Raw genomic sequence first — 41,885 nt, 5'->3', positions numbered from 1 at the left:
GCGGCCTTCGGCCTTGGAGACGATCTTCGAGGTGACGACGAGGATGTCGCCGTGGGCGAGTTCGACGCCGGTCGCGAGGATCAGGGCCGCGAGGTCATCACCGGGGTGCACTTCGCCGATGCCGGCGAGGGCGAAGACGGTGATCGCGGGGGCGCTCATGCGTGCACCTTCGGCAGCACGTCGCGGCCGAAGACCTCGACGAACTCCCGCTGGTCGGGCCCGACGTTGTGCAGGTAGATGCGCGTGAAGCCGAGGTCGACGTAGCGCTGGATCTGCGCGCGGTGCACCTCGGGGTCGGCGGAGATGAGCATCGAAGCCCGCATGTCGTCGGCCGTCACCCCGCGCACGAGCTGCTCGAAGTCGTACGGCGAGCGCACGTCGCCCCGACGCATCCGGAGTCCGGCGACCGGCCACTCGGTCAGTGCGTTCGCGAGGGCCTGCTCGTCGGTCGGCGCCCACGAGAGCCGCAGCTGGAGCACCCTCGGGAGGGCCTCGGGATCGTGACCGGCCTCCCGTGCCCCCTCGGCGAATCGGGCGAGCAGCGGCGCGAGGCGCTCGACTTCGGCCGAGGTCGTGATCAGGCCGTCGGCGTTCCGGCCGGCGCGGCGAGCGGTGGCCGGGCCCGCCGTGGCCACGTAGACCGGTGGCGCAGTGGGCGGCATCGTCCAGAGCCGGGTCGATTCCATGCGGAAGTGCTCGCCACGGTGGCGGGTGTCGCGACCGGCGATCGAGGCGGTGAAGAGCTTGCGGATCAGGTCGACCGCCTCGAACATGCGGTCGATGCGCTCGGCGGGTTCGGGCCAGTATTCGCCGACGATGTGCTCGTTCAGCGCCTCCCCCGATCCGACGCCGAGCCAGGCCCGGTCGGGGTAGAGGGTCGCCAGCGTCGCTGCGGCCTGCGCGACCACGGCGGGATGCGTGCGGAAGCCGGGGGTCGTGACGCCGGGGCCGAGGTCGCCGGTGGTGTGCGCGCCGATCGCGCCGAGCATGGTCCACACATGAGCGGCGTTGCGGTGGCGGGGAAGCCAGGGCTGGAAGTGATCGGTGGCCATGATCCCGCGGAACCCGTGCGCCTCGGCGAGGACGCAGTTCTCGATCACGGCGGTGGGCTCGATCTGCTCGAGCATCGCGGCGTACCCGATGTGCATGCGGCCTCCTCACCCTTTCTTCTCCTGCTGTTCCTATTGAATGGATACTGGATCCAAAAGTCAAGGGAGAGGTTCGGAGCGGTGTCGAATGCACGGGATCTCGCCGAGCGCACGGCGTGTTCACGCCAAGAAGCCGTGCACTCGACAGGAAGCCGTGCACTCGGCGGGAGCGAGAGGGTGGGAGCGAGAGAGCGGGGCGGGGCTATCCCTTGTGCGGCCGCTCGACGCGGGCGAGGCGGGTCGCGGAGAGCGCATATGCCCCGGCCACCGCAAGCGTCAGCAGCGCGCCCAGAACGACAGCGGCCGGGAACGGGGCGGTCCCCGCTCGGAAGAGACCGACAACGGCCTGAACCGCGAAGAGCACGGAGAGGACCGCGCTGGAGAGAGCCGTCGTCGTCATCCGCCACCACGGCCGCGGCGCCATGCTCTCTCCGGGACCACGGAACACCCGCGCGGTGAACACCACCAGCGCGATGACCGCCAGCAGCGACCAGACATATCCGGCGAACAGATCCATCACGGCGAGGACGACCCCGAGCATCGGGAGGATGAGCAGGGCTCCGACGACGATCCCGGCCTTGGCCGATGGCGCACGTACACGCATCGCTCCCTCTCCTCTCCCCCACACGACAAAGAGCACGTTACCCGTCGAACGCACGTTATCCGTCGAGAGCACGGGATCTCGTCGAGCGCACGGCTTCTTCACGCCAGGAAGCCGTGCACTCGACAGGAAGCCATGCACTCGGCGGACGGGGTCAGCGCTTGTGACGCTGCACGGCCAGGGTCACCGTCGCGGAATCGGCGGGAGCGGGAACAGGAGAGGCGGCGGCGAGGTCGGGGAGACCCGCGGAGACCGCCTTGCGTGTGCGACCGATCGCTCGGCGAGAGAGCGCCCACTGCAGGCCGTAGCCGATCGCGAACACCATCAGCGTGAAGATCAGCGCCATCGCGGCCCCCTGGTCCGGCGCATACAGCTGTGCGGACCGCGGGTTGATCATCGCGTAGATGTACATCGACAGCGGCCGCGACGACGGGGTCGCCAGGAACGCCGGGAGCGTGAACTCATTGGTGCCGAGGATGAACATCTGGATCCACACGGCCATCACGGTCGGCATCAGCAGCGGCGCGATGATGCGGCGGAATCCCTCGAACCGACTCGCTCCGCTGGTGAGCGCCGCCTCCTCCAGCTCGGGTCGGATCTGCAGCGTCGCGCTGTACGACGAGCGGTAGGCGATCGACACCCGGTAGGAGTACGCGATCACGAGCGCGAGCAGCGTGCCCGCGATCGGGATGTACGGGTTGATCACCATGAAGGTGAGGAACATCGCGAAGCCGGCGATGGTCGCGGGGATCGCGACCGATGAGGAGGCGAACAGGTCCATGGCCTTCACCCACCCGGTCTTCTTGCTGCGGGCGATGCCGTAGGCGAGCACCGTTGCGAAGACCACCGCGATCGTGGCGCTGCCGCCCGCGATGATGACCGTGCGTCCGAGCGACACCCAGAACTCGGGGTCGGCGAGCACCGTGCCGAAGGCGCCGAAGTCGGTGCTGCCGAGCATCGCGTCGATCGAGAACGCCACCGGATAGGGCGTGATCGCCGCCCACAGCAGAGCGAGCAGAGGGAGGATGCCGGTGAGCAGGATGAACACGGCGACCAGCAGCATGACCGGGATCTTCCACGGCCCCATCCGCATGGTCGACGGCCGGAAGCCCTTGCCCGACACCGAGGCTCTGCGCTCGGCGTTGCGTGTCGCCCGCAGGTAGATCGCGAACGCGACGGTCGTGATCACGAGGAACACCAGCCCCCATGCGGCGGCCAGGCCGTACTGCGGCAGTTCGCCCGCGTTGGAGCTGATGAGCGTCCAGAGCTTGAGGGCGAAGATGTCGCGTCCCGACTCCTGGCCGAACAGCAGCGGCACCTCGAGACTGCCGAGGCCGAGGATGAAGGTCAGCACCGTCACCCCGAGGAGCCCCGGCCACAGCATCGGCAGCGTCACTCGACGAAGCGTCTGCGGCCAGGAGGCCCCCGAGACCCGCGCCGACTCCTCCAGCGAGCCGTCCATGTTCGTCAGGATCGGCACGATCATCAGGTACGGGAACGTGACGTTCGTGAGCGCCTGGATGAAGATCATCGTCGGGAACGCATAGGGATCGATCGGCACGTCGCTCGCGAACGGCAGCAGCCGCAGCAGCTGGTTGAGCACCCCCGACTCGGGCGACAGCATCAGCAGGTAGGCCTGGGCCTTCACGATCGGCGGGATGATGTACGGCACGATCACCAGCACCGAGATCAGACGGCGCCACGGGGCATCCGTGCGCACCGTGACCCAGGCGAGGCCGAAAGCCATCAGGAGCGTGAGCAGCGTGGAGCCGCCGACGAAGGCGCCGGTCGCGCCGAGCACGCCCCAGAAGTCTTCGCGCAGCTGCCACAGGGTGACGAAGTTCTCGACACCCCACTGGGCCGACGAGACGCCGAAGGGCAGGAACGGACCACGGAATGCGGTGATCACCTGGACGATCAGCGGTACCGCGAGAAGGATGAAGATGACCGCGCCCGAGACGATCATCGCGATCGTCATCGTGGTGGGACGCTTTCGCCCCGTGGTCCGTCCTGCCTTGAACATCGTTATCCGTTCAGCGCCTTGTCGGCGGCGTTGATCATGGCCTGCCAGTCGTCACGAGTGGCCTGCGTCTCGGTCTCGGCGCCGTTCTCGAGGCCGAGCAGCAGCGCGTCGGAGTTCGTCTTCATGAGTCCGGTGGCCTCGGCGAAGGTCGCGGCGGGCAGACCGGCGAACGGCACCTGTGTGCTGGCGAAGCGCTCGTCCGTCATGCGGAGGCTGATCCAGTCGGGGTCGAATGCGTTCCACAGGGTCCACAGCGCGGCCCCCGGCTTGTTCTTGGCGTCGGAGTTGACGCCGGAGAACTGCGCCCAGACTCCCGCGTGCTCGAACGGTGAGACCTGCAGCGCCGGGTTCGGGTTGAACAGCGTCTGGTTGAGCGCGATCGGCACGTCACCACTCGACAGCGGAGCACCCTGGTCTTCCAGCAGCTTCAGGTTGCCCGATGACAGGAGCTCGTCGATCAGCGAGACCATCTTGTCCTCGCCCTCGGCCATGCCGTATCCGGCGAAGACCACCGCGTTGTAGCCGGCGACCGACACCTTGTCCTTGTATTCAGGGGCGAGCAGCCCGTCGAGCGTCTCGGGCACCGCGGTCACCTTGTCGGTGTTGTACTGGATGAGCGTGCCGTTGATGCTGTCGGGCATGAGCTCGGGGGCGCCGATGGTCAGGAACTCCTTCGGAACGCCGAAGCTCTCCCAGTCGACCTTCTCCCAGAAGCCCTCGTCGTACATCGCGGCCATCGAGGTGATCGAGCCGGACACCACATCGGTGTTGCGCGAACCGGTCGCCTTCGCCGAGATGATCGCCGACGACAGGTTGTACGTCAGCCCCCTGGTCTCGACCTTGATGTCGGGGAAACGCTTGTTGAACTGCTCGATCACGTCAGGCGACAGCTCGTACCAGTCCCAGATGACCAGAGTGCCGCCGTCAGCCTTCTTCGCCTCTTCGTAGAGGGCGTCGAGCTGCTTGTCGATCTCGGGCCAGTACTCGTCGTAGAAGTTCTCGCAGCGGGTGATCGCTCCGACTTCCACGGCGTCGCAGGTGGCCGACGCGGCGTCGCCCTCGAGCGCGCTGTCACCGCCGCCGGCATCGGTCGACGTGTTGCATCCGGTCAAGGCGAGCGCGAAGACCGCCGTGATGGCGACAGCTCCCAGTGTTCTCTTCATGATCTGAATGTCCTCTCTGACATCAGGTGTGTGATTGCGGGTGTGGTGCGGGGTGGATCAGGCGCCCAGCACGCGGCAGGCGTGCGAGACCAGTTCGAGGAAGACCCTGCCGCCCTCGGGGGGTGTCGCGAGTGGCGCTCCGCGTCCGACGATCGTGGCGACGGGCTCGCCATCGGTGAGCACCTCGGCCTCGTACTCGACGATCTCGCCGAGGAACTCCACCCGCACGATGCGCACGGGAAGGACGTTCGGGCGATCGATGTCGGTCTCATGCCAGCGCACGGTCTCGGGCCGGAATGTCAGGGTGACCTCGTCGCCGATCGAGACCCCGTCGGGCACCGGCGTCTGCAGCCGGGTGCCGAGCGCCTCGACCACCGCGTCGCCGGCGCCGTCACGATCGATCACCACGGCGGGGATCATGTTCGCGCGACCGACGAAGTTCGCCACGAATCGGTCGGCCGGCTGGTCGTAGAGCTCGCGGGGTGACGCCTCCTGCACGATGCGTCCGCCGTTCATCACGGCCACCCGATCCGACATCGACAGCGCCTCGGATTGATCGTGCGTGACGTAGAGGGCGCTGATGCCGAGGGTGCGCTGCAGGCTCCGCAGCTCGTTGCGCATGGTGTCGCGCAGCTTGGCGTCGAGGTTCGACAGCGGCTCGTCGAGCAGCAGCAGACGCGGTCGGTGGGCCAACGCACGAGCGAGGGCCAGGCGCTGCTGCTGACCGCCTGAGAGCGCGGTGGCCGGGCGCTGCGCGAGATGATCGAGCTGCACGAGCTCCAGCGCCTCCATCGCCCGCTTGCGCGCCTCCTGCTTCGGAAGCTTCGAACCCGCGACCTGCAGCGGGAAGATCGCGTTGGCGAACACCGTCATGTGCGGCCAGATCGCGTAGTTCTGGAACACCATGCCGATGTCGCGCTTGTCGGGCGACACGTGCGCGGTGCCGGTCGACAGCACGTTGCCGTCGAGCGAGATGACGCCGCCGTTGCTCCGCTCGAGGCCGGCGACACAGCGCAGGGTGGTGGTCTTGCCGCATCCCGACGGGCCGAGGAGCGAGTAGAACGTCCCGGGCTCGATCGTGAACGTGACGTCCTTGACCACGGGGACGGCGGCGCCGTCGAGCTCATAGTCCTTCTTCAGGGCGTCGACGACCAGTCGACCGCCTCCGGCGCTGACCGTCATCGGAGTCCTCTCGTCCTTCGTGCTCGTGGTCGGATTCGTTCTGGATGTTGGATCCACTGCGATCGCCGCCATCATCGTCCCTCTCTCACGACAGAACCCGCCGTCTGCGGGGTGGCCGGGGCTCCCCAGGCTCGCGGCTTCTCGAAGAACACCACGACGACCGCGCACACCGCGAAGGCGATGGCCGAGAGCAGCAGCGACTGCGACATGGCCGCGGCCAGTCCGCTCCCGTCCTTCGCCGACAGCTCGCTCCCCGGGTGGATCGCCCCTGGCACGAAACCGGTGATGTGCGCGGCGAGCGTCACGTTCATCAGCACCGCCAGCAGCGCCGATCCGATCACGGACCCCATCTGCCTGGTGGTGGAGTAGACGCCGGATCCCGCTCCTGCTTGCGTGTGCGGGAGATTGCGGGTGGCCGTCGACGCGAGCGGACCGAACATCCCCGATACGCCGACACCCAGCAGCGCCGAGGGCAGAAGCAGGAGCCAGAACGGGGCGTCGATCGTCATCGTCGCCGCATACCAGGCCATGGCCACCGCCGAGATGACGAAGGCGGCGAAGGTGACCCACCGCGGACCGATCCGGTCGCTCAGCTTTCCGACGAACGGCCCGAGCACACCCGAGACGACCGCCATCGGTGCGAGCATGAGCGCTGCGAGCGTCGGGTCGAGCCCGCGGGCGACCTGGAAGTAGAAGGCGAGGGGGACGGGCATGGCCGTGATGCCGACACCGACGAGGAAGATCGTGGCGTTCGCGACCGAGAAGTTGCGGTCACGGAAGAGGCTGAGGGGCATCAGGGGCTCTGCGCGATTGACGCGCTGCCACACGACGAAGAGCACCAGGAGCACGACGCCTGTGACGATGACGCCCCACACGGTGACCGGACCGAACATCACTCCCCAGTCGTAGACCTCGCCCTCCTGGATGCCGAACACCAGCAGGAACAGACCGAGCCCGGACAGCACGACGCCGACCACATCGAAGCGGTGCGGGTGTCCTTCGAGATCGGGCACCAGGCGCCAGGCGACGACGAAGGCGACGATCCCGACAGGCACGTTGACGAAGAAGATCCACTCCCAGCCGACGGTGTCGGTGAGCACGCCGCCGAGGATCGGGCCGACGAGCGTCGCGAGCCCTCCGACAGCGCCCCACGCCCCCATCGCCTGACCCCGACCGCGCGGCGGGAACACCCGCGCGATGATCGCCATGGTCTGCGGCGTCATCAGCGCGGCACCGAAGCCCTGCACGGCGCGAGCCGCGATGAGCATCTCGATGCTGCCCGCCAGACCGCACGCGAGCGAGGCGAGGGTGAACAGCACGAGCCCCACGAGATAGACCCGTTTGGGACCGAAGCGATCCCCCAGGCGACCGGTCACCAGCAGGGGGACGGCGTAGGCGAGCAGGTAGGCGCTGGTGACCCAGATGACCGTGGTCAGGTCGGCGTCGAACGCCGCGAGGATGACCGGGTTGGCGATCGCCACGATCGTCGTGTCGACGAGGATCATGAAGAAGCCGATGCACAGCGCCCACAGGGCCGGCCACGGCCTAACTGTCTGAGTCATGGATCACTTTCGGGAGGGATCGTCAGGGGTCGGGAGCCGGTGTCCGTCCACTCAGCCCCTTATGTGGAGGACGGACACCGGAGTTTCCGGGAAGTGTTCAGCCTTCGGTGGCGGGGAGACCGACCACGGGTTCACCCAGCAGCGGGGTCGACACCGCGTAGATGCCGTGGTTGGCGAAGAGCCAGATCACGTTGCGATCCCACTCCACGAAGATGCCGTGCACGGGTGCGGCGAGGTCATCGTCGTCCTTGAGTCCGATCGGGGGGACGAAGTACGCGCCGACCTCGGGGTTCTCCGGGTCGCGCACGTCGAAGATCTGCAGACCCGCGGCGTAGAACGCGTAGGGGATGACGCCGCCGTGCGGCGTGCCCGTGTTGGTGAAGTAGCCCGAGCGCTTGGGTCCGAACGACCCGCGGCGCTGCGCCCAGTCGGTGAACGCGGCGTCTGCCGGCGGCGTCGGGCGGGGCAGCGTGCGCACGACCCGCGGGTTCGTCGGGTCGCTCACGTCGATCTGATAGATCTCCTTGGCCGGCTCGTAGCAGTCGGTGTTCATCGGGTAGCCCGAGACGTAGACGTAGCCCGTCTCCTCCACCTGGGTGGTGTCGACGTTGTCGCCCTCGGTGCCGGCGACGCTGACCGGCAGGTGGCACCAGCCGACGTGGTGGATGTTCGCGGGATCGGACACGTCGAGCACGAAGAAGCCCTGACCACCCTGGGCGGCGTAGCCGTACTTCCATCCGGACTCGACCGAGCGCGGCAGGAAGATGCCCATGCGCGAGCCGAACCACGAGGTCTTGTTGTTCCAGCGCTCGTTGTCCGCGAGGTACTCGGAATCCGCCTCCTCCCCGGCACGGGAGCCGGGCACCCACCAGTTCGAGAGCAGTTCGGGCTTCGCCGGGTCCGACACGTCGTAGGCCGCGTGTCCGGCGGTCCACAGCGTGGTCTTGTACGGCTGGTTGGTGAAGGTGTTGTCGGGCGCGGTCGCCACGAACAGGTACTTGTCGCCGTAGTAGACCGGAAGGTCGAGCACGCCGTTGCCCTCCTGTATCTCGTCCGGCCCGTGGTTCGGATCGGTCGAGACCTCGGTGAGGAGGGTCCAGTCGCGGGGGCTCGGGCCGTTCATCTCCCACGTGCGGAAGCCGCGCAGGCCCTCCCACTCCTTCAGCTGGCCCTCGACGGTGTCGTCGATCCACTTGTTGGCGACGCGCCCCTTGAGGAAGTACCGCGGAGTCTCGCTCGCCTGGATCGCGATGTGCTTTCCGAGCTTCTGGTTCCACTGCACCGTGGTGGCGCCGAACTGCGGGCGGGGGTCGTCCCAGCCCCACTGCTCCTCGTCGACGATCGTCAGGTCGCGAGGGTCGGTGATGTCGTAGAGCTTCCAGTGGTTGCCGCCGCCGTAGTGGAGCATGAGGCGACGGCCGTCCCAGTCGTAGATGCACTGCCACGAGTGACTGGTGTTCACCACGATCGGGTAGAACGCCTCGGCCTTGGCGTTGAGCGCATACGTCTCGGGGTCGCGGTAGTCGAGCTGGCCCGGCCAGTCGATGAAGACGTCGCGCGGGACGGACGGCGTGTGCGCCGGCGGCAGGAAGGTACCGTCGGGCTGCATGCCCCAGCTGGAGGGATCGGGATCGGCCGGTTCACCCTCGACGCGCTGGAAATCCTCCGGGCGGTACTTCTTCGCATCGGGCACGTAGGGAGAGCCGGCCATGTCGCCTCCATTGGCTGAATCGGGTGAGATCGTCACGACGTGGTGTCGTTCTCATCAGGTTCGTCCTGGTGAAGCGATGCTGTCCAATATCCATACGGGTCAGAGCTATGACCGTTCGGGCATATCAGCCGGCGAAGCGCGGCTCCGTCTCCGCGTAGTCCCGCTCGAGCTCCGCCAAGCGGGCGCCCTCTTCGCGCAGATGGGCCAGCAGCGCGGATGCCGCCGGCGACGGCGCCCGATCCTTCGGCACCGTCACGCCGACCGAGCGGCGGATGGAGCTCAAAGGCGTGGGCAGGATCCGCAGCTCACGGTCGTCGACGGCGATGAACATCGGCAGCGCCGCGATCACGTCGGTCGAGATCAGCAGGGTGCGCAGTGTCAGCATGGAGGTGCACTCGACGCGGTCGGGCGGCAACGGCAGCCCCTCGTGGAAGAAGACCGCTTCGAGCTCGGCCCGGAGCGCCGTCTGGGCCACGGGGAAGATCCAGGGATACGCGATCAGCTCGGCGAGGGAGTTCGCCTTGACACCGCCGAGCACCGGATGCCCGGCCCGCGCGACCAGACGGATCGGCTCCAGGTGCAGTCGCTCCTGCTCGAGCCGCACCGGCACCGTCGGCGAGAGCCGCCCGACGGTCAGGTCGAGGTCGCCCGCGAGCAGCAGCTGCTGCAGGGTGTCGGGGGTGCCCTCGCGCACCACCACGGTCAGCCGTGGATGCTCGGCCTTCAGCGCCGCGATGGCCCGCGGCAGCAGCAGGTTGGAACCTGCGAGGTGCGTGCCGACGGTCACCGTGCCGAGCTGCCCCGACTGCAGCAGCCGCACCTCCTCCCCCGCGGCGCGCAGCTCGGCGAGCACCGAGCGGGCGCGCTCGATGAACGAGTGCCCGTATTGCGTCGGGCGCACGCCGCGCGGCAGCCGTTCGAACAGCGGCACACCCAGCACCTCTTCGACCTCGCGGAGGCCGCGGGTGACGACCGGCTGGGTGATGTGCAGCGACTCGGCGGCGCGCACCAGGGTGCCTTCGTCGGCGATGGCGGTGACGAGGACGAGGTGGCGGATCTTGACCCGCCCGTCGAGCAGTCGATCGGTGACCATGATCCGGACTATAGCCGTACGGGCATGGCAGTGCATCAAGAGAGTATTTGTCGGCATCCCTCGAACGTTCCTAGCCTGAGCCCATGCCTTCCGAGACGATGACGCCTCCCCTCCGTGCCTCCGAGCAGGAGCGAGCGCCCCGCGCGATCCACAACATGATCGCCGGCGAGCGCGTGGAGGGCATCGCCACCTTCGCGAAGGTCAGCCCGGTCGACGGCTCGGTCATCGCCGAGGTGCACGAAGCCGGCACCGAGCAGGTCGACCGCGCCGTGGCCGCCGCGCGCGCCGCGTTCGACGGGCCCTGGGGACGGATGACGGTCGCGGAGCGCGCCCGTCTGCTGCGCGGTGTGGCCGACGCGATCGACCGCCGCGCCGATGAGCTCGTCGCGGCCGAGGTCGGCGACACCGGCAAGCCCGAGGCACTCGCCCGCGACCTCGACGTGGCCCGTGCCGCCGCGAACTTCCGCTCCTTCGCCGACACGGTCTCGACGGCAGGCCTCGACTCGTTCCTCACCGAGTTGCCCGACGGCCGGCGCGCCCTGAACTACGCCGTGCGCAAGCCGCTCGGGGTCGTCGCCGTGATCGTGCCGTGGAACCTGCCGCTGCTGCTGCTCACGTGGAAGCTCGCTCCGGCCCTCGCCACCGGCAACACCGTCGTGATCAAGCCCTCGGAGGAGACGCCGTCGTCGGCGACGCTGCTGGCCGAGATCCTCGCCGAGGCGGGGGTGCCCGCCGGGGTCGTGAACGTCGTGCACGGTTTCGGCGCCGATTCCGCGGGCGAGGCCCTCACCACGCATCCGGGCATCGACGGGGTCACGTTCACCGGCGAATCGTCCACCGGATCCGCGATCATGCGGGCGGTCGCGCCGCGGGTGCGCCCGGTCTCGTTCGAGCTCGGCGGCAAGAACGCCGCGCTCGTGTTCGCCGACGCCGACCTCGATGCCGCCGTCGCCGGGCTCGCCCGCTCCACGTACCTCAACACCGGCCAGGTGTGCCTGTGCACCGAGCGCATCTACGTGCAGCGCGCGGTCTTCGATGAGGTGGCCGCCGGCCTCGCCGAGCACGCCGCCCGTCTGCGTCTGGGCCGCCCGGAGGACCCGGCCACGACCACCGGTCCTCTCATCTCGCAGGCCCACCGTGAGAAGGTGCGCTCGTACTTCGACCTCGCCGTCGCGGAGGGGGCGACGGTGCTCGCGGGCGGTGGCATCCCCACCCTCGGCGACGGACTCGACGGCGGATCGTGGATCGAGCCCACCCTGTGGACGGGCCTCGACAACAGCCACCGCACCGTGCGCGAAGAGGTGTTCGGTCCCGTCGCCGCCCTCATCCCCTTCGACACCGAAGAGGAGGCGATCCGATTGGCGAACGACACCGACTACGGCCTCGCCGCGGTCACCTGGACCACCGACCTGACCCGCGGACACCGTGTGGCGCAGCAGATGCGCACGGGCATGTCGTGGGTGAACACCTGGTATCTGCGCGACCTGCGCAGCCCCTTCGGCGGCGTCGGACTCTCGGGCATCGGCCGCGAGGGCGGGCACCACTCGCTCGAGTTCTACACCGAGCCGACGAACGTGTGCGTGCAGCTGTGACCGGCCTCCCCGAGTCCGACGGTGTGCGTGCGGCCGACGAACGGCTGCGACGCGCGGCCGAATCGGGGCACCCGTGCGCCCCGGTGCGCGACCTGCTCGGCGAGACGGATCAGGATGCCGCGTACGCCGTGCAGTCTCTCGGCATCGCCCGCCGCCTCGACGAGGGTCGACGGGTCGTCGGCCGCAAGATCGGCCTCACCTCCCCCGCCGTGCAGACGCAGCTCGGCGTCGACAGCCCCGACTACGGCGTGCTGCTCGACGACATGATGTTCGCCGACCGTGAGCCGATCGACCTCGCCCGCTTCCTGCAGCCGCGGGCCGAAGCCGAGGTCGCCTTCGTGCTCGGCAGCGACCTCGACTCCCCCACCACCCATGTCGCCGACGTGATCCGTGCCACGGAGTTCGTGCTGCCCGCGATCGAGGTCGTCGACTCCCGCGTGGCCGGGTGGGACATCCGCATCACCGACACGATCGCCGACAACGCCTCCAGCGGGGCGGTCGTGCTCGGCACCACGCCTCGGCGCCTGGACGGGTTCGACCTGACCGCGCTCGGCATGACGCTCGACCGTGAGGGCCGTCCGGTCTCGACCGGGTCGGGTGCCGCATGCCTCGGCAGCCCCGTGATCGCGGTCGCCTGGCTGGCTCGCGAGGTCGCCCGCCGCGGGCAGCCGCTGCGCGCCGGCGAGGTGATCCTCTCCGGAGCCCTCGGCCCCATGGTCGACGCGACCGCCGGGGTGTACCGCGCCCGACTCGACGATCTCGGCGAGGTGCGTGCCGACTTCTTCGGCGCCGCATCCGGAACAGCATCGCGCACGTCATCGGAAGGGGCAGCGGCATGACCGTCGGCATCGCCATCATCGGATCGGGCAACATCGGCACCGACCTGCTCATCAAGGTGAAGCGGCTCTCGACCACGCTGCATGTGGTCGCGATGGCCGGCATCGACGAGCACTCCGACGGCCTCGCCCGTGCGCGCCGGCTCGGAGTCGCCACCACCCACGAGGGCGTGGACGGCCTGATCGCGATGCCCGAGTTCGCCGACGTCGAGCTCGTGTTCGACGCGACATCGGCCGGCGCCCACGCCCGCAACGACGCCCTCGTGCGCAACGCCGGACGGGTCATGGTCGATCTGACCCCCGCCGCGATCGGGCCGTACGTCGTGCCGGTCGTGAACCTCGACGCGCACCTCGGTGCGACCAACGTCAACATGGTCACGTGCGGCGGCCAGGCCACGGTGCCGATGGTGGCCGCCGTGTCGCGCGTCGCCCCGGTGGCCTACGCCGAGATCGTCGCCTCGATCGCCTCGAAGTCGGCCGGTCCCGGCACCAGAGCGAACATCGACGAGTTCACCGAGACCACGGCCCGTGCGCTGGAGGTGATCGGCGGCGCCGATCACGGCAAGGCCATCATCGTGCTCAACCCCGCCGACCCGCCGCTCATCATGAGGGACACGGTGTTCTGCCTGGTCGAGGGCGACCCTGAAGCCTTGGATCGGGATGCCGTCAGCGCCTCGGTCGCCGACATGGTCGCCGCGGTGCAGGCCTACGTCGGGGGCTACCGGCTCAAGCAGCAGGTGCAGTTCGACGCCGTCGACGAGGCCTACGTGCCCGCACTCGACCGACCGTTCCGGGGCACGCGCGTGACCGTGCTGCTGGAAGTCGCCGGCGCCGGCCACTATCTTCCGGAGTACGCGGGCAATCTCGACATCATGACCTCGGCCGCCCTGCGCACGGCCGAACGACTCGTCGCCGAACGGACAGGGGTTCCCGCATGACCACCACTCCCCGCGTCTACGTGCAGGACGTCACCCTCCGCGACGGCATGCACGCGATCGGCCACGGCTACACGACCGACCAGGTGCGCGATATCGCCCGTGCTCTCGAGGCGGCGGGCGTTGATGCCATCGAGGTCGCGCACGGCGACGGCCTCGGCGGTTCGAGTGTGGCCTACGGGCAGGGAGCGCACACCGACTGGCAGTGGATCGAGGCGGCGGCCGAGGTGCTCGACCGTGCGGTCCTGACCACCCTGATCCTTCCCGGCATCGGCACGATCGACGACCTCGCCCGGGCCCGGGACCTCGGCGTCGCGAGCGTGCGGGTCGCGACGCACTGCACCGAGGCCGACGTCGCCATCCAGCACATCACCTGGGCGCGCGAGCACGACATGGACGTCTCGGGCTTCCTGATGATGAGCCACCTCAACGACCCGCGCGGTCTCGCGGAGCAGGCACAGATCATGGAAGCGGCCGGCGCGCACTGCGTGTACGTCACCGACTCGGGCGGGCGCCTCACGATGCGCGACGTCGCCGACCGCGTCGACGCCTACCGCGAGGTGCTCGACCCCGGCACGCAGATCGGCATCCACGCACACGAGAACCTCTCGCTGAGCGTGGCCAACAGCGTCACGGCCGTCGAACACGGTGTGTACCGGGTCGACGCCTCGCTCGCAGGGCAGGGTGCCGGAGCGGGCAACTGTCCGATCGAGGCGTTCATCGCGGTTGCCGACCTGCTCGGCTGGGAGCACGACTGCGATCTGTTCGCACTGCAGGATGCGGCGGAGGAACTGGTGCGTCCGCTGCAGCGCCGCCCCGTCCGCGTCGACCGCGAGACCCTTACTCTCGGCTACGCGGGTGTGTACTCGAGCTTCCTGCTGCACGCCGAGCGCGCGGCCGAGAAGCATGGCCTCGACGCCCGCGACATCCTCGTGGAGCTGGGGCGCCGTCGCATGGTGGGCGGCCAGGAGGACATGATCGTCGACGTCGCGCTCGACCTGGTCGCCGACCGTTCGGGGGTGACCGCATGACCGCGGACGCGGTGTTCGCCGCCGCGCTCGACACCGCGCAGCGCACCGCGACCGCGATCAGCCAGCTCTCCGCATCCGCAGAGGTCGATCTCGACACCGCCTACGCCACGCAGCATGCGCTGATCGCCCGTCGGCTCGCCCGCGGCGAGCGCCTCACCGGCCTCAAGCTCGGGTTCACGAGCCAGGCCAAGGCGCAGCAGATGGGCGTGCATGACGTCATCATCGGCAGTCTCACCGATGCGATGCGCCTCGACGACGGCGCGCTGTTCGACCGGCGGTCCGCCATCCACCCGCGCATCGAACCCGAGGTCGCGTACCTGCTCGCCGCGGACATCGACGGCTCCGAGGTCGCCCGTCCGTTGAGCGAGGTCGTCGCGGCCGTCGCTCCCGCACTGGAGATCATCGACTCCCGGTACCGCGACTTCCGGTTCCGCCTCGCGGACGTCGTGGCCGACAACACGTCGGCCGCCGCGTACGTGATCGGCCCCTGGACCCCGTTCGTCCAGGCCGGTGCGCTCGACAACAGGGCCGTGCGGCTCGAGGTCGACGGCAGGGTCGCTGCCACAGGCTCCACCTCCGCGATCCTCGGCGACCCCGGCCATGCCATCGCCGCAGCCGCACGCCTCGCCTCCCGCCACGGCTTCACCCTCCGCGCCGGCATGGTCCTCCTCGCCGGCGCCGCGACCGCCGCCGTCCCGCTGCCCGACCAGGGCACGGTCGAGGCGACGATCACCGGCCTCGGACGCGTCTCCATCCACACCCACGACGGATCCGACAGCCTCGAGAAGGGATCACGATGACAACATCACGCGGCATCCTCGTCGAGGGCAAGGCGACGCCCCGAGGTCGCTTCCCGCATGCCAAGGTCTCCGGCGACCTGGTCTTCGTCTCGGGCACGTCCAGCCGACGCCCCGACAACTCCATCGCCGGAGCGGAGGTCGACGAGTTCGGCGCGACCCGGCTCGATGTCGCGGTGCAGACCCGCGCGGTCATCGAGAACATCCGCGAGGTGCTGGCCGCCGCCGGCTGCGCACTCGACGACCTGGTGCAGGCGACGAGCTTCCTGGTCGACATGAACGACTTCGCTCCCTACAACGCGGTCTGGGCCGAGTACTTCGACGAGCAGGGACCCGCCCGCACGACGGTCGCCGTGCACGCCCTGCCGCATCCGCATCTGCGCATCGAGATCCAGGCGGTCGCCCGCCGCCCCGACACAACGATCGAACACAACACCGCTGACCACGCCACCGCTGCCACTCTCGAGGAGGAGAAATGAGCACCACCACACCCGTCATCCCACCCGTGATCGATTTCCCCGCATGGATCAAGGAGAACGAGCATCTCCTGAAGCCGCCGGTCAACAACAAGGCCGCCTGGACCCCCATGGGCGACTTCATCGTGCAGGTCGTCGGCGGCCCGAACCAGCGCACCGACTTCCACTTCGACCCGTACGAGGAGTGGTTCTACCAGTACCGCGGCAACATGCACGTGAACATCCAGACCCCCGACGGCCTGCAGCGCATCGACATCCGCGAGGGCGAGATGTGGCTGCTCCCCGGTAACGTCTTCCACTCCCCGCAGCGCCCCGAAGAGGGCTCCATCGGCATCGTGATCGAGCGCATCCGCGAAGAGGGCACGCTCGAGAAGTTCGCCTGGTTCTGCCCGAACTGCAACGCCAAGGTGCACGAGGTCGAGCTGCAGGTGCGCGACATCGTCGAGGACCTGCCGCCGGTGTTCCGCGACTTCTACGAGAGCGAAGAGGGGCGCACCTGCCCCGAGTGCGGCGCCGTCCACCCCGGCAAGGGCTGAAGCCCCTTGGGCACGATCGACGTCCACACGCACTTCGTGCCGAGTTCCTGGCCCGACCTGTCGACACAGGTCGGGCCGGGTCTCTGGCCGACCCTGCGGGTGGACTCCGAGCGCGAGGCGATGATCATGCTCGGCGAGACCGAGTTCCGGCGCGTCGGCGACGACTGCTGGGACGCGTCCGTGCGCCTGGCCGACATGGACGCCGACGGCGTCGAGATGCAGGTCGTCTCCCCCACGCCGCTGTTCTTCTCCTACGACAAGTCGGGTGACGAGGCCGTCAAGGTTGCGCGCATCTTCAACGACCTCGCTCTGGAGATCTGCGCCCCGGCCCCCGGCCGGCTGATCCCGTTCGCACAGGTCCCCCTGCAGGATCCGGATGCCGCGTGCGCGGAGGCCGACCGCGCGATCGCCTCGGGCCACGCCGGTGTCGAGATCGGCAACCACGTGGGCGACCGCGACCTCGACGACGAGGGCACGGTGACCTTCCTGCAGCACTGCGCCGACAGCGGCATCCCGGTCTTCGTGCATCCGTGGGACATGCCGGGCTCCCCTCGTCTCGACCGCTGGATGGCCCGGTGGCTCACCGGCATGCCCGCAGAGACGCACCTGTCGATCATCGCGATGATCCTGGGCGGGGTCTTCGATCGCGTCCCGCCCACCCTCCGCCTGGCGTTCGCGCACGGCGGTGGTTCGTTCGCGTTCTGGCTGGGCCGGTTCGAGAACGCCTGGCGGCAACGCCCCGACCTCATCGGCGTCAGCGAGCGGCCGCCCTCGGCCTACCTCGACCGTTTCAGCGTCGACAGCGTCGTGTTCGACCCCGTGGCCCTGCGCGTGCTGGTCGAGACCCTCGGCGCCTCCCAGGTGATGGTGGGCAGCGACTACCCCTACCCCCTGGGCGAGCGACCCGTCGGCGGCGTCATCGACCGCGCCGACTTCCTCGACGAGGCGCAGAAGAGCGCCATCCGCCGCGGCAACGCCCTGCGATTCCTCGGGCGCTGACCCGCATGACCTCGAACGGACCCGCCGCATGAGCACCACCTCCACCCGCCCCGCCATCGACCGCGCGACCTGCACGGCCCTCGACGATGCCGATCCGCTCGCCTCGATGCGCGAGCGCTTCGTGCTGCCCGACGGCGTGATCTACCTCGACGGCAACTCGCTCGGAGCGCTGCCCCGCCACACCGCGGCGCACCTGCAGCGCGTGATCACCGAGGAGTGGGGCACCGGCCTCATCCGCAGCTGGAACGACGCCGGGTGGTTCGCCAAGCCGCGCACGATCGGCGACCGCATCGCGCCGCTCGTCGGAGCGGATGCCGGAGAGGTCGTGCTCGGCGACTCCACCTCGACAAGCCTGTTCCAAGCCGTGGTCGCTGCGGTCAGACTCCGACCGGGACGACGCGTGATCGTCGCAGAGCGGGGCAACTTCCCCACCGACCTCTACATGCTCGAAGCGGTGCAGGAGCTGCTCGGCAGCGGAACACCCCTGGAGCGCCGACTGATCTCCGACGACGGCCCCACGCTCGACGACGTGCTCGACGATCACGTCGCCGTCGTCGCACTCACCCAGGTCGACTACCGCACGGGACGCATGCACGACATCGCCGAGGTCACGCGCAAGGTCCACGCCGCCGGCGCCCTCGTGGTCTGGGATCTGTGCCACAGCGTCGGTGCCGTGCCGATCGACCTGAACGCCGCCGACGCCGACTTCGCGGTCGGCTGCACCTACAAGTACCTCAACGGCGGCCCCGGTTCGCCCTCGTTCATCTGGGCGGCCGCTCGGCATCACGATGCTGCCCACCCCGCCCTCACCGGCTGGCACGGCCACGCGCGGCCGTTCGACTTCACCGTGGACTACACCCCGGCCCCGGGCATCGAGCGGTTCCGCGTCGGCACCCCGCAGCTGCTCTCGGTGGCCGGACTCGAGGCGAGCCTCGACATCTGGGACGACGTCGACCTGGAGCTCCTCCGCGAGAAGAGTCTGCGGCTGACCGAGCTCTTCATGTCACTCGTCGACACCCGCCTCACACCGCGCTGGGGCATCGAGCCGGTCACGCCTCGCGAGTCCGCCCGCCGTGGCAGCCAGGTCTCCCTCCGACACGAAGACGGCTATGCGGTGATGCAGGCGCTGATCGAGCGCGGAGTGATCGGCGACTTCCGCGCCCCCGACCTCATCCGCTTCGGGTTCACACCGCTCTACACCTCCTACACCGACGTGTGGGATGCGATCGACGCGCTGGAAGACGTGCTGCACAGCGAGATCTGGCGTGAACCTCGCTTCGCACGTCGCGGCACCGTCACCTGAGACACCGTCACCTGAGAGCACGGTCACCTGAGAGCACGGTCACCCAGTCGCACACCTGCATGACTCCTGCCCGGATGGATGAACGGACTGATGTGCCGCGTCATGCATCCGTGTAGGAGTCATGCATTCGCCCCAGGCGTCAGGCTCCGTCGCCGGCAGCCTCGGTCGCCGCCGCGTCGAGCAGTGCGATGACCCCGTCGCGCACGTGGTTCAGGTGCGACTCGAGCACGCGCAGAGCCTCGTCCACATCTCCGGCTGCCACGACGTCGATCAGCTCACCGTGGGAGTGGTCATGTGCGCCGGGAGAGACCAGACGCCAGCCGAGCACGTAGCGTCCGAGCTTGAGCCGCAGCTGCTCGATCATCTCCCACATCACCGGCCGGGCCTCGGCGTCGTAGAGCGTCGCGTAGAACTCGGTGCGGGCCTCGACGAACTCGCCGCCCTCCGAGATGTCGTCCGCCGTCTTCGCGAGCTCCCGCAGCCGGCTGACCCGCTCCGAGGTGATCTCCTCCATCGCCAGGCGCAGTGCGTCCTTCTCGAGCAGCGTGCGCAGGTGGTAGACCTCGGTCGCCTCCTGCACCGAGAGTGCCCGCACCATCGCGCCGCGGCGGGCATGGAAGACCACGAGGCCGTCGGCCTCCAACTGGATCAGGGCAGAGCGGATCGGCAGTCGCGAGATGCCGATGGACTCGGCCAGGGTCTCCTGCCGCAGCTTCATCCCCGGAGGCAGGGTGCCGTCGAGGATCGCATCGCGGATGATGTCGTAGGCCATCGCTCCGACGGACCGGTATCCGGCTCCATGTCGCTGCGCGAGCTTCTGCAGAGCCTCGGCCCGTTCCTTGGGCGACGCGGCGTTCCCTGATTGCACCATGGGAGCGAGAGTATCGGATCATCCCGGCCAACTCTGCATTCTGGATCCAAAATCACCTCGCGTCGCGGGACCACTGCCGCGCCTCGGCGTGCGCACGCCGGGGCGCCCGGGACGCATGTCGGGCCGGGCACGCCGAGTCCACCCGCGGGGGGACGAGGATCACCCCGCGGGAGGATGCCCCGGCACCCTCGACCCGGCAGGCTCGAACTGTCGATCGTGTCGCCGAAGCTCAGTCGCCTCTCGTCGCGCTGAGCCGGAGCCACAGGATCCGGCTCAAGTGACGAGGGTCGGGTGACCACAGGCGGCTTCCGCGTCGCGCGCGTGCTTCTCGGCCTGCCGCAGCGACCCAGCCGAAAGCACCTCATCGCTCCATGTCGTTCCTCACACGCAGCAGTCTCAAGAACCGCCTGATCCTCTCTCTCGCGACGCTCGCCGTCGTCGTCCTCGGCCTGATATCGATGGGTTCCCTCAAGCAGGAGCTGATGCCCTCGCTGCAGGCTCCGATGGCGTTCATCTCCGCACAGTCGCAGGGCCTGGCACCCGAGGAGATGGCGAGCAGCGTGACCGAGCCGCTCGAACAGGCGGTGCGAGCGGTTCCCGGTGTGACGAGCGTGACCTCGACGACATCGAGCGGCAACGCGCAGGTGCTGGTCGAGTGGACCTTCGGCGAAGACGACGAGGAGACGCTGCGCACCATCCGCAGCGCGGCCGAGTCGCTGAAGCCGAGCTTCCCCTCGGACACGGAGGTCAGCGTCGCGTCCGGCGGTGCGGGCGACCTGCCGGCCATGGCACTGAGCGCCGGCACCAGCGGCGACCAGGAGGCGTTCGGCGATGCGCTCCAGCAGACCGTCGTCCCGGCGCTGAAGGGCGTGCCGGGTGTGCGCGACGTCACACTCGCCGGCCAGGAGACGCAGCGCATCACGATCGACCTCCGCCCTGCCGACGTCACCCGCCTGAAGGTCGAGCCCTCGACGCTCGGACCGATCCTCGAAGCGCATGGCGCCGCCCTCCCGGCTGGACAGGCGGATTCCGCCGAAGGCCCCCTCTCGATCACGGTGGGGTCGCGTCTCGCGACGCCGGAAGACATCCAGGCGCTCCCGGTGCCCACGAGCGAGGGGGCCGTCACGGTCGCGGAGTTCGCCGACGTCACGGTCGAGACCGTGCCGGCGGAGACCATCTCGCGCGTCAACGGCAAGCCGTCGCTCACGCTGCAGGTGATGCCGGCACAGGGTGCCAACGTCGTCGACATCTCCCACGGCGTGAACGCCGAGCTCGACCGGCTCGCGCCGATCCTCGACGCCGAGTTCGTCACGATCTTCGACCAGGCCCCCTACATCGAGCAGTCGATCCACGACCTCTCCGTCGAGGGCGGGCTCGGTCTGCTCTTCGCGGTGCTCGTGATCCTCGCGTTCCTGCGCTCGTGGCGCTCGACGGTCATCGCGGCCGTGTCGATCCCGCTGTCGCTGCTGATCACCCTGGTGGGCCTGTGGTGGAGCGGCAACACCCTCAACATCCTCACCCTCGGCGCCCTCACCATCGCCATCGGACGTGTCGTCGACGACTCCATCGTGGTGATCGAGAACATCTCCAGACGCCGTGGTGACGGCCCGCTCACGATCGACGGCATCGTCGCCTCTGTGCGTCAGGTCGCCGGGGCCATCACCGCCTCGACACTCACCACGGTGGCGGTCTTCCTGCCGATCGCATTCGTCTCGGGCATCGCCGGCCAGCTGTTCCGACCGTTCGCGGTGACCGTCTCGATCGCGCTTCTCGCCTCGCTCGTCGTCTCGCTCACGATCGTGCCGGTGCTCGCATCCTGGTTCCTCAACAAGGCTCCGAAGCAGCGCGCCGCCGACGCAGACACGGCTCAGCCCGCGGCCGAGGGCATGACGACCGACGCAGCTCCTGCCGCCGCAGCCACCGCGGTGGCGGCAGAGGTCGCGGCTCCTGCCGCGGCGACCGTCTCGCCGTCGCCGTCTGCGGAGAGCGACGTCCCGTCCGAGCTCGACGAGATCCACACCGCCCCCGACCGGCTGCAGCGCACGTTCATGCCGGCGTTGAACGCGACCCGTCGTCACCCCGTGATCACCCTCGTCGCCTCCGCGCTGCTGCTCGTCGCCACGCTGGGGATGACACCGTTCATCCAGACCGACTTCCTCGGTTCCTCCGGCCAGGCCACCCTGCAGGTCGTCCAGACGCCCCCGAAGGAAGCCACCGCCGACCTGGTCGCCGCGGCCGAGCCGGTGGAGAAGACTCTCGGGAAGGTTCCGGGCATCGCCGACATCACCACCTCGATCCCGGTCCCCACTCCCGGCACCCCGGCCTCGATCACGTACGACCTCCGTCTGAAGGACGGCTCCGACGTCGCCGAGGTCGAATCGGAGGTGCAGAAGGCGCTCGACGGGCTTCCCGACAGCGGTGAGATCGACCTCGCGTCGCAGGACGCCTCGCTGGCAGGTGCCGGTGACGGCATCGACCTGCAGATCCAGGGCAACGATCCGGCAGCATTGCGCACGGCGAGTGACCTGCTCGAGAAGCAGCTCGCCGACGCCGACGGCGTGCGCTCCGTGAAGAGCGAGCTCGCGGGCGAGCAGCCGGTGCTGCGGGTGAAGGTCGACGAACCGTTGGCCGCGCGCCTCGGCTTCGACCGCGCCACGATCGCGAAGGCCGTGCAGGAGGCACTCTCCGGCACCACGGTCGGCACGCTCATGTACGAGGGCCGGGAGCGCGACATCGTCGTGCGCACCCCGGGTGCGGCGCGCACCGCCGACAAGATCGGTGAGATCATGCTCCCGGTCACCCCGCAGCAGACCGCCGAGGCGCAGAAGGCGGCAGCGGATGCGCTCCAGGCCAAGGCGGAGGCGAAGGCCGCAGAGGCGAAGACCAAGGCCGAGAACGAACTGAACTCGCAGATCAACACCGCCACGAAGCAGCGCGCCGAACTCGCCGGCCAGATCGGGGCCCTGAACAGGCAGCTCGCCGAGCTTTCGGCGGCACCGATCGTCCCCGAAGACCCGCTGAGCCCGGATGAGGAGGCCGTGCTCAAAGCGCAGACCGAACGCGCCGAGCAGCTCGCGGCGCTGCAGGGTGCGATCGAGGGGGCCCAGTCCGGCGTCGCGGCGGCGGACGAGCAGATCAAGGCCCTGCGCCAGAGCCGCAGCGACGCCGCGGCCCAGCAGGCCGAGGCCGATGCCGCCGAGGCCGAGCAGAAGGCGGCTGCCGAGGTCACCGGCACGGCGATCCCGCTCGCCGCGATCGCGACCGTCGAGGAGGAGCTCACGGCGCCGACCATCACGCGCGCCGAGGGCGAGCGTCAGGTCACGCTGACCGTGACCCCGGAGAAGGGCGGCCTCGCGGCTGCCGGTCGGGCGATCGACAAGGCGATCGCCGACACCGATCTGCCGGCGGGAGTCACCTTCCAGCAGGGCGGCGCGTCCGCACAACAGGATGAGGCCTTCAGCCAGCTCGGACTGGCGATGCTGGCCGCCATCGTTCTCGTGCTGCTGGTGATGGTGGCCACCTTCCGCAACTTCCGCGGACCCCTCGTGCTGCTCATCTCGATCCCGTTCGCAGCGACCGGCGCGATCCTCGGCCTGCTCCTCACCGGAACCCCGATGGGTCTTCCCGCCCTGATCGGACTCCTGATGCTCATCGGCATCGTCGTGACGAACGCCATCGTGCTCATGGATCTCGTGAACCGCCTTCGTGGTGCGGGAGCGAGTCTCGACGAGGCGGTGGAGCATGGAACCCGCCTGCGCCTGCGACCGATCCTGATGACGGCGGCCGCGACCGTGTTCGCGCTCGTCCCGATGTCTCTCGGGCTGACCGGCGGCGGAGTGTTCATCTCGAAGCCGCTGGCGATCGTCGTGATCGGCGGCCTGGTGTCGTCGACGCTGCTGACTCTGGTTCTGGTCCCGGTTCTCTACACGCTCGTGGAGCGCAGTCGAGAACGCCGGATCGCCAAGCGCGCCGCGCGACGAGCCCGGCGCGAGGAGCGTCGTGCCGCTTCGGCGGAGACGTCGACGGACATCTTCGAGGTCACGTCCGAGAAGCCGTAGCCCCGAGGCACGGCGACGTGCGGCACATGTCGGGAGAATCGGGCGGATCCCCTGCGGACCCACCCGATTCTCCCGACTTCCGCGCTTTCTCCAGGCATCCGTCCCGGGGTACGGGATCGGGGCGCTGGCTCAGGGGTGGGTTCAGCGGCCGCGCGACGCGGCCGCCTGGATCAGCTCGGCGAGGTCACCGGGACGGCTCCACATCGGCCAGTGCCCCGTGGGCAGGTCGACGACGTCGAGGTGGTCGAGCATCGCGACCTCGGCGAACATGGGATGACCGGCGCGCGCGAGTTCGAGCAGCTGTGCACTCGGAATCGAGCAGCAGATGAGGGTGGTCGAGATCGTGCGTCGCTCGTCGTTCGTGAGCTCGACGGGCTGACGCAGCACGGGCCCGGGCTCGGGAACGGCCCGCTCGCGGAAGCGCTCGAGCACCTCTGCACTCAGGCCTTCGAGGCTCGCCTGCTGTCCCAGCACCTCGAAGGGCGGAAGCGGAAGCTCCTCCACGTCGTCCGGAAGGTCGGGCGCGAACACGCTCCCGGCGGCCACCGGGCCGGAGTCGACCCACACCACGCGTGCGATCAGGGCGGGGTGTCGGTCGAGCACGAGGCTCACGGGGGCGTTCGCCCCGCTGTGCGCGACGATGATCGCGGGCTGCTGCTCCGAGACGCCGAGCCGGCCGACCTCGTCGAGAATCGCGTCGGCCTGGTCATCGAGCGTCTTCGCCGCCCGCGCGGGGTCGGTCGCGTCGAGACCCGGCAGCGTCATCGCGACGGCGCGAGACCTGTCGGCGTCGAGGCTTTCGAGGACCTCGTCCCACGCCCAGGCACCCAGCCAATGGCCCGCGATGAGAAGGATGGTCGGAGTGCTCGTCGTGTGTGTCATACCCCCATGCTGCTCCGCACTGTGGACAGGTGTGTGTCACTATTCATGTCATGAATTCCCCACGGATCGAACGATGAAGCGCGCAGAGCGTCTGCATGCCCTCTCCGAGATGCTGCGCCGCAGCGGGTCGCGGGGGACGTCGGCCGAACGCCTGGCCCGCGAGTTCGAGGTGTCCGTGCGCACGGTCAAGCGCGACCTGGCGGCCCTCGAGCGCGGTGGAGCACCGCTGTGGTCACGCCCCGGTCCGGGTGGCGGCTATGGACTGGCGGTGGGGGCATCGCTGCCGCCCGTCTCCCTCTCCCCTGCGCAGGCCGTGGCACTGCTGGCGGCCGTGGCTGCCTCACCCGATGCGCCCTATGCGGATCTGGCCGCGGCCGGCGTGCGGAAGATCCTCGACGTGCTCGATCCCCGCACCCGTGCGCGAGCCGACGAACTCGCCCACCGCGTCTGGGTCGACGCGTCACCCACCCCCTCACGTGCGATCAGATCGGCACTGGAGGAGGGCATGGCGGAGCAGCGGGTGGTACGCATCCGTTACACCGCAGGAGACGGGAGCACCACCACCCGTGATGTCGAACCCGTGCTGTTCGCCTCCACGAACGGCCAGTGGTATCTGGTCGGATGGTGCCGACTGCGCGACGCCATGCGGTGGTTCACCGTGTCGCGTGTCGAGAGGGCCAGCGTGACCGCGACGGCGTGCAGCGGCCACACCGTCGATGAGGTCGGCGAACCCCCGGCGAACGCCCGACCGGTGCACGGTCGGAACGGGTGAGGCGGCGCCGATCACCCTCGGAATGCAGAACGCCCCCTGTCCCGAAGGACAGGGGGCGTTCTCGACGTGCCTTACTTGGCGGCGACGACCTGCAGCGTGATCACTGCGGTGACGTCGTCGTGCAGACGCACGGTCGCTTCGTGCTCACCGGTCACCTTGATGGGCGACGGGATGTGCACCTTGCGCTTGTCGATCGAGCCCAGGCCGGCGGCTGCGACAGCATCCGCGACGTGGTCGGTCTTGACGGAGCCGAAGAGACGACCCTCCTTGCCGGCCTTGACCGTGAGGCGCACCTTCGTGCCCTCGAGAGCGTTCTTCAGTGCGACAGCGTCGTCACGATCGTGGATCGCGCGTGCCTGACGCGCGGCCTGGATCGATGCGACCTGCTTTTCGCCACCGCGGGTCCACGCCGTAGCGAAGCCCTGCGGGATGAGGAAGTTGCGGGCGTACCCGTTCTTGACCTCGACCACGTCACCGGCGCTACCGAGCCCGGCGACCTCGTTCGTGAGAATCAGCTTTGCCATCTCGATACCCCTTACCGGCCGGCGCCAGCGTAGGGCAGGAGCGCCATTTCGCGCGCGTTCTTGATCGCCGTGGCGATCAGACGCTGCTCCTGCACCGAGACACCGGTGATACGACGGGCACGGATCTTGCCGCGCTCCGAGACGAACTTGCGAAGGGTGGCGACATCCTTGTAATCGATGACACCGACCCGGATGGACTTCGCGGGAGCGGTGGGCTTGCCACCCTTCCGCGGCTTGCGGCGGTCGCCGCTCGACTTTCCAGCCATAGTTTTTCCTTAGTGATGAGCGGATGCCGGCCGTGCAGGCCGGATCCAGAAGTTGTTCAGAACGGGGTGTCGTCGCCGAAGCTGCCGGGAGTGCTCCAGGCATCCGCGCTGGTCGACGAACCGGGCGTGGACCACGGCTCCTCCGACACCTGCTGCTGCGCGGGACGGGACTGTCCACCGCCACCGGCACCGCCGGCACCGCCGGTCGAGGCCGCACGGGTGACCTGCGCGGTCGCGTACCGGAGCGAGGGGCCGATCTCGTCGACCTCCAGCTCGATCGCGGTGCGCTGGTTGCCCTCGCGGTCCTGGTAGGAGCGCTGGCGCAGACGGCCCTGCGCGATGACGCGCATGCCCTTCGTCAACGAACCCGCCACGTGCTCGGCGAACTCGCGCCAGACGGATGCACGGAGGAACAGCGCATCGCCGTCCTTCCACTCATTCGCGGCACGGTCGAAGTTCCGAGGCGTCGATGCGATGGTGAAGTTCGCCACCGGCAGCCCGTTCTGCGTGTAGCGCAGCTCGGGGTCGGCCGTGAGGTTTCCCACCACGGTGATGACGGTTTCGCCGGCCATGAGACTTAGGCCTTCGCAGCCTTGGCGGCCTTGCGGGCAGCCTTCTCTTCGGAGCGCTTGGCCTCGGAGGCGATCATCGCCTGAGCCTCTTCAGCGCGGAGCACCTTGGTGCGCATGATCTGCTCGTTCAGCTTCAGCTGACGGTCGAGCTCCTGCGTGGCGGCGCTGGTCGCGGTGAAGTTGACGACGGCGTAGATGCCCTCGGTCTTCTTCTGGATCTCGTATGCGAGACGGCGCTTTCCCCAGATGTCGACGTTCTCGATAGAGCCACCATCGTTGGTGATGACCTTCAGGAACTTGTCGAGCGTCGGGGCGACCTGGCGCTCGTCGATCTCGGGGGTCAGAATGACCATGAGTTCGTACTGGTGCGTCACTTACCCACCTCCTTCGGACTAGAACGGCTCTCGGGACTTTCCCGGGAGCAGGAGGGTGTGTGCACGTGCCCGCCTCTGGAATCCCGAATGGACGCCGCAAGGCAGACAACCTCGACAGTCTAGCGGAATCACGCGTCCGCCGCGAATGACGCCCGACACCACGACTGCGGCTCGCGAGAACCTCTGCGACGTTTGGCATGCTGGGACGAGTGCCCGATGACGGTCATCGGGCATCTCGACCTGAGGGGGGACGCGATGCGCGTCAACAAATGGGGGGTCGGCGTCATTCTCGCCGCCGCCGTGCTGCTCACGGGATGTGCAGGGGGCGGATCGGACACGACAGCCGAGAAGAAGCCCGACTCCGGGGCATCGCAGGAGGCGGAAGCGCCGAAGACGGACTGCCCCGAGCTGAAGGAGGGCGCGACCGTCGACGGCTCCACGCTGGCGGAGTGCGTGACGGCGGCGATGACCGACACCGCCGGATTCTCGGCGACGATGACGACTCTGGGCATGGAGTCGACCACCCGCTACAACCCGGCCGACAAGGCCGTCGAGACCAGCACCAGCTTCGGCTCGGTCATCGTGATCGGCGACGACGCCTGGGTGAAATCCACCACCGGCGAGTGGCAGGTCGCCGACGAGAACTCGACCGACCAGGAGATCAGCACGCTCAGCACCGCCGCGAAGGCCGTCGACGCCTCCGACCCGATGGGCGTGGCCGACACGCTCTCCGGCGAATACGCGGTCACCGGCACGGGCTCGCGCCTGGGCCAGGACGTGTACCTGCTCAGCGGCACGACCGAGTCGCAGGGATCGACCGTCACGATGCTCTTCGAGGTCACGAGCGACTATGTGGTGCTCGCGGCCAACGCGTCCACTGAGGTCGAGGGCCAGAAGATCGAGAGCGTTCAGGAAGTCACCGAGTGGGACGTGAAGCAGGACATCGTCGCACCGCTCTGACGCCGCAGACCCGTGCGGGCCGAGGACTGCAGCCTCGGCCCGCGCGGTCCTCTCGCGACCCGCGGGCGCTTGGAGCACACCCGGGAGCGGAGCACGAGTGAGCGCGGAGAGTTCTCAGTACATGACCGGCGGGATCTCCGCCCACACCGTGCGGTCGTCGACCGACGGTGCGGCGGGGATGCGGCCCGCTCCGTCGGGCTCGGGGATCGCCGCGAGCAGCGCCTGCGTATAGGGATGCCGCGGTGCGGTCCAGAGCTGATCGGTCGGACCCGACTCGAGCACGCGTCCGCCGAACATCACGAACGTGCGGTCGGCGATGCGGCGGACCACGGCGAGGTCGTGCGAGATGAACAGCATGCCCGCTCCCGACTCCGCCACCAGGTCGCGCATCAGGCCGGCGACGCTCGTCTGCGTGGACGCATCGAGCGCTGAGATCGGCTCATCCGCCACCAGGAGCGAGGGACGAGCGGCCAAGGCCCTGGCGATCGCGATGCGCTGTTTCTGCCCGCCCGAGAACTGATGCGGGAAGCGGCTGCTCACGGTGGTCGGCAGACCGACGCGCTCGAGCCACTCGTCCACGGTCGATCCTTCGGCGCCACGGGCGCGGGCGGTGGCGATGCCGTCGGCGATCTGGTCGCCGACCCGGCGCCGCGGATTCAGCGAGGTCGCCGGATCCTGGAACACCATCTGGATGCCGGTGAGGGCGATCGAGCGACGGCGGATGCCGAGCGGCGACACCGGAGCATCGCGGAACAGCACGGTCCCTGCGGCGGTCTTCTCGATGCCGACGACGGCACGGGCGAGACTGGACTTGCCGCTGCCGGACTCGCCCACCAGGGCCACGGTCTCCCCGGCGGCGACGCTGATCGACACGCCGTTCACGGCGATCACCGGCGGGTTGCCCGGGTAGCGCACGACCACGTCCTGCGCATCGAGGACGGAGACCTCACTCATCTGCGGCCTGCCCTTCCGGTGCCTCGTCGATGCGCGACCCCGGCAGGGCCGCGAGCAGCATGCGCGTGTACTCGTGCTGGGGATCGCGGAACAGCGTCTCGCGATCGGCGAGCTCCACGATCCGGCCGTCCTTCATGACGGCGACCCGGTCGGCGATCGCGCTCATCACGCCCAGGTCGTGCGTCACGAGCAGCACGGCGAGGTTGCGTTCGACCGCCAGGTCGCGCAGCAGCTTCAGGATGCCGGCCTGCACCGTGACGTCGAGAGCCGTGGTGGGCTCGTCCGCCAGCAGCACCTCGGGGTCGCAGGCCAGGGCGCATGCGATCGCGATGCGCTGACGCTGGCCGCCGGAGAACTGGTGCGGATAGCGCTTCAGTGCCTCGGCGGGGTTCGGCACCTGCACGGTCTCGAGCAGCTCGACCGCCCGCGCCCGTGCGGCGGCGCCCTTGAGTCCGAGGTGCACCCGCATGTGGTCGGTGAGCTGGCGTCCGACCGGCAGCTGCGGGTGCAGAGAGGCCGACGGATCCTGGAAGACCATGGCGATCCGCTTGCCGCGCACCCGGTTGAGGGCGCGACGGCGCAGGCCCACCAGCTCTTCACCGCCGAGCAGGATCGACCCGCCGGTCCGCGCCTGCCGCGGGAGCAGCCCCAGCACGGCGAGCGAGGTGAGCGTCTTGCCCGAGCCCGATTCCCCGGCGAGACCGTGGATGCGACCGGCCTCGAGCTCGAGCGAGACACCCTTCACGAGCGGGCGTCCGATGTCGATCGTCAGGTCGCGGATTCTGAGCGTCGATGTCTGCTGCACGGCAGCGCTCTGCGCGCTCATGCGGCCACCCCCGTCGCGGAAGCCTTGTGATCGGCGGCCTTCTCGTGCGTGATCTCGGCCGTGGGGTCGAGCACGTCGCGCATCGCGTCTCCGAGGAAGTTGAACGCCAGCACCACGGTCAGGATCGCGAGCCCGGGGAAGACCCCGAGCCACCAGGCGTCGAAGTTCTGCATCGCGCCCGAGATCATCGAACCCCACTCCGCGGTCGGCGGCTGCGCGCCGAGACCGAGGAAGGAGAGGCCGGAGAGGAGCAGGATCGCCGCACCGATGTCGAGCGTCGCGAGCACCAGGACGGGGCCGGCGATGTTCGGGAGGATGTCGACGAACAGCGTGCGTGCCGGCGAGTGCCCGAGCAGGCGGCCCGCGATCACGTAGTTCTGACCCCGGAGCCCCAGCACGATGCTGCGCGTGACGCGGGAGTACTGCGGCCACGACACCACGATGGCGGCGATCACCGCGTTGAACAGCGACGGTCCGAGCGAGGCGGCGACCACCATGGCGAGGATCACGGTCGGGAAGGCCATGAACAGGTCGGTGATGCGCATCAGCGTCTCGTCGACCCAGCCACCGAAGTATCCGGCGAGCGCACCGATGAGCGTGCCGATGATCATGGCGGCGATCACGAGCATGAGTGCCAGCGGGAGACTCACGGTGGCTCCGGTCATCAGACGCGAGAAGATGTCGCGTCCGTTGCCGTCGGTGCCCAGGAACGTGTCGATGCCCGGCGGCTGCAGACGCGGCAGCACCTGCGCGTTCGGCGGATACGGGACCCACCACTGCGCCGTGAAGGCCACGATGATCCACGCTCCGGCGATGACGGTGCCGATGATGCCCAGCGGCGTGCGCCAGGCACGGGGCCAGCGGAATCGGAAGCGCCCGGCGGGGGACGCGGCGGCGATGCGGCTCATGCGATCCTCACTCTCGGGTCGAGCACGCCGTAGAGGATGTCGACGATGAAGTTGATGAGGAGGTAGATGATGCCGACCACGAGGCCGACGCCCATGATGCCGGGCAGGTCGAGGTTCGCGGCCGAGTTGTAGGCGTAGGTGCCGAGGCCCGGCCAGGCGAACACCGACTCGACGAGCACCGTGCCCGACAGCAGTGCCCCGAACGCCACGCCCACCACCGTGAGGATCGGCAACGAGGCGCCACGCAGCACGTAGTCGAGGATCACGCGCGTGGCCGGGAGGCCCTTGGCGCGTGCGGCGCGCACATAGTCGCTGCCGAGCACCTCGAGCACCGAGGTGCGGATGAAGCGGGTCAGTAGGCCGATGGTCACGAGCGAGAGCACCATGACGGGAAGAGCCAGGTGCGCGAGGGCGTCGAAGAAGCCGACGGCGTCTCCGTTCAGGAGATAGTCGACCGTGTAGAGCCCGGTCACGCGCGGCGGCGGGGTGATCGACGGCGAGATGCGACCGGAGCCCGGTGCGATGCGCAGCTCGAGGAAGAAGACGTAGAAGCTCACGAGCGCCAGCCAGAAGGTCGGCACGCTGAGGCCCACCAGAGTCACGACCCGGATGACCTGGTCGGTGACGAGTCCACGGCGGTAGGCGGCGAGCGTGCCGAGCACGATGCTGACCGCCAGGCTGACGATGATCGCCCCGATCGCGATCTCGATGGTCGCCGGCACCGCGGTGGCGAGGTCGCTGGTGACCGGGCGTCCGGTCACCAGCGACGTGCCGAGGTCCCCGCGCAGCAGGTTCCCCATATAGATGAAGTACTGCACGAACAGCGGCTGGTCGAGACCATGCTCCTTGATGAACGCATCACGCGTCGCGGGGTTCTGCGACGCACCCTCACCGAGCGCGGCCGAGACCGGGTCTCCCGGCACCAGGTTGGTGAGCGCGAACGTGACGATCGTCACGCCCACCAACAGGAGCAGGGAGGTGCCGGCCCGCCGCAGCAGGTATCCGATCAGAGGCGACCGGCGCCGTTGCGCCTGCCTCTGCACCGCCACTGTCGTCATGGGATGTCCGTTCAGCTGGCCGGCGTGATCTCGGCGATGTCCATCTCCCAGACGGAGTTGTACACCGCACCCTTCACGCTGTCCGCGGAGGAGATGTTGCGACCGGGCACGATCAGCGGGACGAACGGACCCTCGGCCTGCATCGCCTCGGCGAAGTCGGTGAAGGCGGCGGTGCGCTGGTCGGGGTCGGTCGCGGCGGCAGCACCGGCCGCGATACCGGCGATCTCCGGGTTGGCCTCGGCGGCCCAGCCAGCGCGGAGGCCGACCTTCAGGCCCGGGGCGAAAGGCAGGAAGTTCGCGGAGTCCGCGTAGTCCGGACCCCAGAACCACAGACCGAAGCCCTCGGTGCCGTTGACGTAGGCGTCGAGCTCGGTCGCGAAGGGCGCGGGGGCGAGGTCGACCGTGATGCCGGCGTCTTCGAGCTGTGCCTGCACGCGCTCGGCGAGCGGGGTGAACTCCACGCCGCCGACCGGGTAGTCGTTCGGGAACTGCAGCTTCAGGGTCTGGCCCGTGTAGCCGGCCTCTGCGAGCGCGGCCTTCGCCTTGTCGAGGTCCTGCTCCACGCCGCTGTCGAGAGCACCCTCGAATCCGGGAGGGATGACGCCGGTCGCCTGCACGGAGCCGGCGCCGGCCAGCTCCAGCAGGGCGTCGTAGTCGAGCGCGTAGCGGATCGCCTCGGCGATCTTCACGTTCGCCAGGTCACCGGCGACGGCCGAGGACTGGTTCAGCAGCAGGAAGATCGTCTGGCCGGACGGAACGGAGTCGACCGTGATGTCGTCGCCGAGGCCGGCGACCTGGTCGCCGTTCAGGTCCATCGCGACCATCGAGTCGCCGCCCTTGAGGTTGGCGAGCTGGGTGGCGCTCTCCGAGACGTTGCGGACGACCACGCGCTTGTAGTCGGAGGCCTCGTCACCGTTGTACTCGTCGTTCTTGGTCAGCACGACCTGCGAGCTGAGGTCGAGGGTGTCGAGCACGAAGGGGCCGGAGCCGGCGGACGCGCCGTCGAGGAACTTCTGTGCCGAGTCGGTGCCGTCGATCGCACCGCCGTTCTCGATCACGACGTCGGAGTTGACGATGCCGAGAGCCGGGTTCGCGAGGATCGCGGGCAGCTGCAGCAGCGGGGTCTCGGACGTGAACCGGATCGTCTTGTCGTCGACCTCGGTGATCGTGAGGCCGCCGAGGAGGAAGTTCGGCTTGGCGTCTTCCATGCCCTGGATGCGCTGCAGCGAGAACACGACGTCCTTCGCCTCGATCGGCGATCCGTCGGAGAAGACGCGGTCGCCCTCGAGCGTGAAGGTGAACTCGGTCGCCTCGTCGTTCTGCTCCCAGGATGCCAGGCCCGGCACCGGGGTCGAGACGTCGGAGCCCTCGAAGTCGACGAGGGTCTCGTACAGGGCCTTCGCGATCATGTTGCCGGTCGGGTCGTAGGTGTGACCCGGGTCGGTGGTCTCGATCGAGAACGCGGTGTCGATGACGAGGGAGTCGGAGCCGGACTGTCCACCGCCCGTCGCCGAGTTCCCTCCCGAGCAACCTGCGAGCGCGAGGAGCGCGACGGCTCCGAGCGCGATGACCGGCGTGATACGGCGTGACGACATGAGGGCCTCCAGAGGCGAGGAGTACATTCGGGTGAGTCGCCACCGATGTGGACGACCGTGGATCAGATTCGCATCATATGCGACGATGTGTCCAGCAAGAGCGGGTCACCTCGACACGCTCTGTCCAGAACCTCGGATGTGAGGAACAATATGTCCAGCAAGAATGCGGAAGATCCGAAGCATTCTGGACGAAGTGCTGCCCCTTTGGACGAGACGGCGTACAGAATCCTCGAAGTCCTGCGTGATAACGGTCGTGTCTCGATCGCGGCACTCGCCGACAAGGTCGGGATCTCCCGCGCGAATGCGTACACGCGGGTCGAGTCGCTCGTGCACGACGGGGTCATCACGGGCTTCAGCGCCCGCGTCGATCAGGCGAAGGCGGGGCTCTCCATCGGCGCGCTCGTGTTCGTCACGGTGATGCCGCAGGCCTGGGCGTCGTTCCGCGAACGCGTGCTGGAGATGCCCGACGTCGAGTGGTGCGCCATCACCACCGGCGAGCACGACGCCATGCTGCTCATCCGCGCCGTCGACGTCAGCGGCGTGCACGAGTTCTCCACCGGCGTGATCGCCCAGCTGCCCGAGGTGCGCACGGTCGTGAGCGTCGTCGTGCTCGACGAGGTGATCCGCCGCCCCTACCTGCTGCCGGCGGACCTGCCGAAGCGCGACACCGAGATCCCGCTCGGGATGACGCGGTGGACGCCCGCCTCTCCCGGTCGCGACGCCCTCCCGCCGCGCTGAGGCGCCGTCACTCAGGCGCAGGCCTCAGGCGGAGATCTCCTCGCACACGCTGAGCTGCGGGAGTCCGTGCATCTCGTAGTGCTCCACGAGACGGATGCCGCCGTCGTCGGTCAGCTCCAGCTCGCTCTCACCATCGCCGGTGACGACCGTGCCGTCGGCCTTGAGCACGTGCACGAACGACACCCAGATCGTGTCACCCGTGCGGGTGCCGACGAACTTGCCGAAGGTGACCGTGTCGCCCTCGTACCCGCCCCAGATGGCGCCGTCACGTTCGAAGTACTCGAAGATGCTCGGAGATTCCGGGTCGACCGCAGAGGTCGTGGACGACACCATCCGGAATCGGCGGCCGTCGAGGGAGGGAAGGGTTGCAGTCGCAGTCACACCCTTGATTATGCCCGCCGAAACTCACCCGCAAAGTCACCCGTCGCGGGTGGTGACAGCCTGGACCCGGCTGCTTAGGCTGAGCGCGAAGCGGGCTGCTCTGCTCGCCGAGAGCCGTAGGAGTCAGTATGTCCGAACCCCAGCGTTCCAGTCTTCCGATCCCTGATCTGGCCTACACGGGCACGGTCACCTACGACGCGACCGACCCGGACACGTCCTTCCCGCCGATCACGCCCGTGCGCCCGCCGAAAGATGCCCCGAACGTCCTCGTGGTACTCATCGACGACGTCGGCTTCGGCGCGTCCAGTGCCTTCGGCGGTCCGATCCACACCCCGAACTTCGAGCGTGTGGCCGCCGCAGGGCTCAAGTACACCCGCTTCCACACCACGGCCCTGTGCTCGCCGACCCGTGCCGCTCTGCTCAGCGGACGCAATCACCACACCGTCGGCATGGGCGGCATCACCGAGATCGCGACATCGGCCCCCGGCTACAACTCCCTGCGCCCCAACAGCTGCGCGCCGCTGGCCGAGACCCTCAAGCTCAACGGCTACAACACCGCCCAGTTCGGCAAGTGCCACGAGGTGCCGGTGTGGCAGGCGAGCGCGATCGGACCGTTCGACGGCTGGCCCACCCCGGGCAACGGCTTCGAGTACTTCTACGGCTTCATCGGCGGCGAGACCAACCAGTGGTATCCGGCGATCTACGAGAACACCACGCCCGTCGAGCCGTGGGGCACACCCGAGCAGGGCTATCACTTCATGGGCGACATGACCGACAAGGCGATCGGCTGGACGCGCGAGCAGAAGATGCTGGCCCCCGATGTGCCGTCGTTCACCTACTTCGCCCCGGGCGCGACGCACGCCCCGCATCATGTGCCCGCCGAGTGGGCGGACAAGTACAAGGGGCAGTTCGATCAGGGATGGGACGAGATCCGCAAGGAGACCTTCGCCCGTCAGCTCGAGCTCGGTGTCATCCCGGCCGACGCCGTGCTCACCGACCGCAGCCCCGGCATCCCCGCATGGGACGAGATGAGCGACCTGATCAAGCCCGCCCTGGCCCGACAGATGGAGGTGTACGCCGGCTTCCTCGCCTACGCCGACCATCACGTCGGTCGCCTGCTCGACGCCTATGAAGAGCTCGGCATCCTCGACGACACCCTCGTCTACGTGATCATCGGCGACAACGGCGCGAGCGCCGAGGGGTCGATGCACGGCACGACCAACGAGGGCTTCACGATCAACCACATGAACGATGTCGAGACCGAGCAGTATGTGGCCGACCACATCGACGACATCGGCACCCCGAGTTCGTACAACCACTACGCGGTGGGCTGGGCCCACGCCATGGACACCCCGTATCAGTGGACCAAGCAGGTCGCCAGCCACTGGGGCGGCACCCGCAACGGCACGATCGTCAGCTGGCCGAATGGAGGCGTGGAGAAGGGCGGCATCCGCAACCAGTTCTCGCACGTGATCGATGTCGCCCCGACGGTGCTCGAAGCCGCGGGCATCCCCGAACCGACGAGCGTGAACGGTGTGACGCAGCGCCCCTACGAGGGGACGCCGATGAACTACACATTCGCGGACGCGGAGGCCGAGGAGCGCCACATCACGCAGTACTTCGAGATGGTCGGCAACCGCGCGATCTATCACAAGGGGTGGACGGCGGTCGCGAAGCACAAGGATCCGTGGCTCGGATCGGACCACGGACTCGATGACGACCGATGGGAGCTCTACAACGTCGACGAGGACTGGACCCAGTCCCACGACCTCGCCGACCAGGAACCGGAGCGGCTCGCCCACCTGCAGCAGCTCTTCCTCATCCAGGCAGCGCGCTTCAACGTGCTTCCCCTCGACATCCGCACTGCCGAGCGGTTCAACCCCGACCTCGCCGGTCGGCCGGTGCTCTCGATGAGCGACACCCAGAAGTTCTACCCGGGCATGAAGCGCCTCAGCGAGAACACCACCATCAACATCAAGAACAAGTCGTGGACCGTGACCGCCCGCGTCGCGGTGCCCGAATCCGGAGTCGACGGCGTGCTCATCGCGCAGGGCGGCGCCTACGGCGGATGGTCTTTCTACACGAAGGACGGCCGCCTCGCGTTCGCCTACAACCTGCTCGGCATCGACGTCGACATCATCCGCTCCGACGATCCGATCCCTGCCGGCGAGCAGGAGCTGCGGGCGCACTTCGCCTATGACGGCGGCGGGCTCGCCAAGGGCGGCACCGTCACCCTCTACGCGGGCGACGACAAGATCGGCGAAGGGCGCGTGCACAAGACGATCCCGTTCCAGTTCACTTTCGACGAGACCGTGGATGTCGGCTGCGACCTGGCCTCGCCGGTCTCGCCCGACTACCCGGCAGCAGGCAACGGCTTCACCGGCACGCTCAAGTGGGTGCGCATCGATCTCGGAGACGACGACCACTCCCATCTGATCGACGACTCGCACAAGCTCGCCGTCGCGATGCTCAAGCAGTAGCGGGAGGGCTTCGGGGCGGCGTGCGATCAGTGATCGCACGCCGCCCCGGTCATCTCCGCTCACTATCTCCGACCGCTATCTCCGCCCGTGGCGTCCGCGCCATTCGTCGCCGAGGAGGGCGTAGACGAGCAGGGTCGTCCACTCGTCCTTGAACCACTCGCTCTCCACGAACCGCGCCTCGCGTCGGAAGCCGAGCCTCTCGGCGACCCGCGCGGATGACGTGTTGCGCTCATCGAGCCGCGCGACGATGCGGTGCAGACCCAGGCCGTCGAAACCGAGGGCGAGGAGCGCGTCGACCGCCTCGGTCGCATAGCCCCGACCACCAGCCCGCGGGTCGAAGATGTATCCGACCTCGCCGGATCGGTCGTTCTCGCTGCGCCAGAACAGCACCACGTCGCCGACCAGGGCTCCGGACGCACGCTCCTCGACGGCGAGGGAGACAGCGTCGCCCTCCTTCGTGAACCGCGTGTTCGACCAGGTGGTGGCGATGCGCCGTTCGACGTCGGCCAGCTCCAGCGGTGGATACGGCACGTATCGCACGGCATCCGGATCCGACTTGTACACGTGCATCGCGACGGCATCGGCGGTGGCGATCGGGCGCAGGAGCAGCCGCTCCGTGCGGATCGGGTACTCGGGGGCGAACCTCGCCGGCACCGGCACCGGCACCGGCACCGACCCCTGCTCCGGCGCCGTCACTCGAGATCCAGGGAGAGCAGGCCGGGCAGATGCGCCGTCCTGGCACGTACCGCCAGGAGGAGATCGCCGTAGTCCGGCGTGATGCCCACGCGCGAGGAAGCGAGCAGGTGCGTCGTGGCCTTGCCGCCGGCGCGCTCGAGGCGGAGGCGCTTGACCGGGTACGCGGGCGGAGTCAGCCAGATGCGGGTGAGTTGCGAGTAGGGGGTGTCGACGCCGTCGATGCGGATGCCCTGACCGTCGACGGAGACGTGGGCGGGAATCGACCGCACCAGGCGTCGTCGCTGCACCGCCCCGATCCCGAACCCGATGGCGGCGAGTGCCGCGAACGGGGCGAGCAGGATGAGGGCCGAGAGCTCGCTCTCGACGAAACCGGGCACCGCCACGAGCAGCCCGACAGCGATCGCGACGACGAGGAACACGACAGCGGCGATGGTGATCCGCGTAGCCAGGCGCCGCTCGCCCCCGCCGTCGATCGCGAACTGCGTCGGCAGCTGGGCCCCGGCGCGCGCGGCGGCGACGGGATCGTCGAACACCGGCTGCGCGATCGGATTGAGCGTCGCCATCAGCTCGTTGAACATCGGCCTCGAATAGCCGGGGAGCTCGATCGTGATCTCCCGGTCGCCGCTGTGAACGATCAACGCACGCGTGGTGCCGCTGGGCAGTCCGTTCGTGCGGTGCTCGGTGATCTTCGCGCGGAAGGCGGTCGTCGCCCGTGCGAACGTCTCACGACTGCCCGCCTTGCCGATCTCGACCTCATGGGGACGCACCACGATCCGGATGTTGCGGAACCAGAAGAAGCCGGTGAACACGGCGATGGTCAGCGCGATCGCGACCACGAGCACCACGACGCCGCGGGTCGAGATCTTCATGGTGGCGGGCAGGAACCTCGGGAGAAGGAAGAGCGTCGCCGCAGAGAGCACCACCGAGAGCATGATCGCCCCGACGGCCGAGCGGAGCGGGTGCCTGCGGAAGACCCTCTCGCCGGACACCGCTTCGGCCTGATTCAGCATTCGGACTCTCCCCCAACCACCATCGGCTCGCGTGACGCGGTTCCTACCGTAGTGCCCGGCCCGGGACAGCACAGCACCGGGTCGGATCAGGTGCGGTCGATGCGACGACCGGCGCTCCACACGCCGCGGAATCGGCTGGCGGACCAGACCAGGACTCCGGCGAGCAGAACGGCGGCGAGCAGGACGACGATGTGGAGCAGCAGCGACAGCGGGCCCCGCTCCGGGAGCAGGAAACCGTACGGAACCCACCCGTCCGTCACGCCACGCAGGAGCACGACGATCAGCCACATCACGGGGTACGGCAACAGCAACCACAGCAGGCGCCACGGCAGGCGCGGGCGATCGCCGACCAGCAGCCAGTCGAGCACGACCACCACGGGGAAGACGACGTGCAGGACGACGCTCACCCAGGGCGGCGCCGAGCCGGTGCCCGGGACGAGCACGTTGTAGATCACGCCGACGACGATCAGGTACGCGGTCACGAGGCCGCGCAGCAGGGTGAGCCAGGACGGAGCCCGTCGGCCGCTCACACCGAGGAATCCGGTGCCGATCAGGACGCCTGCCGCGATCAGACCGGTCTGATTCGTGAAGTACCCGAAGTAGTCGAACGGATTCACGTCTCCGACGGCGATGCGCAGGGCATAGGCGTATACGAGGATCCCGACGACCGCGATGCCGATCAGAATGCGGGAGAGCTCCCACGCGGGAGCGGGCCGCAGCGCGACGGAGGATCGCGGCGCGACGGTCCTTCTCCCGGTCTCCACGCCGTCAGCCTAGAGCCGCTCTCTGCACGCCCGGTGTCCGCCGACACTGCGCGCCGCGATGTGCCGGGTAGCGTGGGAGCATGGAGTGGATGTCCGATCCCTCGGCGGGAGCGTGGCTGCGCGAGCGGCTCGACGCAGACTACGAGACCATGCACGGGGTGGTGCCCCGTGGTTTCCCTGCGTACGCACGCATCTTCCATCCGGCGATCGCCCGGTCGCTGCCCGGCCGGACGATCCCGACGGCTGACGAGCTGGTGCGCATGCCAGAGCCCGAGCAGCGCGCGCTCATGGCCGAGTTCGTCGACGAGCCCATCTCCTGGGCGCAGACCGCCGCGGCGTTCGGCACGGTCCTGCATCCGCTCGCGCAATGGCAGCGGATCGTGCGCACCCCGCCCGACGGCGACTGGCGCACGCGGATCGCCCCGGACGGTCGCGAGTTCACCGCCCCGATGGAGGGTGAGCTCGATCCGACCCTTCTGGCGGCCATCGCCGCTCACCTCGTGGACCACACTCAGACCCCGGATGCGGGCTTCGCCGCGCTCTGGGAGGGGCGAGGGGGGCTGCTGGGCTTCTTCGGTGTCACACCCTCCCGCTCCTTCCTGACCTTCACCGACGATCCGAACCATCAGGCGATGCTCGAGCGCAGCGCGCACGACCCGTTCAACAACGTCTTCCGTCGGCCCACCTGGCAAGAGGGCATCCTCTCGCGGGAGATCTCGGAGGGGCCTCGGCTCGATCTGCCGGGGCGCGACCACGTGCTGTTCTCCGCTCCGCCGCGCGCATTCGCCGACCCGGAGTGGGTGCTGCACGTGCCGTGGCGCGATCTCCCCGCCGAGGAGCACGGATTCCCGCCATCGGGCCAGAGCCCGAGCATCCTCTGGCCCGAGGATCGTGCCTGGGTGATGGTGAGCGAGGTCGACTACGACTCGACGATCGTGGCCGGCTCGTCTGCCCTGATCGAGGCGCTCTGCGCGGACGAGCAGCTGGAGGCGCTCCCTCTTCCCGAAGGGGCCGCCCTCACGTGGGACGCCGATGCGGTGAACCGGTGACCTCCCCGCAGCCGCCCTTCGACGCGCGCCCGCTCACCGATGCGGTGGATCCCGCTGCGGTGCGCGCCTTCGCCGCGGAACTCCGTTCGCGACCGACGGGCGGCGTGACGGCGTCCACGGTCATCGGCATCGTCGCGGCAGCGATCTTCGCGGTCGTGATGCTCCCGCTCCTCGTCGGCGTCACCCTGAGTCTGGCGTCCTTCGGCGACTCGCCCGCCGCCGCGGCGATCCCCCTCGTGCTGATCGTGCTCCTCCTCGCCGCGGTGGGAGTGATGATCTGGTTGGGGGTGCGCAACGCGCAGGCCCGGCGATATCGACTGCACAGCTTCGCCCAGGCGAACGGAATGACCTACGAGACGAAGGTCGCCGACCCACCCCTGCCCGGCATGATCTTCCATCTCGGCCGCGCACGGCAGTCCACCGATCTGATCCGCGGCACCCGCCCGCGCTTCGTCGAGTTCGGCAACTACCAGTACACGGTGCAGTCGGGAAAGAACTCCACGACCTACCGGTGGGGATACGTGGCCGTGAAGCTCGACGTGCCGCTGCCGAACATCGTGCTCGACGCCACGGGCAACAACGGCTTCGGCTCGAACCTGCCGGCATCGTTCCAGCGAAGCCAGCGCCTGTCCCTCGAGGGCGACTTCGATCGGCACTTCACGCTCTACTGCCCTGAGGGGTACGAACGCGATGCCCTCTATCTCTTCACGCCAGACATCATGGCGAGGTTCATCGACAACGCCGCCGAGCTCGACGTGGAGATCGTCGACGACTGGCTGTTCCTCTACACGCAACGGAAGGTCTCGACCCTCGATCCCGCCACCTGGGCCTGGCTCTTCGGCACCGTCGGAGCCCTGCTGACGAAGTTCGATCAATGGACGCGGTGGCGCGATGAGCGGCTCGTGGCCGAGACCGGATCGCTCGCCTCGGCTCCGGCGCCGACTCCCTCATTGCCGTTCGCTCCCCCGGCCGGGCTGCTCACCCCGCCTCCCGGCGTCGCGCCGCAGGGCCGACGGCTCAAGCGCGGCGGCACCTGGGTGCCGGTCGTCATCGTGATCGCGGTCATCGGCTTCTGGATCGTCAGCCGACTGTACTGAACCCATTCCACGGAGCCGACCGAACGGAGGCCGACGGAACAGAGGCCGACGGAACAGAGCCG

General features: G+C 68.8%; 40 protein-coding genes. 16 read left to right on the top strand and 24 right to left on the bottom strand.

The window, feature by feature from the left end; translation table 11 throughout:
- The 9 genes from DW307_RS07215 to DW307_RS07175 all read right to left on the bottom strand — a co-directional run.
- Positions 1 to 159, bottom strand: a 159-nt coding sequence (locus DW307_RS07215; RefSeq protein WP_205810425.1) for a coenzyme F420-0:L-glutamate ligase, incomplete at its 3' end; no start/stop codon positions are given.
- The gene (locus DW307_RS07210) at positions 156 to 1,148 is read right to left on the bottom strand and encodes a TIGR03557 family F420-dependent LLM class oxidoreductase (protein ID WP_136024395.1); all 993 of its coding nucleotides are present in this window, start codon (positions 1,146 to 1,148) and stop codon (positions 156 to 158) included. The genes DW307_RS07215 and DW307_RS07210, both read right to left, overlap by 4 nt.
- A gap of 202 nt (positions 1,149 to 1,350) precedes the next feature.
- The gene (locus DW307_RS07205; protein WP_021201472.1) at positions 1,351 to 1,752 is read right to left on the bottom strand and encodes a hypothetical protein; all 402 of its coding nucleotides are present in this window, start codon (positions 1,750 to 1,752) and stop codon (positions 1,351 to 1,353) included.
- A 151-nt stretch (positions 1,753 to 1,903) separates the two neighbouring features.
- The gene (locus DW307_RS07200; protein WP_168440999.1) at positions 1,904 to 3,727 is read right to left on the bottom strand and encodes an ABC transporter permease; all 1,824 of its coding nucleotides are present in this window, start codon (positions 3,725 to 3,727) and stop codon (positions 1,904 to 1,906) included.
- Between the two features lie 47 nt (positions 3,728 to 3,774).
- Positions 3,775 to 4,935, bottom strand: a complete 1,161-nt coding sequence (locus tag DW307_RS07195; protein WP_136024393.1) for an ABC transporter substrate-binding protein — start codon at positions 4,933 to 4,935, stop codon at positions 3,775 to 3,777.
- A gap of 57 nt (positions 4,936 to 4,992) precedes the next feature.
- Complete coding sequence (locus DW307_RS07190; protein ID WP_168440998.1) at positions 4,993 to 6,117, bottom strand: ABC transporter ATP-binding protein; 1,125 nt, start codon at positions 6,115 to 6,117, stop codon at positions 4,993 to 4,995.
- Positions 6,118 to 6,188: 71 nt separating this feature from the next.
- Positions 6,189 to 7,679 carry a DHA2 family efflux MFS transporter permease subunit gene (locus DW307_RS07185; protein ID WP_136024392.1) on the bottom strand — a complete coding sequence of 497 codons (1,491 nt, stop codon included), beginning with the start codon at positions 7,677 to 7,679 and terminating at the stop codon, positions 6,189 to 6,191.
- 97 nt (positions 7,680 to 7,776) lie between these two features.
- Positions 7,777 to 9,390 carry an LVIVD repeat-containing protein gene (locus DW307_RS07180; protein ID WP_051671248.1) on the bottom strand — a complete coding sequence of 538 codons (1,614 nt, stop codon included), beginning with the start codon at positions 9,388 to 9,390 and terminating at the stop codon, positions 7,777 to 7,779.
- A 124-nt stretch (positions 9,391 to 9,514) separates the two neighbouring features.
- A complete protein-coding gene (locus DW307_RS07175; protein ID WP_029260764.1) occupies positions 9,515 to 10,483 on the bottom strand; it encodes a LysR substrate-binding domain-containing protein in 969 nt (322 codons plus the stop codon).
- 83 nt (positions 10,484 to 10,566) lie between these two features.
- Between DW307_RS07175 and DW307_RS07170 the strand changes: the two genes are divergently transcribed.
- From DW307_RS07170 to kynU, 9 genes are read left to right on the top strand one after another with little or no spacing between them, the layout of a single operon-like run.
- A complete protein-coding gene (locus tag DW307_RS07170) occupies positions 10,567 to 12,075 on the top strand; it encodes a 2-hydroxymuconic semialdehyde dehydrogenase (RefSeq protein WP_231479928.1) in 1,509 nt (502 codons plus the stop codon).
- Complete coding sequence (locus DW307_RS07165) at positions 12,072 to 12,914, top strand: 2-keto-4-pentenoate hydratase (RefSeq protein ID WP_205810421.1); 843 nt, start codon at positions 12,072 to 12,074, stop codon at positions 12,912 to 12,914. The genes DW307_RS07170 and DW307_RS07165 overlap by 4 nt, the downstream gene beginning before the upstream one ends.
- Positions 12,911 to 13,849, top strand: coding sequence for an acetaldehyde dehydrogenase (acetylating) (locus tag DW307_RS07160; protein WP_029260767.1), 939 nt, complete (start codon positions 12,911 to 12,913; stop codon positions 13,847 to 13,849). Before DW307_RS07165 ends, DW307_RS07160 begins: the two co-directional genes overlap by 4 nt.
- Complete coding sequence (gene dmpG / locus DW307_RS07155; RefSeq protein ID WP_029268056.1) at positions 13,846 to 14,877, top strand: 4-hydroxy-2-oxovalerate aldolase; 1,032 nt, start codon at positions 13,846 to 13,848, stop codon at positions 14,875 to 14,877. The genes DW307_RS07160 and dmpG overlap by 4 nt, the downstream gene beginning before the upstream one ends.
- Positions 14,874 to 15,677 (top strand): 2-keto-4-pentenoate hydratase, encoded by an 804-nt coding sequence (locus DW307_RS07150; protein ID WP_136024390.1) that lies wholly within the window; start codon positions 14,874 to 14,876, stop codon positions 15,675 to 15,677. Before dmpG ends, DW307_RS07150 begins: the two co-directional genes overlap by 4 nt.
- Positions 15,674 to 16,153: a RidA family protein gene (locus tag DW307_RS07145; RefSeq protein WP_136024389.1), complete on the top strand. Its 480-nt coding sequence runs from the start codon at positions 15,674 to 15,676 to the stop codon at positions 16,151 to 16,153. Before DW307_RS07150 ends, DW307_RS07145 begins: the two co-directional genes overlap by 4 nt.
- Positions 16,150 to 16,686 (top strand): 3-hydroxyanthranilate 3,4-dioxygenase, encoded by a 537-nt coding sequence (locus DW307_RS07140; protein WP_029268062.1) that lies wholly within the window; start codon positions 16,150 to 16,152, stop codon positions 16,684 to 16,686. The genes DW307_RS07145 and DW307_RS07140 overlap by 4 nt, the downstream gene beginning before the upstream one ends.
- A 6-nt stretch (positions 16,687 to 16,692) precedes the next feature.
- Positions 16,693 to 17,685, top strand: a complete 993-nt coding sequence (locus tag DW307_RS07135) for an amidohydrolase family protein (RefSeq protein WP_136024388.1) — start codon at positions 16,693 to 16,695, stop codon at positions 17,683 to 17,685.
- A gap of 28 nt (positions 17,686 to 17,713) precedes the next feature.
- Positions 17,714 to 18,988: a kynureninase gene (gene kynU / locus DW307_RS07130; protein WP_136024387.1), complete on the top strand. Its 1,275-nt coding sequence runs from the start codon at positions 17,714 to 17,716 to the stop codon at positions 18,986 to 18,988.
- Between the two features lie 139 nt (positions 18,989 to 19,127).
- On the opposite strand, the gene DW307_RS07125 is transcribed toward kynU, so the two are convergent.
- Positions 19,128 to 19,859 carry a GntR family transcriptional regulator gene (locus DW307_RS07125; RefSeq protein WP_136024386.1) on the bottom strand — a complete coding sequence of 244 codons (732 nt, stop codon included), beginning with the start codon at positions 19,857 to 19,859 and terminating at the stop codon, positions 19,128 to 19,130.
- A 371-nt stretch (positions 19,860 to 20,230) separates the two neighbouring features.
- On the opposite strand from DW307_RS07125, the gene DW307_RS07120 reads away from it, so the two are divergent.
- Positions 20,231 to 23,917 carry an efflux RND transporter permease subunit gene (locus DW307_RS07120; RefSeq protein WP_136024385.1) on the top strand — a complete coding sequence of 1,229 codons (3,687 nt, stop codon included), beginning with the start codon at positions 20,231 to 20,233 and terminating at the stop codon, positions 23,915 to 23,917.
- 141 nt (positions 23,918 to 24,058) lie between these two features.
- On the opposite strand, the gene DW307_RS07115 is transcribed toward DW307_RS07120, so the two are convergent.
- On the bottom strand, positions 24,059 to 24,799 hold the full coding sequence (locus DW307_RS07115) for an alpha/beta fold hydrolase (RefSeq protein ID WP_136024384.1): 741 nt from the start codon (positions 24,797 to 24,799) through the stop codon (positions 24,059 to 24,061).
- A gap of 73 nt (positions 24,800 to 24,872) precedes the next feature.
- On the opposite strand from DW307_RS07115, the gene DW307_RS07110 reads away from it, so the two are divergent.
- The gene (locus DW307_RS07110; protein ID WP_029268073.1) at positions 24,873 to 25,571 is read left to right on the top strand and encodes a helix-turn-helix transcriptional regulator; all 699 of its coding nucleotides are present in this window, start codon (positions 24,873 to 24,875) and stop codon (positions 25,569 to 25,571) included.
- 71 nt (positions 25,572 to 25,642) lie between these two features.
- Here DW307_RS07110 and rplI read toward each other — a convergent pair whose 3' ends face one another.
- The 4 genes from rplI to rpsF are packed head-to-tail and all read right to left on the bottom strand — an operon-like array spanning position 25,643 to position 27,307.
- Positions 25,643 to 26,095, bottom strand: a complete 453-nt coding sequence (rplI, locus tag DW307_RS07105) for a 50S ribosomal protein L9 (RefSeq protein ID WP_021201452.1) — start codon at positions 26,093 to 26,095, stop codon at positions 25,643 to 25,645.
- Positions 26,096 to 26,106: 11 nt separating this feature from the next.
- Positions 26,107 to 26,361: a 30S ribosomal protein S18 gene (rpsR, locus tag DW307_RS07100; RefSeq protein ID WP_017829850.1), complete on the bottom strand. Its 255-nt coding sequence runs from the start codon at positions 26,359 to 26,361 to the stop codon at positions 26,107 to 26,109.
- Between the two features lie 56 nt (positions 26,362 to 26,417).
- Entirely contained in the window at positions 26,418 to 26,933 is a 516-nt protein-coding gene (locus DW307_RS07095; RefSeq protein ID WP_021201451.1) for a single-stranded DNA-binding protein, read from the bottom strand.
- Positions 26,934 to 26,938: 5 nt separating this feature from the next.
- Positions 26,939 to 27,307, bottom strand: coding sequence for a 30S ribosomal protein S6 (rpsF, locus tag DW307_RS07090; protein ID WP_021201450.1), 369 nt, complete (start codon positions 27,305 to 27,307; stop codon positions 26,939 to 26,941).
- A 216-nt stretch (positions 27,308 to 27,523) separates the two neighbouring features.
- Between rpsF and DW307_RS07085 the strand changes: the two genes are divergently transcribed.
- On the top strand, positions 27,524 to 28,267 hold the full coding sequence (locus DW307_RS07085; protein ID WP_029268075.1) for a hypothetical protein: 744 nt from the start codon (positions 27,524 to 27,526) through the stop codon (positions 28,265 to 28,267).
- 114 nt (positions 28,268 to 28,381) lie between these two features.
- On the opposite strand, the gene DW307_RS07080 is transcribed toward DW307_RS07085, so the two are convergent.
- The 5 genes from DW307_RS07080 to DW307_RS07060 are packed head-to-tail and all read right to left on the bottom strand — an operon-like array spanning position 28,382 to position 33,608.
- Positions 28,382 to 29,221, bottom strand: a complete 840-nt coding sequence (locus DW307_RS07080) for an ABC transporter ATP-binding protein (RefSeq protein ID WP_136024383.1) — start codon at positions 29,219 to 29,221, stop codon at positions 28,382 to 28,384.
- Positions 29,214 to 30,047, bottom strand: a complete 834-nt coding sequence (locus DW307_RS07075) for an ABC transporter ATP-binding protein (RefSeq protein WP_136024382.1) — start codon at positions 30,045 to 30,047, stop codon at positions 29,214 to 29,216. Before DW307_RS07075 ends, DW307_RS07080 begins: the two co-directional genes overlap by 8 nt.
- Positions 30,044 to 30,955 (bottom strand): ABC transporter permease, encoded by a 912-nt coding sequence (locus DW307_RS07070; protein WP_021201446.1) that lies wholly within the window; start codon positions 30,953 to 30,955, stop codon positions 30,044 to 30,046. The genes DW307_RS07075 and DW307_RS07070 overlap by 4 nt, the downstream gene beginning before the upstream one ends.
- Complete coding sequence (locus tag DW307_RS07065; protein WP_136024381.1) at positions 30,952 to 32,013, bottom strand: ABC transporter permease; 1,062 nt, start codon at positions 32,011 to 32,013, stop codon at positions 30,952 to 30,954. Before DW307_RS07065 ends, DW307_RS07070 begins: the two co-directional genes overlap by 4 nt.
- Positions 32,014 to 32,024: 11 nt before the next feature.
- Positions 32,025 to 33,608 carry an ABC transporter substrate-binding protein gene (locus tag DW307_RS07060; RefSeq protein ID WP_136024380.1) on the bottom strand — a complete coding sequence of 528 codons (1,584 nt, stop codon included), beginning with the start codon at positions 33,606 to 33,608 and terminating at the stop codon, positions 32,025 to 32,027.
- Positions 33,609 to 33,812: 204 nt separating this feature from the next.
- Between DW307_RS07060 and DW307_RS07055 the strand changes: the two genes are divergently transcribed.
- Entirely contained in the window at positions 33,813 to 34,346 is a 534-nt protein-coding gene (locus DW307_RS07055) for an Lrp/AsnC family transcriptional regulator (protein WP_021201443.1), read from the top strand.
- A 24-nt stretch (positions 34,347 to 34,370) separates the two neighbouring features.
- On the opposite strand, the gene DW307_RS07050 is transcribed toward DW307_RS07055, so the two are convergent.
- The gene (locus tag DW307_RS07050; protein ID WP_231479929.1) at positions 34,371 to 34,727 is read right to left on the bottom strand and encodes a hypothetical protein; all 357 of its coding nucleotides are present in this window, start codon (positions 34,725 to 34,727) and stop codon (positions 34,371 to 34,373) included.
- A gap of 128 nt (positions 34,728 to 34,855) precedes the next feature.
- Between DW307_RS07050 and DW307_RS07045 the strand changes: the two genes are divergently transcribed.
- Positions 34,856 to 37,207, top strand: a complete 2,352-nt coding sequence (locus tag DW307_RS07045; RefSeq protein WP_136024379.1) for an arylsulfatase — start codon at positions 34,856 to 34,858, stop codon at positions 37,205 to 37,207.
- A 75-nt stretch (positions 37,208 to 37,282) separates the two neighbouring features.
- Here the strand turns inward: DW307_RS07045 and DW307_RS07040 are convergent, their stop codons facing one another.
- From DW307_RS07040 to DW307_RS07030, 3 genes are all read right to left on the bottom strand, one after another.
- Positions 37,283 to 37,903, bottom strand: coding sequence for a GNAT family N-acetyltransferase (locus tag DW307_RS07040; RefSeq protein ID WP_240750543.1), 621 nt, complete (start codon positions 37,901 to 37,903; stop codon positions 37,283 to 37,285).
- Complete coding sequence (locus DW307_RS07035; RefSeq protein ID WP_021201439.1) at positions 37,900 to 38,913, bottom strand: hypothetical protein; 1,014 nt, start codon at positions 38,911 to 38,913, stop codon at positions 37,900 to 37,902. The genes DW307_RS07040 and DW307_RS07035 overlap by 4 nt, the downstream gene beginning before the upstream one ends.
- Before the next feature lie 86 nt (positions 38,914 to 38,999).
- On the bottom strand, positions 39,000 to 39,677 hold the full coding sequence (locus DW307_RS07030; RefSeq protein WP_240750541.1) for a Pr6Pr family membrane protein: 678 nt from the start codon (positions 39,675 to 39,677) through the stop codon (positions 39,000 to 39,002).
- A gap of 80 nt (positions 39,678 to 39,757) precedes the next feature.
- Between DW307_RS07030 and DW307_RS07025 the strand changes: the two genes are divergently transcribed.
- On the top strand, positions 39,758 to 40,726 hold the full coding sequence (locus tag DW307_RS07025; RefSeq protein WP_136024378.1) for a hypothetical protein: 969 nt from the start codon (positions 39,758 to 39,760) through the stop codon (positions 40,724 to 40,726).
- Entirely contained in the window at positions 40,723 to 41,823 is a 1,101-nt protein-coding gene (locus tag DW307_RS07020) for a hypothetical protein (RefSeq protein WP_136024377.1), read from the top strand. The genes DW307_RS07025 and DW307_RS07020 overlap by 4 nt, the downstream gene beginning before the upstream one ends.
- Positions 41,824 to 41,885: the final 62 nt, after the last annotated feature.

The sequence above is a fragment of the Microbacterium sp. K27 genome (assembly GCF_004794435.1).
GTDB lineage: Bacteria > Actinomycetota > Actinomycetes > Actinomycetales > Microbacteriaceae > Microbacterium > Microbacterium maritypicum_A.
Note: the sequence above shows the minus strand (reverse complement) of the source record. Positions and strands in the feature narration are given on the sequence as shown.

Coding starts and splice junctions, on each gene's coding strand:
- DW307_RS07185 (WP_136024392.1), bottom strand. CDS start 7,679: ATGACTCAGACAGTTAGGCCGTGGCCGGCCCTGTGGGCGCTGTGCATC.
- rpsR (WP_017829850.1), bottom strand. CDS start 26,361: ATGGCTGGAAAGTCGAGCGGCGACCGCCGCAAGCCGCGGAAGGGTGGC.
- DW307_RS07080 (WP_136024383.1), bottom strand. CDS start 29,221: ATGAGTGAGGTCTCCGTCCTCGATGCGCAGGACGTGGTCGTGCGCTAC.
- DW307_RS07120 (WP_136024385.1), top strand. CDS start 20,231: ATGTCGTTCCTCACACGCAGCAGTCTCAAGAACCGCCTGATCCTCTCT.
- DW307_RS07045 (WP_136024379.1), top strand. CDS start 34,856: ATGTCCGAACCCCAGCGTTCCAGTCTTCCGATCCCTGATCTGGCCTAC.
- DW307_RS07195 (WP_136024393.1), bottom strand. CDS start 4,935: ATGAAGAGAACACTGGGAGCTGTCGCCATCACGGCGGTCTTCGCGCTC.
- DW307_RS07060 (WP_136024380.1), bottom strand. CDS start 33,608: ATGTCGTCACGCCGTATCACGCCGGTCATCGCGCTCGGAGCCGTCGCG.
- DW307_RS07085 (WP_029268075.1), top strand. CDS start 27,524: ATGACGGTCATCGGGCATCTCGACCTGAGGGGGGACGCGATGCGCGTC.
- rplI (WP_021201452.1), bottom strand. CDS start 26,095: ATGGCAAAGCTGATTCTCACGAACGAGGTCGCCGGGCTCGGTAGCGCC.
- DW307_RS07025 (WP_136024378.1), top strand. CDS start 39,758: ATGGAGTGGATGTCCGATCCCTCGGCGGGAGCGTGGCTGCGCGAGCGG.
- DW307_RS07210 (WP_136024395.1), bottom strand. CDS start 1,148: ATGCACATCGGGTACGCCGCGATGCTCGAGCAGATCGAGCCCACCGCC.
- DW307_RS07075 (WP_136024382.1), bottom strand. CDS start 30,047: ATGAGCGCGCAGAGCGCTGCCGTGCAGCAGACATCGACGCTCAGAATC.
- DW307_RS07110 (WP_029268073.1), top strand. CDS start 24,873: ATGAAGCGCGCAGAGCGTCTGCATGCCCTCTCCGAGATGCTGCGCCGC.
- DW307_RS07180 (WP_051671248.1), bottom strand. CDS start 9,390: ATGGCCGGCTCTCCCTACGTGCCCGATGCGAAGAAGTACCGCCCGGAG.
- DW307_RS07170 (WP_231479928.1), top strand. CDS start 10,567: ATGCCTTCCGAGACGATGACGCCTCCCCTCCGTGCCTCCGAGCAGGAG.
- DW307_RS07160 (WP_029260767.1), top strand. CDS start 12,911: ATGACCGTCGGCATCGCCATCATCGGATCGGGCAACATCGGCACCGAC.
- DW307_RS07150 (WP_136024390.1), top strand. CDS start 14,874: ATGACCGCGGACGCGGTGTTCGCCGCCGCGCTCGACACCGCGCAGCGC.
- dmpG (WP_029268056.1), top strand. CDS start 13,846: ATGACCACCACTCCCCGCGTCTACGTGCAGGACGTCACCCTCCGCGAC.
- DW307_RS07035 (WP_021201439.1), bottom strand. CDS start 38,913: ATGCTGAATCAGGCCGAAGCGGTGTCCGGCGAGAGGGTCTTCCGCAGG.
- DW307_RS07140 (WP_029268062.1), top strand. CDS start 16,150: ATGAGCACCACCACACCCGTCATCCCACCCGTGATCGATTTCCCCGCA.
- DW307_RS07205 (WP_021201472.1), bottom strand. CDS start 1,752: ATGCGTGTACGTGCGCCATCGGCCAAGGCCGGGATCGTCGTCGGAGCC.
- DW307_RS07190 (WP_168440998.1), bottom strand. CDS start 6,117: ATGACGGTCAGCGCCGGAGGCGGTCGACTGGTCGTCGACGCCCTGAAG.
- DW307_RS07095 (WP_021201451.1), bottom strand. CDS start 26,933: ATGGCCGGCGAAACCGTCATCACCGTGGTGGGAAACCTCACGGCCGAC.
- DW307_RS07175 (WP_029260764.1), bottom strand. CDS start 10,483: ATGGTCACCGATCGACTGCTCGACGGGCGGGTCAAGATCCGCCACCTC.
- DW307_RS07200 (WP_168440999.1), bottom strand. CDS start 3,727: ATGACGATCGCGATGATCGTCTCGGGCGCGGTCATCTTCATCCTTCTC.
- DW307_RS07070 (WP_021201446.1), bottom strand. CDS start 30,955: ATGAGCCGCATCGCCGCCGCGTCCCCCGCCGGGCGCTTCCGATTCCGC.
- kynU (WP_136024387.1), top strand. CDS start 17,714: ATGAGCACCACCTCCACCCGCCCCGCCATCGACCGCGCGACCTGCACG.
- DW307_RS07145 (WP_136024389.1), top strand. CDS start 15,674: ATGACAACATCACGCGGCATCCTCGTCGAGGGCAAGGCGACGCCCCGA.
- DW307_RS07065 (WP_136024381.1), bottom strand. CDS start 32,013: ATGACGACAGTGGCGGTGCAGAGGCAGGCGCAACGGCGCCGGTCGCCT.
- DW307_RS07115 (WP_136024384.1), bottom strand. CDS start 24,799: ATGACACACACGACGAGCACTCCGACCATCCTTCTCATCGCGGGCCAT.
- DW307_RS07125 (WP_136024386.1), bottom strand. CDS start 19,859: ATGGTGCAATCAGGGAACGCCGCGTCGCCCAAGGAACGGGCCGAGGCT.